Origin of the sequence: Streptomyces sp. (assembly GCF_035644915.1) — a bacterium.
Classification (GTDB): Bacteria; Actinomycetota; Actinomycetes; order Streptomycetales; family Streptomycetaceae; genus Streptomyces.
The window spans coordinates 1-54,627 of sequence record NZ_DASQNP010000175.1 but is presented as its reverse complement, the minus strand read 5'-3'; the positions used below and the strand labels follow the sequence as shown (position 1 = coordinate 54,627).

The following is a 54,627-nucleotide window of genomic DNA, read 5'->3' as shown; positions in this document are numbered from 1 at the left end:
CCGATTGACGGCTGCTGTCAATCGGCGGCGGGACGGCGCGCGGCGGCGGGCAGGATGGCCGCATGAGCGTCGTCATCGACATCACCGGCCTGCCGGACGAGCGCGTCGTCTTCGCCCCCTCCCCCCTGGCCGAGCTGAGCGCGGCCCTGCACGTCCTCTCCGAACCCGCGCACCACCCCGGGCTGCACGGCTGGTCGACCACGACGCTCGCCGGGCTCAAGCCGGACCTCGCCGAGCGGCTCGCCGAGGCGGACATCCTGTGGCGCTCCACCCGCTCCGACATCCTGCTGCCCGGCCGGTCCCGGCCCGGCGCGACGCTCGCCGAGGAACTGGACTCGGTGGACCGGCTGGACGACGAGCGGTACGTCCAGGCCGCGCTGGAGATCAACTGCTCCGGCGGCGGCTGCGCCGGCGAGGAGGCGTCGCCGCTGGTGGACGAGGACGCCCGGCGGCGGGCCCTGGAGCGGGCCGCCGCACGGGGGCCGCGGCAACTGGAGTTCGTCCGGCACCTGCTGGCCGACCCGCCCGCCGTACGGGCCTGGGTGCGGCGGCTGCTGGAGGACTGCGACCGGGCGTTCTTCGCGGACGTCTGGCAGCGGGTGCGCGGCCGGCTCGCCGCCGACGCCCGGCACAAGACGGAGCTGTTGCGGCGCAAGGGCCTGGCCGAGGCGCTGGCCGCCGTCTCCCCCGCGGTCGCGCTGGAGGAGGACGGGCGCGGGCGGCGCGTGGTCGTCGACAAGCTCGCGCAGGGCTGGACGACGGCGACGGACCCGGCGGTCGGGCCGGGCCTGACCCTGGTGCCCACCGCCTTCGGCTGGCCGCACCTGCTGGTCCTGCACGCGCCGGGCTGGCAGCCGGTGATCGAGTACCCGGTCGTCTCGCCCGAGCTGCGCGCGGGCCCGTCCTCGGTGGAGCTGATGCAGCGCCGTCTGGAGGCCCTGGCCCACCCGGTGCGCGTCCGGCTGTGCCGCAACCTGGCCCGCGCCCCGTACACCACCGGCGAGCTGGCGAGCGGCCTGGGGCTCACCGCGCCGGAGGTCTCCCGGCACCTGCGGGTGCTGCGGCAGGCGGGACTGCTGACGACGCAGCGGCACGGACGGTACGTGCAGCACCGGCTCGACGTCACCGTGGTGGCACGGCTGGGCAGCGACTTCCTGGAGGCGGTGCTGCGCTGAACGGTGGCGCGACGGCGGCACCGCTCCGGCCGGTGCCGCGGCGGGCGCGTAGAACATCCGGCGGAACCGCGGGCGGTCGGGAATCATCGGGCGCATGACGGCGGACAACGGCGCGGACACCGGCGCGAACGAGGAAGCACGGCGGGACGCGGACGAGGCGCGGGCCCGGAGGATCGCGGCGTGGAGCGCCGCGCGGCACAAGCTGGCCGACGGCTCCGTGGACGGGACGCTGGCCGGACACCTGGCCCGGCTGGCGGAGGAGGGTGCCGCGGTCCACGGCCTGGACGACCGCCCCGACATCTACGGAAACGGGATCGTCGCCGACCTGGAGGAGCGCACCGCCGGGCTGCTGGGCACCGAGGCCGCGGCGTTCTTCCCCACCGGCACCATGGCCCAGCAGGTCGCCCTGCGCTGCTGGGCGGGCCGCACCGGCAACCCGGTCGTCGCCCTGCACCCGATGGCGCACCCCGAGCGCCACGAGCGGGGCGCGCTGGCGCGGCTGGCCGGCCTGCGCACCGTCCACCCCACGGCCGAGCCGCGGCCGCCCTCGGCCCGGGAGGTGCGGGAGACGGCCGAGCCCTTCGGCACACTGATGCTCGAACTGCCGCTGCGCGACGCGGGTTTCGTGCTGCCGAGCTGGGAGGAGCTGGTGGAGACCGTCGGGGCGGCGCGGGAGCGGGACGCGGTGGTGCACTTCGACGGGGCCCGGCTGTGGGAGTGCACACCGCACTTCGGGCGCCCGCTGCCGGAGATCGCCGCCCTGGCCGACAGCGTGTACGTCTCCTACTACAAGTCCCTCGGCGGCCTCTCGGGCGCCGCCCTGGCCGGGCCGTCCGACCTGGTGGAGGAGGCCCGCGCCTGGCGGCACCGCTACGGCGGGCAGGTCTTCCAGCAGTGGCCCGCCGCGCTGGCCGCCCTGGTGGGGCTGGAGCGGGAGCTGCCCCGGCTGCCGGAGTACGTGGCCCACGCGAGGGTGGTCGCGGCGGCCCTGCGGGAGGGACTGGCGGCGGCCGGGGTGCGGTGGTTCCGGGTCCATCCCGGGGAGCCGCACACCCACCAGTTCCAGGTGTGGCTGCCGTACGGCGCCGAGGCGCTGACGGAGGCGGGCGTGCGGCAGGCGGAGGAGGACGGGGCGGTGCTCTTCCGCGTGTGGGACGCGCCGGGCCCGCCCGGCCTGGCCGTGACCGAGGTGACGGTCGCCGCCCCGGGGCTCGCCTGGCGTCCGGAGGACGTCCGCGCGGCGCTGTCCGGCTTCCTCGCCCGTCTTCCGGCGGCGGGGGGCTGAGGAGCGTCCGGCGGGAGCCCGGGCCGGACCGGGCCGGCGTCAGGAGAGCCCGCCGCCCCCGGCGCGCACCAGCCCGGTCTCGTACGCCAGCACCACGGCCTGTACGCGGTCGCGCAGCTCCAGCTTGGTGAGGATGCGTCCCACGTGCGTCTTGACGGTCGCCTCCGAGACCACCAGCCGCTGGGCGATCTCGCCGTTCGACAGGCCCTGGGCGACCAGCAGCAGCACCTCGCGCTCGCGGTCCGTCAGCCGCTCCAGTTCCTTGGCCGCCGGCTGCTCGGAGGTGCTGGGCAGCAGGGAGGAGAAGCGGTCGATGAGGCGGCGGGTGGTGGACGGGGCGACCACCGCGTCGCCGCTGTGGACCGCGCGGATCGCGCTCAGCAGCTCGTTCGGCGGCACGTCCTTGAGCATGAAGCCGCTGGCCCCGGCGCGGAGCGCGGAGAAGGCGTACTCGTCTAGGTCGAAGGTGGTCAGGATCAGCACCCTGGGGTCGCCGGGGCCGCCCTCGCCGCCCTCGCAGATGCGGCGGGTGGCCTCGACCCCGTCGAGGCGGGGCATCCGCACGTCCATCAGCACCACGTCCACGGCCGTGGCGCGCAGCTTCTCCAGGGCCTCGGCGCCGTCCCCGGCCTCGGCGACGACCTCCATGTCCGGCTGGGCGTCCAGCACCATGCGGAAGCCGGTGCGCAGCAGCGCCTGGTCGTCGACGAGCATCACGCGGACGGTCATGGGTTCCCCTCGTGCTGGTGCGGTGGTGGTCACGCGGTGCGGGCGGTCGGTGCGGTCCGTGTGGTCGGTGCGGTTCACGTGGAGCTCTTCAGCGGCAGCACCGCGCTGATCCGGAAGCCGCCGCCCGGGCGCGGCCCCGCGTCCAGGCTGCCGCCGACCATGCCGACGCGCTCCCGCATCCCGATCAGCCCCTGGCCGAGCCCGTCCAGTCCGCCGACCTCGTACAGCTCGCGCTGCGCGCCGCGGCCGTCGTCCTCGGCGAGCAGGGTCAGGTCGTCGGTGCCGTAGGTCAGCCGTACGGTGGCGCCGGCGTCCGGGCCGCCGTGCTTGCGGGTGTTGGTCAGCGCCTCCTGCACGATGCGGTACGCGGTCAGCTCGACGCTGCTGGGCAGCGGGCGCGGGGTGCCCTCGATCCGGAAGTCCACCGGCAGGCCCGTACCGCGCACCTGGTCGATGAGCTCGGCGAGCTGCTCGACGCCGGGCTGCGGCCCGTACTCCCCGCCCTCGGCCTGTTCGCCCGTCCGCAGCACGCCCAGCAGCCGCCGCATCTCCGACAGCGCCTGGCGGCCGGTGCCGGAGATGGTCTCCAGCGCCTGCCGGGCCTGGTCGGGGGCGGTGTCGAGGACGTAGGCGGCGCCATCGGCCTGGACGACCATCACCGAGACGTTGTGCGCGACGACGTCGTGCAGCTCGCGCGCGATCCGGGCGCGCTCGGCGGCCACCGCGACCTTGGCCTGCGCCTCGCGCTCCCGCTCCAGCCGGGCGGCGCGCTCCTCCAGTTCCGCGTAGTACGCGCGCCGGGTGCGCAGCGAGTCGCCCAGCACCCAGGCGAGGACGAAGGTGACGGTCAGGAAGAGGGTCCCCAGGACGTCCCCGGTGATGTCCCGGTTCTCGTCCGGCCAGCGCAGGGTGGAGATGGTGGGCGCGGCCAGGGCCCCGGCGAGGGCGAACTGGGAGGCCCAGCGGACGTTGCGGGAGGCGTTGGTGAAGACGATCACCAGCAGGGCGAAGTTGGCGATCACCGGGAAGGCGCCCGTCACCACCTCGGCCACTCCCGCCCCGGTCGCCAGCAGCAGCATCCTCTCCGGCGCGCGGCGGCGCAGGGCGACCACGGTGCACAGGACGAGGGTGATCGGGATGGAGGCGATCAACTGCGCCTCGCTCAGTTGCACCTCCATCTCCGGCTGCGAGGCGACCGCGGCGAGCCATGCCGCCGACACCACCAGCAGGACGACGGCCCAGAGGCTGTCGACCCAGGTGGGATGCCTGCGTATGAACTCGTATAGCCGATGCACATAACCCAGCGTAGGCAGACGGGGTACGTGTGGGAGTCAACCGGATGGGCGATCCCCGGTCGTCGCGCCTACTCCCCAGGGTGGAGGCAGGGGCGCCCGGCGGGGCTGGAGCAGCCAGGTGAAGGAGCCCAGGCCCTCCGGATCGGTCAGCTCGGCGGCCTCGCCCGCGCCGCCGAGCCGCCGCAGGTAGGCCACCGGGTCCCGCGAGGCGAGGGCGAGCGGGGGGCGGGCGCCGCTGACGCCCAGGGCGCGCAGCGCCTCGCGCTGGGAGAGCAGCAGGGGGCGCTCATCCCGGGGCGCCGCGGTCGCATCCGTGTGCCCTGCCGCGCGCCCCACCGTGCCTCCGGGCGCCCGTACGGCCGCCGCCGCGCACGCGTCCAGGGCGACGTGGGCGGTCAGGTCGCACCCGCCGTCGGGGACGGGCCGCACCCGGCGTCCGTCGCGGTAACCGGTGAGGGTCCCCAGCGGCGGCCGGGCGGCGCGGGTGTGGGCGTAGTCCGCGGCGACGGCCAGCCCGCGGTCCAGGCAGGCCACGGCGTCCGCCCAGGCGGTGTCGCGGGGGCGGCCCAGCTCCGCGCGCAGGCCCGGCTCGGGCGGCAGCGGCCACCAGCGGGCCAGCCAGTCGGCGTCCTCGCCGGTCACCGGCTCGCCCAGGTGCTCGGTGCCGTCGCCGTCCACCAGGACGTAGCGCGGTGTGCCGTCGGCGTCGGTCTCGGCGACGTCCACGGGCACGTTGTCCAGCCACTCGTTGGCGAACAGCAGCCCGGTCACGCCGCGTGGCGGGGTGTCGGACCAGCCGATCGCCGCGTCGAGCCCGTCCGGCCGGGGGGCGCGTTCGACGGCGTGGGCGCGGACCCGGGCGGCGACCCGGTCGGGCAGTGCGGCCAGGACGCCGGTCAGCAGCTCGCCGCGGCCCGCGCCGTAGTCGACCAGCGCCAGCTCGCCGGGGTGCCCCAGCACCTCGTCCACGCGCCGCAGCAGCTCGGCCACCGCGCCCGCGAACAGCGGCGAGGCGTGCACGGAGGTGCGGAAGTGCGCGGCGGGGGCCTGGCGCACGAAGAACCCCTCCGGACCGTAGAGCGCCTCCTCGGCGGCCTGCCGCCAGGGCCGCGCTCCCCGCCGCGGACCCGTCACCCGTCCGGTCATCCGTCCCGTCGCCCGTCCGGTCGTCCGCCGGTCACTTGTCGATGTCGCCGACGACGAAGAACATCGACCCGAGGATCGCCACCATGTCGGCGACGAGCGTGCCGGGCAGCAGCTCGGCCAGCGCCTGGACGTTGTTGTAGGAGGCCGAGCGGAGCTTGAGCCGGTAGGGGGTCTTGTCGCCCTTGGAGACCAGGTAGTAGCCGTTGAGGCCGAGGGGGTTCTCCGTCCAGGCGTACGTGGCGCCCTCCGGGGCCTTGAGCACCTTGGGCAGCCGCTGGTTGACCGGGCCGGGCGGCAGCTCGGCGAGGCGGTCCAGGCAGGCGTCGGCGAGGTCCAGGGCGTTGTGCGTCTGCTCCAGCAGCACCTCGAAGCGCGCCAGGCAGTCGCCCTCGGTGCGCGTGACGACCCGCAGGGTGTCCGCCAGCTCCCCGTACGCCAGGTAGGGCTCGTCGCGGCGCAGGTCGAAGTCCACGCCGGAGGCGCGGGCGATGGGGCCGCTGACGCCGTACGCGTGGACCGTGGCCGGGTCGAGGACGCCGACCCCGCGGGTGCGGCCGCGGAAGATCTCGTTGCCCAGGACGAGCCGGTCGTAGTCGTCCATCCGGGAGCGGACCTCGGCGACGGCCCGGCGCGTCCGTCCCAGCCAGCCGGCCGGGAGGTCCTCCTTGAGGCCGCCGACCCGGTTGAACATGTAGTGGATGCGCCCGCCGGAGACCTCCTCCAGCACGGCCTGGAGCGCCTCCCGCTCCCGGAAGGCGTAGAAGACGGGCGTGATCCCGCCCAGCTCCAGCGGGTAGGAGCCGAGGAACATCAGGTGGTTGAGGACCCGGTTCAGCTCCGCCAGCAGGGTGCGCGCCCACACGGCGCGCTCGGGGACCTCCATGCCGAGCATCCGCTCGACGGCCAGGACGACGCCGAGTTCGTTGGAGAAGGCCGACAGCCAGTCGTGGCGGTTGGCGAGGACGATGATCTGCCGGTAGTCGCGCACCTCGAACAGCTTCTCCGCGCCGCGGTGCATGTAGCCGATCACCGGCTCGGCGGAGACGATCCGCTCGCCGTCCAGCACGAGCCTCAGCCGCAGCACGCCGTGGGTGGAGGGGTGCTGGGGGCCGATGTTGAGCACCATGTCGGTGCTCTCCGCCGCACCGCCGACGCCGACGGTGGTCTCGGTGGTCGTGCCGGGCTCGGTCATGCTCCCTAGTCTGGCAGCAGTCCGGCGGCCTCCCGCGCCCTTCCCCCCGCCTCCGCCGTCTCCCCTGTCTCCCCCGCCCCGCCTACGCTTGCCGTATGACGCAGCCTTCAGGGGGAGCACCAGAAGGACCGACAGGGGGAGAGGTACGGGGGCCGGGCCCCGGGGTGTCCACCGCCGCCGCGGGGGAGGCGCCGGCGGACGAGCGGTGGCGCGGCGTCGAACGGGGGCTGCTGCGGATGCGCAGGACGCTGCTGGTCGCCGTGCTCGTCCCGCTCGCCGCGGCGCTGGGGCTGGTACTGGGCCTGACCGCCGGGCCGTGGTGGGCGGTCCCCGCCGTGGTGCCGCTGGCGGCGGCGGTCTGGGGCTGGCGGGCGCTCGCCCGCAACTGGGCGTCCTGGCGGTACGCCGAGCGCGCCGACGACCTGCTGATCAGCCGCGGGGTCGTCTGGCGCGAGCTGACCGTGGTGCCCTACGGCCGGATGCAGCTCGTCGAGGTCACCTCCGGGCCGCTGGAGCGGCACTTCGGGCTGGCCCGGGTGCAGCTCCACACCGCCGCGGCGACGACCGACGCGCACATCCCCGGGCTCGCCCCCGAGGAGGCCGAGCGGCTGCGGGACCGGCTCACCGAGCTGGGCGAAGCCCGGTCCGCGGGGCTGTGATGGCACTGCCGGCGCCCCCGGAGGGCAGGCGGCTGCACCCGGTCACCCCGTGGCGGCGGGCGTGGGCGCCGGTGGCCGGGCTGCTGGTCTTCGCCGTGCAGAATCCGGAGCGGGTCCGGAGCGGGGCGGAGACCCTCACGCCCGGCCGGCTGCTGGTGGGCCTGCTGGTGCTGCTGCCGGCGGTGGCCGCGTACGGCTTCCTGTCCTGGTGGATGACCAGCTACCTGGTGACCGACACCGAGCTGCGCATCCGCACCGGTCTGCTGTTCCGGCGCGTGGCGCACATCCGGCTGGACCGCGTCCAGGCGATCGACGTCACCCGGCCCCTGCTGGCCCGGATCATCGGGGTGGCCAAGCTCAAGCTGGACGTGGTCGGCACCAACAAGAAGGACGAGCTGGCGTTCCTCGGCGAGCGCGAGGCCGTCGCGCTCCGTGCCGAGCTGCTGGCCCGGGCGGCGGGGATGGCGCCCGAGGCGGCCCCGGATGCGGGCGAGGCGCCCGCCCGGGAGCTGGTCCGGGTCGGCACGCGGATGCTGGTCGTCTCGCTGCTGCTGCTCGTCACCGTCTGGGCCGCCCTGGCCGCGGCGGTCGCCGTCCCCCTGGTGATCTGGTGGGTCAGCGGCAGTCCCTGGGCCGCCCTGGCGACCGTGGTGCCGCTGCTCGGCGGTGTCTGGCAGAGCGGCGCGGGCCGCTTCCTGACCGAGTTCGGCTGGGTGGTGGCCGAGTCGCCGGACGGACTGCGGCTCGACCACGGCCTGCTGGACCGCGCGCACGCCACCGTCCCGCCGGGCCGCATCCAGGCGGTGCGGATCGTGGAGCCGTGGCTGTGGCGGCGGCGCGGCTGGGTGCGGGTGGAGCTGGACGTGGCGGCCGGGGGCAACGAGGGCGGCCTGCTGCTGCCGGTCGCCACCCGGGAGGTCGCCCACGAGGTGCTGGCACGGGTGCTGCCCGGCGTCGATCCGGCCGGGGCGGCGGCGTCCCTGACCCCGGTGCCGCGCCGGGCGCGCTGGGTCGTCCCGCTGTGGTGGCGGGGGTACGGCCACGGGGTGACGCCGACGGTGTTCGTGAGCGGCAGCGGGCTGCTGCGCCGCACGCTGTCGCTGGTCCCGCACGCGAAGGTGCAGAGCGTCCGCCTCTCCCAGGGGCCCTGGGAGAGGTTCCACGGTCTGGCGAACGTCCACGTCGACCACGGCGCGAACGGCACGGTGGTGGCCCGGCTGCGCGACGGGGACGAGGCCCGTGAGGTGGTCGCGGCCCAGGCGGAGCGCTCCCGCACCGGCCGCCGGCGGGCACGCCCGGAGCGCTGGCTGACGCGCCCCTGAGCGGGCGGGCGCCGGGGGCCCGGGCGGAGGCTCGCGTACGGGCGGGGGCTCAGGTACGGGCGCGGCGCCGCGGCTTCCCGGTGGGGCCGGGCTTCCTCCGGTCCTCCGGTCCGGCCGCGTCCGCCGGGTCGGGGACGCTCACATCGATGACCTTGCCCGCGACGGCGCGCGGGGCGGTGCGGATCACGGGCTCGGGTACGGGCCCGGGCGTGGGCTGGGACGGCGGCTCGGAAGGGGCGGCGGCGCGGCCCCTGTCGCCTTCCTGGTCGGCCGGGGGCTCGCCGGGGGTGCGCTGCGCGCCGGGCGCCCGGCGGCGCCGCTGGGTGCCGAAGAAGTCGAAGCCGCCGCGCCGGGGCGCGGTGCCCTCGGACCGCTGCCCGTACGGCTCCCGCGACGTGCCGCCCTGCGGCGGGGGCGGGGGCGGGCCCTGCCACGGCCCCCGCGGCGGTTCCTGCACCGGTCCGCGGGCCGGTGCGCGCTCCTCGGCGGCGGCGCGCTCGGCCTCCCGCCGCTCGCGCTCCTCCGCCTCCCGCCGCTCCCGTTCCTCGCGCTCCTCCCGCTCCCGCTGCCGCGCGGCGTTCGTCCGCAGCCGCCGGAGGGCCTCGTCCGCCTGGAGGTAGGTCAGCGGCGTGGGCGCGCCCGAGGCCCGGCGGTGGTCGGCCGCCCCGGTGGTGAGTTCCCTGGCGGGACCGGCGGCCTCCAGGGCGAGCTGCCGCCGCCCCTCCAGGGCGCTGGCCCGCTCGGTCTCGGCGGTGGCGTACCGGCGCAGCAGCGCGGCGTGCTCGGTGCGCAGCCTGGCCAGCTCGTCGCTCTTCTTCCGGAGCGCGGCCTCCACGCCCCTGCGGAGCTCGACCGACTCCTCCAGCTCGGTCTCCAGCTCCGCCTGCCGCTCCTCGGCCCGCCACTCGGCCGTGGCCTTGGCCGCCTTCACCTCGCCGACCCGCCGGCCCGCCTCCCGGTCCCAGTGGCGCAGCAGCACGGCCCCGGCGACGGCGGCCAGCGCCGCCCCGGCGGCGAGGAAGCGCAGCGCCAGCACCTCCGGATCGCCGGTCTCCCCGACCAGCCAGGCCCCGCCCGCGCAGGCGAGTGCCCCGGCCGCCACGGCGGACGGCGCGAGCAGCCGGTGCAGGGGAGGTGCTTGGCGGTGGCGTCCTCGTGGCATGGCCTGGAATTTACCGTGGGTACCGGCTCCTGGGGGACTGTCCGCCCTCATTTGTTATGCGGAAGGTCACCCCCCGGCAGGCGGGCCGTCGACGCTCCGTCGCGGAAGCGGCGGGTCCGGCGGCGGGAGTTCACTCCCGGCGCCGGATCACCAGGGACGACACCACGACGACCACGGTGAGCGCGACGATGACGCTGACCACGGCCAGCCGCGTCGCCGGGGCGAGGGTGTTGTTGGCCTCGTGGGCGAAGTCGTACCAGACCAGGACGGACTGTAAGAGGGTGATGGCCGTGAAGACGAAGAGCAGCCGGTTGCGGCGCTCGTCACGCCGGTACTGCGTCATGGTGCGGTGGAACTCCAGGATGTCGCGCAGCGACTGGAGCTGGACCTCCAGCACCCCGCGCTCGCGGTCCATCGCCCACCGCTCCATCGCCGCGTCCATCACCACCGCGCCGGCGTTGACGGTGTAGCGGCTCTCCTCCAGCCGCACCATCTCGCGCAGGGCCAGGTCCTTGCTGAGCTTGAGGGAGGCGGTGAACTGCCGGTCCACGTCCGTCACCCGGCCCCAGCGGGCGTCGTTGAGCCGGAGCATCCGGGCCGACACCAGCCGGTTGGCCTCGTCCACCGCGATCCATTCGCTGGTGGCCGCCATCACGCCCTCCAGCACCTCGCTGATCCGGTGCCGCGGCAGCCGGACGAGGGTGGTGAAGCCGTCCCCGAAGCGCAGGTAGGCGTCGTCGTGGATCTTGCGCTCCACGCCGTAGACCCGGGTCGCGCCCGGCTCCTGGCCCTGCGGCGGGTCCATCAGCACCCGGTGCCACCACAGCAGCCGTCCGGGGTCCATCGCCGCCTCGTCCGCCGGGTCGACCAGGCCGGTGGCGAGCATCCGCTCCGAGACGCCGTCCGTCCACCGCGCGATGTGCGGGTTGATCCGGTCCACCAGGGCGCGTTCGCGGCGGTGCATCGCCTCCTTGTCCGGCACCTCGATCGTCTGCATGACGTAGCAGTAGCCGCTGGGTTCGAAACGGCACCACAGCAGCCCGGCGTCCGCCACGTCGACCGTGCCGACGGTCTTCTTGCCGCTCAGCCGGGAGCCGCCGGTGGACATGTGGTAGTCGAACAGCAGCGGGGAGTCCAGCTCGCCGGCCTGGGGCGAGAACCCCGGCACGGCCTCGGCGACGGCCTCCCGCAGCGCCCGGCCGACCGCGCCCCCGAAGGTGTTCGCGCACAGCCGGAAGCGCATGAGGAACGGTGCGATGAGTACGACCTGCACGGAAACCAGCCCCCCTGCGACTCCCCCGATCACCGGCCGGACCGCGGGAGACCGCCGCCCGGGCCGCCGGACGCTCAGGCCCCCGGAGCGGTGAACAGCGTCCACTCACCGTGCCCGGCGTGACCGCCCTCGGCCGTCCACCCCTCGCCGAGCAGCCGGTGCATCCGCTCCGGCGGGACGTACAGCGGCGTCCCGGAGCGGAACGAGGTGCACCACAGGAGCTGCCCCCCGGGCCTGATCACCCGCACGATCTCGGCGGGGTGGAACACCCCGTTGAGCGACACTACCAAGGGAACCCGTCCCGTTCCCAGGGGTAGTGACCGCACGTCGGCCGCCAGCCAGCGCACCCCGGGCACGTCCACGCGGCGCCGCAGCATCTCCAGGCTCAGGTCGCAGGCGACCACCGCCGGCACGGCCGCCGCGACCGCGGCCGTCGCCTCGCCGGTGCCGCAGCAGATCTCCACGGCCCACTCGGCGGGCCGGGCGCGCCGCAGCCCCTCGCGCACGGCGAGGTCGTATCCGTACTGGTCCTCGGTCCACTCCCGCCAGTCCTCGGCCATCCGGTCGTAGGACTGGCGCAGGCCCTGCCAGGCCTCGCGGTCCCCGGGGTCCCGCAACAGGCGTTCCTGGTAGCGGCGGCTGGGGTGGACATCGGCCTTCAGGTCCGGCGGCTGCGGGATCTCCTCCATGGCGGCGACGATAGCGGCGGGCCCGTCCGGGCCGGCAGGCGGCACCCGACGGCGGGCCGCGCCGTACGTGCCGTGCGCGCCCCGCGCGCCCGCCGCGCGCCTCAGGCGGCGGCCGCCGCCGGCGGGTTGTTGTTGTCGTCGTCCTCCGGCAGCCTGCACACCTTCTGCAGGAAGACGGCCGCCGCGACCACCGCGGCGCCCGCCAGCACCGACAGGCCGGCGTAGACCGCCTGGTCGCGGCGGGCGGGCACGTCCATGGCCCCGAAGAGCAGGTAGCTCCCGGTGCCGCCGTACGCGCCGGCGGCCAGCGCGGCCACCAGTGCGCTGGCCTGGGCGAAGACGACGGCGCGGGCCGCCATGATCGGCTCCACGCCCTTCGCGCCGGGCCGCCGCTCGCGCTGGGCGCGCAGCCGGGAGCGGATCGACAGGGCGGTGGCGGTCAGCACGGCGGCGATCAGCGCGAGCACGATCGGGGCCGCGACGGGTACGGCGGGCAGCGTGCCCAGCGCGTCCCACATCCGGGCACCTGCCCAGGACAGCACCAGCGCGAGGGCGAAGAGGCCGGTCAGCGTCCTGATACGTAGTTCCCTCACGGGGCTCCCCACGTCACTTGGGCACCATCAGTTCGAGCAGTGTCCGGGCCGGGCGGTGTCCGGGCGGCTCCCCGGCTCGCCGGGCCGGCCGGACACCGCCGCGGTCACTCGGGCAGTCGCAGTTCCAGGTCTTCCCGGCGCACCACGCCCTCCCGGCCGACGGCGTCGAGCAGCTCCGCCACCGGGCCGTGCCCCGGAACCTCGGCGTCCGGGTCCACATCGTGCCACGGCGCCAGGACGAAGGCGCGCTCGTGGCAGCGCGGGTGGGGCAGCGTCAGCGCCGGGTCGTCGGAGACGACGTCCTGGTACGCCACGATGTCCACGTCGATCGTCCGCGGCCCCCAGCGCTCGTCGCGCCGCCGCGCGAAGGCCTCCTCGATGGCGTGGCCGCGCTCCAGCAGCGAGCCGGGCGGCAGGGTGGTCTTCACCAGGACCACGGCGTTGAGGTACGAGGGCTGGCTGTCCGGCTCCACTCCCCACGGCTCGGTCTCGTACACCGGCGAGACCGCCTTGACCCGCACTCCGGGGGTCTCCTCCAGCGCGTCGACCGCGTCCTGGAGCATCTCCCGGCGGTTGCCCAGGTTGCTGCCGATGGACAGGACGGCGAGCCGGGGGTTGTGCAGGGTCGTGTCGGCGGCGTCGACCTGGCGCACCACGGAGGCGGGTACCGGCTGTACGGTCGGGTCGCTGTTCGGCGTCATGCGCGGCTCCGCTTGATGGTGATGGTCACATCGTCGAACGGGACGGTGATCGGGGCTTCCGGCTTGTGGACGACGACCTCGACCTCCCGCACCACCTCGTGCGTCAGGCACTGGTCGGCGATCCGCTGGGCGAGGGTCTCGATCAGGTCGACCGGTTCGCCCGCGACGACCGCGGCGACCTCCTCCGCCACGATGCCGTAGTGGACGGTCTTGGCGAGGTCGTCGTCGGCCGCGGCGGGTCGGGTGTCCAGGCCCAGCACCAGATCCACCACGAAGGTCTGTCCCTGCTCCCGTTCCCGCTCGAACACCCCGTGATGCCCGCGGACCCTGAGCCCGCGCAGCGCGACACGGTCCACGCGCATTCCCTCCCGTCGGTCGGACAGCGGTCGTACGGACACGCGGCGCACCGGGCGCACGCTCCGCGCCGCTTACCCGACGGCGCGGGTGTTCACGCACCCGTTCCGGCTCCACCGCTCCGGTGGGTGACCCGGCCGGACGCCCGGTGCCGGCTCCCGGCGCCGGCCGGGAGCCGGGAGCCACTCTCTCAGACCGGCCCTCAGAGGATGGTCCCGCCCTCTCCGTCGATGCCGTCCGGGCCGTCGACGCCGCTGTCGAAGCCGTCCACGCCCTCGTCCTCGTCGTCCTCCTCGACGAGCACCGGGGAGCCGTGGTGCGCCCAGATCCTCCACCGGCCGTCCTCCGTCCTGCGGAAGACGTTCGTGGCGACGACCAGGCCGCCGATCAGCGGTCCCGCGGAGCCGTCCGCCTCGGCGGGGCCGCCGCTGAGGATGTTCTCGGTGCAGGTCACCACGGCGGTGTCGCCCATCACCGAGATCTCGACGTCGGTGAGGAAGAACTGGACGTACTCGGTGTTCGCCATGATCAGCGCGTACGAGCGCAGCACTTCCTCGCGTCCGGTGAGCACCGGCCAGCCGGGGTGGACGACGCTGACGTCGTCGTGCAGCCAGTGCTCGGCCAGGGCGTCGAGGTCACCGCGTTCCACCGCCTCGTACAGCGCGGTGTTCGCCGCCTCGACGGCCTCGACGTCCGTACGGGCCTCTCCGCTCACCGGGCCCCCTCCGCGCGGTCGGCGGAGCCGGCGGACCCGGTGTCCGGGGAACCCGCGCCCTCCAGGGCCCGCGCCACCCGCACCGCGTCCGCGCTCGCGCGCACCTCGTGCACCCGCACCGCCCAGGCGCCCTCGCGCGCCACGAGCGCCGAGACCGCGGCCGTGGCCGCGTCCCGCTCCCGGGCGGGCGGTACGGTGCCGCTCCTGTCGGCCAGTACGCGGCCGAGGAAGCGCTTCCGCGAGGCCGCCACCAGCACCGGGCGGCCCAGTTCCCGGCCCAGCCGGGCCGTGGCGCCCACCAGTGCCAGGTCGTGCTCGGCCATCTTGGCGAAGCCCAGTCCGGGGTCGACGACGATCCGCTCCGGCGCGATCCCGCCCGCCACCGCCCGCTCCAGGCTGACGCGCAGTTCGCCGATCACCTCGGTGACGGTGTCGGTGTAGACGGCCCGGTCGTTCATGTCGATGCTCTGGCCGCGCCAGTGCATCACCACGTAGGGCACCTGGGCGTCGGCCACCACCGGCACCATGCGCGCGTCCGCGCGCCCGCCGCTGACGTCGTTGACCATCCGGGCGCCGGCCGCCACCGCCCGTTCGGCCACGGAGGCCCGCATGGTGTCCACGCTGACCACCACGCCCTCCTGGGCCAGGCCCCGCACGACCGGGATCACCCGGCGCAGCTCCTCGGCCTCGTCGACGCGGGTGGCGCCGGGCCGGGTGGACTCGCCGCCCACGTCGATCAGGTCGGCGCCCTCGGCGACCAGGTCCAGACCGTGCTTGATCGCGGCCTCGGTGTCGAACCACAGACCGCCGTCGGAGAAGGAGTCCGGCGTGACGTTCACCACGCCCATGACCGCACACCGGTCCCACGGCGGCAGTCCGGCCACTTCTCCCCGGAGGGCGCGCAAGCTAGTCATGTGGTCCAGCGTAGGCGCTCCCCGCGCGGCAACTCCCGGCGGACCGGGCGAACGGCGGTCCCCGGCGAGCCGTGCCGGGCCCCGGCGCGCCTCAGCGGGCCATGATCAGGCTCATCGCCTCGGCGCGGGTGGTGGCGTCGCGGAGCTGACCGCGGACGGCGGAGGTGATGGTCTTGGCGCCGGGCTTGCGGACGCCGCGGAGCGTCATGCACATGTGCTCGCACTCGATCACGACGATCACGCCGCGCGCTTCGAGGATTCTCATCAGCGAGTCGGCGATCTGGGTCGTCAGCCGCTCCTGGACCTGGGGACGGCGGGCGTAGACCTCCACCAACCGGGCGAGCTTCGACAGGCCGGTGATCTTCCCCGACTCGGCCGGGATGTAGCCGACGTGCGCCACCCCGTGGAAGGGCAGCAGGTGGTGCTCGCAGGAGGACAGCAGCTCGATGTCCTTCACCAGCACCATCTCGTCGTGACCGAGGTCGAAGGTGGTGGTCAGGACGTCCTCCGGCCGCTGCCGCAGCCCCGCGAATATCTCCCTGTACGCCCGCGCCACCCGGGCCGGGGTCTCGCGCAGCCCCTCGCGGTCGGGGTCCTCGCCGACCGCGATGAGCAGTTCCCGTATGGCGTTCTCGGCTCGCTTCTCGTCGAACTCGCCGACGGGCCCCTCACCGTCCAGCGTCACCGGGTCGATCATGCATTCCTCGATTCTCGAACATGTGCAGCAACGAGCCGCGCCCCTCCGGTAGTAAACCGGAGGGGCGCGGCGGGCATTCCGGGGGCCGTCGCGGGCGGCGTCAGCCGTCCGTGCGGGGCTCGTCCGACAGGCGGGTCTCCTGGGAGGTCACCGTCTCGGTCGGGCCGATCTCCTTGCCCTTCTCGTGTCCGGACGAGGAGCCGTTGCCGTTGGCCAGGGCCAGCTCCTTGGGGGTGGAGACCGGCGGCCGGGTCGAGGGCGTCCGGCGCGAGGAGCCCGTCCAGGCCGGGCGCGGAGGACGCTTGACGACCGGGCGGAAGATCTCGGCGATCTCCTCCTTGCCGAGGGTCTCCTTCTCCAGCAGGGCCAGCACCAGGTTGTCCAGGACGTCCCGGTTCTCGACGAGGATCTCCCACGCCTCGTTGTGCGCGGCCTCGATCAGCTTCTTGACCTCCTCGTCCACCAGCCCGGCGACCTCCTCGGAGTAGTCGCGCTGGTGGCCCATCTCCTTGCCCAGGAAGGGCTCGGAGTGGTCGGAGCCGAACTTGATCGCGCCCAGCCGCTCGGTCATGCCGTACTGCGTGACCATGGCACGGGCCGTGGCGGTCGCCTTCTCGATGTCGTTGGCGGCACCCGTCGTCGGGTCGTGGAAGACCAGCTCCTCGGCCGCGCGCCCGCCCAGCATGTACGCGAGCTGGTCGAGCATCTCGTTGCGCGTCGTGGAGTACTTGTCCTCGTCCGGCAGCACCATCGTGTAGCCGAGCGCCCTGCCGCGCGACAGGATCGTGATCTTGTGGACGGGGTCGGAGTTCGGCAGGGCCGCCGCGACCAGGGCGTGACCGCCCTCGTGGTACGCGGTGATCTTCTTCTCCTTGTCGCTCATGATCCGGGTCCGCTTCTGCGGTCCGGCCACGACGCGGTCGATCGCCTCGTCCAGGAACTTGTTGTCGATCAGCTTCTTGTCGCTGCGCGCGGTGAGCAGCGCGGCCTCGTTGAGCACGTTGGACAGGTCCGCGCCGGTGAAGCCGGGGGTGCGGCGGGCCACCGCGCTCAGGTCCACGTCGGGCGCCATCGGCTTGCCCTTGGCGTGCACCTTGAGGATCTCCAGACGGCCCTGCATGTCGGGGCGGTCCACCGCGATCTGCCGGTCGAAGCGGCCCGGGCGCAGCAGCGCCGGGTCGAGGATGTCCGGCCGGTTGGTGGCGGCGATCAGGATGACCCCGCCCTTGACGTCGAAGCCGTCCATCTCGACCAGTAGCTGGTTCAGCGTCTGCTCGCGCTCGTCGTGGCCGCCGCCCATGCCGGCGCCGCGGTGGCGTCCGACGGCGTCGATCTCGTCGACGAAGACGATCGCCGGGGCGTTCGCCTTGGCCTGCTCGAACAGGTCGCGGACCCGGGAGGCGCCGACACCGACGAACATCTCGACGAAGTCGGAGCCGGAGATCGAGTAGAACGGCACCCCCGCCTCGCCCGCGACGGCGCGCGCGAGCAGCGTCTTGCCGGTGCCGGGCGGGCCGTACAGCAGCACGCCCTTGGGGATCTTCGCCCCGACGGCCTGGAACTTGGCGGGCTCCTGGAGGAACTCCTTGATCTCCTGGAGCTCCTCCACCGCCTCGTCCGCACCCGCCACGTCGGAGAAGGTCGTCTTCGGGGTGTCCTTGGTGATCAGCTTCGCCTTCGACTTCCCGAAGTTCATCACCCGGGAGCCGCCGCCCTGCATCTGGTTCATCAGGAACAGGAAGACGATCACGATCAGCACGAACGGCAGCAGGGAGAGCAGCATCCCGACGAACGGGTTCTGCTTCTGCGGCGAGACGGTGTAGCCGTCCTTGATCTGCCCGTCCTGGTACTTGGACTGCAGTTGCTTGGCCAGATCGACGCCCTGGTCGTCGATGTAGCTCGCCTTGATCTTGTCACTGCCCTCGATCTTGGCGCCGTCCTTGAGCTCGACCTTGACGGTCTGCTCGTCGCCGGTCGTCAGCTCGGCGGACTTGACCTTGTTGTCGTTGATCGCCTGTACGACCTGGCCGGTGTCCACCGTCTTGTAGCCGCCGGACGAGCCGACGACGTTCATCAACACGACCACGGCGAGGGCAGCCAGCACGATCCACATGACGGGACCACGGAAGTAGCGCTTCACGTCCATCCACACGGGGCGCGCGCGCCCCGTCCCTCCTGCCACAGTGAGGCACCGCAACCTCGGAAAGGCCGCTGTGCGTACGGTGTATTGCTCGGCTTGCTCGGCCTACGAACAGACTGCCTCAACAGACCGACCTTCGGACGGTACCCCAGCATTGTCGCCCGAAGCACTGTCGTACGGCGAAGCCGGGACGGTAAACATTCCCCGCCCCGTCCGTTCCAACGCCGGGGGCTCCTCCGGGGTTCCCGGGGGCCTCCCGGGCGGCCTTCCGGCCGTGAGGCTCCGCTCCCGGCCTCCTCAGCCGCCGTAGACGTGCGGCGCCAGCGTCCCCACGAACGGGAGGTTGCGGTACTTCTCCGCGTAGTCCAGGCCGTAGCCGACGACGAACTCGTTGGGGATGTCGAAGCCGACCCACTTCACGTCGATCGCGACCTTCGCCGCGTCCGGCTTGCGCAGCAGGGTGCAGACGTTCAGCGAGGCGGGCCCGCGGGAGCCCAGGTTGGACAGCAGCCACGACAGCGTCAGGCCGGAGTCGATGATGTCCTCGACGATCAGGACGTGCCGCCCCTGGATGTCGGTGTCCAGGTCCTTGAGGATGCGGACCACCCCGGAGGACTGGGTGCCCGCGCCGTACGACGACACCGCCATCCAGTCCATGGTGACCGGCGAGGACAGGGCCCGGGCGAGGTCCGCCATGACCATCACCGCGCCCTTGAGGACGCCGACCAGGAGCAGTTCCTTGCCGGCGTACTCCTTGTCGATGTCCGCGGCCAGCTCGGCCAGCTTCGCGTCGATCTCTTCCTTGGTGATGAGCACCGACTTGAGGTCGGCGCCCATGTCCTTGTCGTCCACCCTGCTGCTCTCGGTCGTGGTTCACACTTGCCGGATGACCAGTGTGCCACCCTGCCGCCGGGCGGCCACCCGGCCGGGCAGGTTGATGGGCCGCTGGCCGTGCCAGTCGGTGACCAGCCGGTCGATCTCCTCGATGTGGCGGGCGAACAGCGAGCCCGCCGGGGCGCCGGCCGCGACCGCCGCCCGGCGCAGCACCCGGCGGCGGACGGCGGGCGGCAGGACGCGCAGCCGGGCGACGTCGAGCGCGGCGGCGCCGTCGCTCTCCCCGGCCCCGCCCGGGCCGCCCGCTGTGACGTTCGCGACATGCGCGGCGTCCGTCGCCGGGAGGGCCGTACGGGCCGAACGCTCGGCGTCGCGCGCCCAGGCGTCGAGCGCGTCGGCGTCGTCGCGCGAGAGCTGGGCGGTGCGGGCCAGGGCCTCGACCACGCCCTTGCCGAGGGCCTTCTCCAGGGCGGGCAGGGCGTCGTGGCGGACCCGGGAGCGGGTGAAGGCGGGGTCGGCGTTGTGCGGGTCGTCCCAGACGGGCAGCGACTGGACCATGCACGCCTTGCGGGTGGTCTGCCGGTCCACGGTGAGGAACGGCCGCCGGTAGCGGTGCCGGGCGCCCGGGCGGCCGGTCGGCGAGCCGGAGACGGCGGCCATCCCGGACAGCGAGCGGGTGCCGGAGCCGCGGGCGAGGCCGAGCAGCACCGTCTCGGCCTGGTCGTCGCGGGTGTGGCCGAGGAGGACCGCGGCGGCGCCGTGGCGCTCGGCGACCTCGTCGAGGGCGGCGTAGCGGGCGGCGCGGGCGGCCGCCTCGGGGCCGCCGTCGCGGCCGACGGTCACGGTGACGGCCTCGGCCGGTTCGAGGGAGAGGGCGGCGAGGCGGGAGACGACCTCGCGGGCCCGGTCGCCGGAGCCGGGCTGCAGGCCGTGGTCGACGGTGACGCCGCCGGCCCGCAGGCCGAGGCGGGGGGCTTCGAAGGCGAGGGCGGAGGCGAGCGCCATCGAGTCGGCGCCGCCGGAGCAGGCGACGAGCACCAGCGGGGGCCGTCCGGGGCGGGAGGGGGCGTGCTCGCCGGAGGAGACGTCGTGGGCGTCGCGGAGAACGTCCTGGAGTGTGCGGCGGACCGCCAGGCGTATCGCCGCGACCGCGGGGTGGGGACCCATGTCCGTTCACTTCCTCAAGGGGGGTCGATGACTACGCTGAGTGCGCCAATGGTGACAGAGAAGAGCTGTATCCCTGAGCATCGCACGCGCACCCGTCGCTCACGGTCCCTCGGAAGAGTGATTGTGCGGGCGTTCGGTGGTCATCAGTCCGCTTTCCGGTGCACCCTCGCGATCCAGTCCGCCGGCTTGGCGATCTCCGCCTTGGTGGGCAGCGTGTTGGGAGAGGTCCACACGCGGTTGAAGCCGTCCATCCCGACCTCGTCCACGACCGCGCGGACGAACCGCTCGCCGTCGCGGTACTGGCGCAGCTTGGCGTCGAGCCCCAGCAGCTTGCGCAGGGCCTGGTCGAGGCGGCCGGCCCCGGCGGCACGGCGCTTCTGGAACTTCTCGCGGATCTCGGCGACGGTCGGCACCACCTCGGGGCCGACGCCGTCCATCACGTAGTCCGCGTGCCCCTCCAGCAGCGACATCACGGCCGTGAGCCGGCCGAGGACCTCGCGCTGGGCGGGGGTCTGCACCAGTTCGACGAAGCTGCGCCCGCCCTCGCCCGTCTCGTCGTCGCTCCAGGGCCGGCTGCCCCCGGCCAGCGACTGGACGGCCTCGCGCAGCCGCTCCAGCAGCGTGGAGGGGTCTATGTCCGTCTCCCCCAGGAAGGACTGGATCTCCCCCTCGATGTGGTCGCGCAGCCACGGCACGGCGGAGAACTGGGTGCGGTGCGTCTCCTCGTGCAGGCACACCCACAGCCGGAAGTCGTGCGGGTCGACGTCCAGCTCGCGCTCCACGTGCACGATGTTCGGCGCGACCAGCAGCAGCCGGCCGCCGCCCTCGCCCGGCGTGCCCGGCAGGTCGGGGGCGGGCGGGGCGAAGGTCTCGTACTGGCCCAGGACGCGTGAGGCCATGAACGACAGCAGCATCCCGACCTCGACGCCGGTCACCTTGCCGCCGACCACGCCGAGCACCGCACCGCCGGGGCCGCCGCCGCGCCGGGCCTGCATCTTGTTCAGCAGGGGCGACAGCAGTTCGCGGAACCCGGCCACGTTGGCCCGGATCCATCCGGGCCGGTCCACGACGAGGACGGGGGTGTCGGAGCCGTCGGCCGGTGCCATCCGCGTGAAGGCGCGGACGTGCTCCTCGGACGATCCGGCGTGCCGCCGCAGCTCCGCGACGGCCTCGCGCGCCTCCTCCCGGCTCACTTCGGGCCCCGGCCGCACGAGCCGGGTCGCGGTCGCCACCGCGAGGTTCCAGTCGACCATCTCCACACCACCGAGGCTCGTCATGACTTCACGGTACGTGCCGACGCCGTCGAACGGGAGCGGACCGCGGGACGGACCGGGCTCCCCGGCGGGCTCCCCGGCAAGAGTGCCCGCCGGCGCCGGTCCGTAAAGCCCCGCTGGCCCGGGGCGTGCGCGCGGTCGGTGCGCGGTCAGCGGCAGCCGCAGTTGGCGACGGCCGAGGCGAGGCGGTCCAGGGCCCGGTGGGCGGCCTGCCGGTCGGTGGTGCCGGAGGCGGTGAAGGCGAACGCCAGGAACCTGCCGTCGGCGTCCACGACCGTGCCCGCCAGGGTGTTGATCCCGGTCAGCGTGCCGGTCTTGGCGCGGACCAGGCCCGCGCCGGCGCGGGTGGCGGCGTCGTCGTAGCGGTTGTCGAGCGTGCCGTTGAAGCGGGCCACGGGCAGGCCGGTCAGGACGGGCCGCAGCTCGGGCCGGGCGGGGTCGGCGGAGAGCACGAGCAGCCGGGTCAGCAGTCCGGAGGAGACCTGGTTCCGCCGGCTGAGCCCGCTGCCGTCCGCGAAGCGCGCCCCCTTCAGCGGCAGCCTCCCGCCGTACTCGGCGAGCTGCGCCCGCACCGCGCGGGCGGCGCCGGAGAAGCTCGCGGGCTCGCCGCGCGCGATCGCGGTCTGCCGGGCGAGCGCCTCGGCGATGTCGTTGTCGCTGTGCGTGAGCATCCGCTCGACCAGCGCCGACAGCGGCGCCGAGCGGTGGACGGCCAGCTCCTCGGCGTCGCCGGGGGCCTTGCGGGCGTGCGCGGGCCGCCCGACGTCGATGCCGCGGTCGCGCAGCCGGTCGGCGAAGGCCGCGGCGGCCTCGCCGGCCGGGTCCGCCGAGCGCGGGGCGGGCCCGCGGGTGCTCCCGTCGAGGCGGCCGGCGTTCAGCATCAGCGCGCCGACCGGCGCGATGTTGTCGTTCACGCCGATGGGGTGGCGGGCGGGCCCGGTGTAGCGGGAGGCGTCGTAGTCCAGGGTGATCTTCTGCGCGCCGCGCTCCTCCAGGGCCCGGGCGGTGGCGTCGGCCAGCCGTCCCAGCTCGGCGCGGGTCAGCGTCGGGTCGCCGCCGCCGACCAGGACGGCCCGCTTCCGGTCCGCGTCCCACACCACCCGGGTGGCGATCCGGTGGTCCGGCCCGGCGGCCGACAGCGCGGCGACCGCCGTGGCGACCTTGATGGCGGAGGCGGGGACCACGTTCCGGCCGGCCCTGACCGCGTAGAGCTGCCGTCCGGTGGCCACGTCCACCACCGAGGCCGTGCGGAGCGTGCCCAGGGCGCCGTCCTCCAGCAGCGGTTCCAGGGCGTCGGCGAGCGCGGCGCGGGTGGGCACGGGCGCGCTGCCGGAACCGGACCCGGAGCCGGGCGCGGCGTCGTCGCCCGGCGCGGAGCCGTCCCCGCCGAGGCCGCCGTCCGGCGGGGCGCCGAGCGCGGTCAGCACCGCGGGGGCGCTGGGCGCGGGGGCGGGCCCGCCCGGGGCGCCGCCGGTGTGCTCCGCGCCACCCTGGCGGTGCCAGGCGGCGGCGCGGGCCCGCTCCGCCGTACGCTGGCCGGAGTCCCACGGTCCCGTGACGGCCACCGCCGTCACCGCGACCGCCAGTCCGACGGCGGCGGAGCCGACTGCCACCTGCCAGGTCTCCCGCACCTCGGACCAGCCCCTTTCGCGATCACATACCTGCGTGAGGGACACTTAACCACCACACAGCCGATCTCCGGGGGAGCGCCCCCGGGTCCCCGGCGAGGACTGGAACATACGGAGGAGTCTCCCTTGGAGTTCGACGTCGTCATCGAGATCCCGAAGGGGTCCCGGAACAAGTACGAGGTGGACCACGAGACCGGTCGCATCCGGCTCGACCGTCACCTGTTCACCTCGACCGTGTACCCGGCCGACTACGGCTTCGTCGACAACACCCTGGGTGAGGACGGAGACCCCCTGGACGCGCTGGTCCTGCTGGAGGAGCCGACCTTCCCGGGCTGCATCATCAAGTGCCGCGCGATCGGCATGTTCCGCATGACGGACGAGGCCGGCGGCGACGACAAGCTGCTGTGCGTGCCGGCGTCCGACCCGCGCATGGAGCACCTGCGCGACATCCACCACGTGAGCGAGTTCGACCGGCTGGAGATCCAGCACTTCTTCGAGGTCTACAAGGACCTGGAGCCCGGCAAGTCGGTCGAGGGCGCCAACTGGGTGGGCCGCGCCGAGGCCGAGGCGGAGGTCGAGGCCTCCATCAAGCGCCTGGAGGCGGCGGGCGGCGGCCACTGAGCCGCACCGCCGACGGGCCGGTGCCCCGGGCGGTCCGTGCGCGGCGCGCAGCCGCCGGTCACGGACCGCCCGGGGCACGTCCGTCTCCGGGCGGCGGTCCGCGCCGCGGGCCGTCAGAAGCCGCGGGTGCGCTTCGCCGCGCGGCGGCCCCGCTGCTGGCTCTCCCGGCCCGGGGACGTGATGAACAGCCGGGCCAGCTCGTTGCCGAGGTTGACGCCGATCGCGATGGCCAGGGCCAGGGCCGCGGCCCGAGACAGGCTCTCGATGCCCCGGTCCAGGTGGCCCTGCGCGATGCCGAGCAGTCCGAAGTACGTGGCGCTGCCGGGCAGCAGCGGCCCGATCGCCGCCGTGACGTACGGCAGCGCCGAGGCGAACTGGTAGCGCGACATGAGCTGCCCGAACAGGCCCACCAGGCCGGCCGCCGTCGCGGTCGCCACGACCGGTTCGATGTGGCCGACGTCGGCCATCGCGCCGTACACCAGCCAGGCGACGCCGCCGTTGAGCGTGGCGAGCAGCACGGTGGAGCGCTCCTGCTGGAGCAGGATGCAGAAGGTCAGCACCAGCAGCATCGCCGACAGGAGCTGGATGACCGGCCGGGTGCGCGGGTCCAGTCCGTCGGGGTTGAACTGGGCGCCCAGCTCGGCGCCGACGTAGAGCACGAGCAGCACGCCGCAGACGATGCCGACGACGAGGTAGACGACCTCCAGCAGGCGGGCGGAGGCGGTGATGTAGAAGCCGGTGAGCCCGTCGTGGACGGCCGCCACCAGGGCCCGTCCGGGGATCAGCGTGAACAGGCCGCCGGTGACGACCGCGGACGCCTTGACCTCCAGGCCGAGGGCCGGTGCGGACAGGGCGACCGCCACCCCTATCGCCGCGGGCGGCACCGCCGCCGCCACGAACTGGTAGAACTCCGGCAGTTCGCGCTTGGAGAGGAACCAGGCGAGCCGGTCGCCGAGCATCGCGCCGACCGCCGCCAGGACGAAGACCAGCCAGCCGCCGCCGACCAGGGTGGCCGCCGAGCCCGCCAGCAGGCCGCTGGCGACGGTGAGCGTGCCCTTGGAGTACGGGTGGCGGTTGCGGCGGATCTCGGCGAGCCGGCCGTACGCCTCCTCCAGGGACACCTCGCCGCCGGTGATGTCGTCCACCAGCCGGAAGACGGCCGCCAGCCGGGTGTAGTCGGTGCCGCGGCGGCGCACCGTCCGGCTCAGGGTGACGGGGTCGTCCACCAGGGACGGCTGGTAGGTGATCGACAGCAGTGTGAAGGTGACCGTGGGCTCGCAGCGGTCCAGTCCGTAGGCGTGCGCCACCCCGAACATCGCCGCCTCGACGTCCTCGGCGCCCTCGCCGCCCGCGAGCAGCAGTTCGCCGATGCGCAGGGTCAGGTCGAGCACGCGGGGCGCGGACGGCCCGGTGTCGTTGTCCCCCTCGGCTCGCCGGGGGCGTTCGGGCGCGGGCCGCTCGGCCAGCGGCAGCCGCACCATGGTGCGCATCCGGTCCTGCCAGGGCGCGCCCGGCCGCACCAGGCCGGTGATCACCGGGATGCCCTCGGGCGGGGTGAACGCGGCGCCGGTCTCGGGGGGCGCGGGCTTCTTCAGGCCCTCGGGTACGGCGAACTCCGAGGTGGGGTGCTCGTCCTCGGGCGGCGGGGGCGGCAGCGGTATGCCCGCGGGCGGGGTGAAGGCGCTGCGGGTCTGGGTCTCCTCCTGCGGGGACGTGCGGTCCTCAAGGCGCCCGGTGTCGGTCATGGTGCTGTTCCTTGGGGTCTCCCCGGCCACGCAGTCCGCTCCTCACGCCTCCAGCCGTCCCGCCTCGACAGCCGGGACACTTCCCGCGTCGTGGCGGGTGATGTCCGTTCCTCCAGCGAGGATACGGCCGCCGCCTCGCCCAAATGAGGGCGAGGCGGGGCACAACGGGTGTGATGTGTGCGTCAGCGTCCGGACGTCCGGCACCCGCCGCGCAGCCCCGGTGGCCCGGCGCCGGACCGCCGGGCGGCCGTGCCCGGTCAGTTCCCGGCGTGCCCGGCCGGTCGCTCCGCGTAGGGGTTCTCCGCGCCGTCCGGCAGCACCTCGACCGACCGCTCTCCCTCGCCCGCCATCACGTACGCGCCGTTCTCCAGGCGCTCGATCAGGCCGCGGGTCCACTCCGCTCCGCTGGTGGCGGTGTGCACCCACAGCTTCATGATCTCACCGATGTGGCCCCACTCCTCCGGGGCGGACTGCGGGGTCCAGTAGCGGGCGACCTCCTCGCTCCACTCCTCCAGGGCCTTCACGCGCTGTTTGAGCAGCGCGATCGCCTCCTGGCGCGGCAGGTCCACGATGAAGCCGATCCCGGCGGTGAGCACGTCCGGTTTCTCGTCGTGCGCCGTGAGGGCCCAGCGCAGCAGCCTCAGGAACTCCTCCTCGCCCGCGTCCGTCAGCTCGTACTCGGTGCGCGGCGGGCCGCCGGCCGTGCTGGGCGCGGTGTCGTGGGCGACCAGCAGTCCCTGCTTGGCCATCTGCTTGAGCGCGTGGTAGATCGAGCCCGGCTTGGCGTTGGACCACTCGTGCGCGCCCCAGAACTCCAGGTCGTTGCGGATCTGGTAGCCGTGCGCGCGTCCGTGCTGGCGGACCGCTCCCAACACCAGCAACCGGATCGCCGACATCGTCTTCCCTCCCGGCCTCCGCCGCCTCACGCGGACGGACTCCACGCGCCCGCCGCCGCCCAGCGTAGCCGGGCGGTGACGGGCGCGGTCACGTGCGGCGGCGGTCCGCCGGGGGAGGCGGCGGGGAGGGCGGCGGGGGAGGTGACGGGGAGGTCACCGGACCGCCGACCAGTCCGGCGCCGGCAGCGCGCCCGTCTCGAAGACCAGGTCGAAGGCGCCCTTGCCGTCGATCGACTCGCGGATGACGTCCGCGTGCCCGGCGTGCCGGGCCGCCTCCTCGATCAGGTGGAGCAGGCCCCACCGCCAGGAGCGCGGGCCGCCCTCGTCCCAGGGGACCTTGGGGGTGGTGAAGGTGTCGTCGAGCGAGGGCAGCGCCCGTACCGTCTCCTCGGTCTCGCGGGCCACCTGCTCGTAGAGGGCCAGCAGGGACTCGACCGTCTCGTCCTCGCCCGGGACGAAGCTGTCCTCCCACACCTTCATCCGCTCCCGGAAGTCGAAGGGCTCGCCGCGCATGGTCCGCAGCCAGTCGCGCTCTCCCACCGCGACGTGCTTGAGCACCCCGGCCAGGGAGAGTGCGCTCGCGCTCGGCCTGCTGCGCGCCTGCTCCTCGGTGAGGCCGTGCAGGGCGCGGCGGATGCCGCCGCGCTGGGCCTCCAGGTAGGCGAGCAGCGCTCCGCGCTCGTCGCCGCGGGCCTCGGGGGCAACCGGAACGGGCATGTCGTCTCCTCCGTCGTGCGGCGGGACCGCCACCCGGCCCCTCCACCGGAGAACGACGCTACGCAGCCTTGAGGACGGGTTCTGTCCTCAAGGCTCGCGGTGGGAGGTTTTTCCGCACGGCTGCCGCGGGACGCCGTTCGCCGGGGCGGACGACGCGACCGGGGCGTCAGAGCGGGAAGGGACCGTGCCCGTGCCGGACGGTGACCCAGGCGAGCGTGGTGAAGGCGTCCAGCACCGCCTCCTCGTTCGGCCGGCCCGGTCCCGGGTGCCGCTCGCCGCCGAGGGTGGTGACCGGCGCGCCCTCCACCGTCGCGCCGTTGACGTGCACCATGCCGGCGTCGATCCGGTGCGCCAGCCGGATGCCGCGCTCCACGTCGGCCGTGTGCACCGCGGCGCTGAGCGCGCACGGCACCTCGTTCGCCTTCCGCACGGCTTCTTCCTCGCCGTCGAACGGCAGCACCAGGGCGACCGGCCCGTGCACCTCCTGGGAGAGGATCGCGGCCCCCTCGGGGATGTCGGTGAGGACGGCCGGCGGGACGAGGCTGCCCCTGGTCTCCCCGCGCAGCAGCGCGGTGGCGCCCTCCCGCACCGCCTGCTCGACGGCCGCGGTGGCGGACTCGGCGAGGCCGGGGGTGATCATCGGGCCTATCCGGGTGGCGGGGTCGGCAGGGTCGCCGACCGTCAGTTCCGCCGCCCGGGCGGTGAACTTCCCGGTGAACTCCTCCAGCACGGCGCGGTCCACCAGGATGCGGCTCGGCGCCATGCACATCTGCCCCTGGTCGATGAAGCGGCTGAAGACCGCGGCGTCCACGGCGAGGTCCACGTCGGCGTCGTCCAGGACGACCAGCGCGCCGCCGTGGCCCGTCTCCAGGACGGTCCGCTTCAGCCGGGCGGCGGCGACGGCGGCGACGCGGCTGCCGGTCCGGGGCGAGCCGGTGAAGGAGACGACCCGGGGCACCGGGTGCTCGATCAGCGCGTCCCCCACCTCGGCTATGTCGGTGACGACGACGTTGAGCAGCCCGGGCGGCAGGCCCGCCTCCGCCAGCAGCGCGGCCACCAGCGTGCCGCCGCTGACGGGAGAGGAGTGGTGGGGCTTGAGCACGACGGCGTTGCCCAGCGCGAGGGCGGCGGCGGTCGGCCGGAGCGAGAGCAGCAGGGGGCAGGTGAAGGAGGAGATCACGCAGACGGTGCCGACGGGCTCCCGGTGGACCCGGGTCTCCCCGCCGCCCGCCGGTGCGGGGACGATCCGCCCCTCGGCGCGCGGCGCCAGCCGCCCGGCCTCGCGCAGGCACTCAACGGCCAGTTGCAGTTCGAGGGCGGCCCGGACGCGGGTGCCGCCCAGCTCGGCGACGAGCACCCCGGTCAGTTCCTCCGCGCGTGCCTCCAGCAGCTCCGCCGCCCGTTCGAGGACCGCTCCCCTGGTGGACGGACCGGCGGCGGCCCAGGCGGGCTGGGCCCGTTCGGCGGCGCGGTAGGCCCGGTCGATCTGCCCGGCCGTGGCCACGGTGATCGACGCCAGTTTCTCCCCGTCGTACGGATTGACGTCGATGACGTCCCAGGAGCCGTCACCGGAACACCATTGACCGTCGATGTACTGGAACGCCAGGTCCGCGAAGTACCTCATGCCATTCCTGTCACTTGGGGGGTAATGGCTGATGGACCGTCATGCTACTTGCGTTCTAGTAAGATTGTCGGATCTTATGCAAGAGATCCCGGGTTTTCGCCGGGGACAGGCTGTCCTCCAGCAGCCGGTCGAGCACGTTCTCGTACTGGGTGACCTCATCCGGCTTGTCCACGTAGAGGGCGCCGGTGAGGTGCTCCAGGTACACGATGTCCGACAGCTCCGACTCGGGGAAGCGCAGCAGCGTGAACGCGCCGCTCTCGGCCGGGTGCCCACCGGAGTCGAACGGCATCACCTGCAGCGTGACGTGGGGGAGTTCGGAGAGTTCCGCCAGGTGCCGGAGCTGGGCGTCCATCACCTCGCCGCCGCCGTACGGGCGGCGCAGCGCGGCCTCGTCCAGGACGCAGCGGAACTGCGGCGCCTGCTCGGACACCAGCAGCTTCTGCCGCTCCAGGCGCAGGGCGACCCGGCGGTCCACCTCCTCCTGGGACAGCCCGGTCCGGTGGCCGCTGGTGACGACGGCCCGGGCGTAGTCCTCGGTCTGGAGCAGCCCGGAGACGAACTGCACCTCGTACACGCCGATGTGGGAGGCGGCGCCCTCCAGGCCGACGTACGTCTGGAACCAGTTCGGCAGCACGTCGCTGTAACTGTGCCACCAGCCCGCGACGCTGGATTCGCGGGCGAGGTTCAGGAGTGGCTCGCGCTCGGCCTCGTTGGTGACGCCGTACAACGTGAGCAGGTCTTCTACGTCTCGCGCTTTGAAGCTCACCCGTCCCAACTCCATACGGCTGATCTTGGATTCGGAGGCCCGGATGGAATATCCGGCCGCCTCACGGGTGACTCCGCGGGCCTCGCGGAGCCGCCGCAGCTGGGAACCGAGCAGGATGCGGCGCACCATCGACCCACTCGATCCGCTCGCCCCGTTAACTCCGTTTTTCACCGGAAATGCTCCTGTTTTCGATCAGCTCTCCACCCCTGGCACAGAGGCAGTCTGCCACTAATGCGCTTCGTTGCGTGCCCGCGCGGTTACACACGATCGAAAGTCTCGCGTGCACGTGCATCTGCCCTTGCATCTGCTGTGGGCATTGGGAACCATGGGGAAAGCACAAGTGCACGCAGCGTCAGGGCACTTGGGCGCCCGCCCGATCCGACGAAGCAGCGCAACGAGCGGAACGCGAAACGGAGCACCACCGCTGACGGGGTCCGCCAGGGCCATGACCGCCGCAATGCCAGGAGTGCCTCGCCATGGGGACCAAAGGACCGACCGTGCTCGACCGGTTATGGCATGACTTTCCGCCGTTCGACCCCGACGCGCTCTCCGGTTCGGCCTCCTGCGCCCTGCCACCGCGGTACGAGGCGGTGAGGACCGCCCGCGAGTTCACCCGCACCGTCCTGCTGCGCTGGGGACTGGCCGGCCGTTTCGACACCGTGGCCCTGGTGGTCTCGGAGCTGGTGACCAACGCCCTGCGCCACGGCCTGTCCGGCGCCGTGCCCGGCGAGCTGGAGCCGCCGGTCCGCCTGCACCTGATGCACTGGTCCAACCGTCTGGTGTGCGCCGTGCGCGATCCCGGCAAGGATGCCCCCGTCGCCAGGACCCCCGACTTCACCGCCCTGGCCGACGCAGCCCTGGGCGATCCCGGGCCGGTGGACGCGGGCGGCGCGGACGGCAGGACCTGCGCGGACGGCGCGGAGGCCGACGGGGCGGACCTCTTCGACTGCGCGGCCGAGTCCGGCCGCGGGCTCTTCCTCGTGGAGTCCTTCAGCGACGCCTGGGGCTGGCAGCCGATGGACGACGGCCTGCCGGGAAAAGTCGTCTGGGCGCTGTTCCGGCTGAACCCCGGCCGCGGTACGGGCGTCAGTCCTGTATGAGGTGGTCGAACTCGCCGTCCTTGACGCCGAGCAGCATCGCCTCGACCTCGGCGGGGGTGTAGACCAGCGCGGGGCCGTCCGGATAGCGCGAGTTCCGTACGGCCACGTCACCTCCGGGGAGCTTGGCGAACTCCACGCACGCTCCCTGTGAGTTGCTGTGCCTGCTCTTCTGCCAGACGACCCCGTGGAGGTCCCTGGCTGCCATGCCGTTGTACACGTGGGGCATCGGACTCTCCCGGACGGTGCGGTCGGGTGCGGTCAGGGCTGGAGCGGTCAACTTTCCCGGATCATAACGCCGTTCACCTGCACTTGCACGTGAAGATGCACGTGCAAGACGGGCTGTCACGGCATCATGACAACGGGTCGGGAATCGTTTCTTCACCGGGGCGCCGCCCCGGACGGGCCGACCGGGAACGGCCGGCCGAACGCGCCGGAGACGGCGGGCGGGCGCCGCGCACGGATGGTGCGTCCGCGCCGCCCGCACCGTGTCACGCCCCGGTGTCGTCCCTCCCCCCGTCGAGGAGATCGCGCAGATCCCCCAGCGTCTCCCGCCAGAACCGCTCGTACGGGTTCAGCCAGTCCTGCACCTCGCTGAGCGGCCCGGCCTCCAGCCGGTAGTGCCGCTCCCGTCCCATGCGGCGCTCGCTGACCAGTCCGGCCTCGCGCAGCACCTTCAGGTGCTCCGAGAGGCTCGGACGCCGCATGTCGAAGTGGTCGGCCAGCCGCTGTACGGGCTGCGGTCCCTCCACGCGGAGCAGCCGCAGCACCTCGCGCCGGGTGCCGTTGGCGAGCGCGGCGAAGAGCCGGTCCTCACGGAGCCGGTCGCCGCGACGCCTCGTCTGACGGGGCCGGTCCTCGCGGAGCCGTTCCCCGGGTACGCCGATGGCAGTCATGTTCCCCCTAGAAAGCCCTCGGTGGGCGCGGAGAGGAGGGAATCCGGTGCCGTCGGTCAGGCGGCTCCGGCCGCTCGCAGTCCGCGTCGATATGGGTGGTCCCCCGAATGATCCCCCGACACCGCCCGTAGCGGAACCCTGTTCCGTGGGCCGGACGATCGCCCTCCGCACCGCCCGGCGGCATCCCCCGGCGCCCGGCGCGCCCTCGTCCGCCCTTGACCTCAAGTCGGCTTGAGCTCCTAGCGTCCGTACCACGACCCGGAACCGGAGGTGCTCGCCGATGAGCATGGAAGCCGCCGCGTGGAACGCGCTGTACCAGGCCCGTCACGCCCCGCAGGACGAGGACCAGCGCCCCTTCTCCCGCGCCACCCTGCGCCGCATCGCGGGCTTCGCCCGCCCGCACCGCGCGCCCCTGGCGCTCTTCCTGCTGCTCAGCACGGTCTCGGCGGTGCTGGCCGTGGCCACTCCGGTCCTCGCGGGCCAGGTGGTCGACGCGATCACCGGGGGCACGGCGGGCGGTGCGGCGGCCGGCACGGTCGGACGGCTGGCGGGGCTGATCGCGGCCATCGCCGTGGCCGAGGCCGCCGTCGGGCTGCTGGCCCGGTGGCTGTCGGCGCGGATCGGCGAGGGGCTGATCCTGGACCTGCGGACGGCCGTCTTCGACCACGTCCAGCGGATGCCCGTCGCCTTCTTCACCCGCACCCGCACCGGCGCGCTGGTCAGCCGGCTGAACAACGACGTCATCGGCGCCCAGCGGGCCTTCAGCAACACCCTCTCCGGAGTGGTCGCCAACACCGTCACGCTGCTGCTGACGCTGGCGGTCATGGTGCGGCTGTCCTGGCAGATCACCCTGCTCGCCCTGGTGCTGCTGCCGGTCTTCGTGCTGCCCGCGCGCCGCATGGGCGCCCGGCTGGCCCGGCTCTCGCGGGAGGCGGCGGCCCACAACGCGGCGATGAGCACCCAGATGACCGAGCGGTTCTCCGCCCCCGGCGCCACCCTGGTCAAGCTGTTCGGGCGTCCGGCGGAGGAGTCGGAGGAGTTCGCGGTGCGGGCCCGGCGCGTCCGCGACATCGGGGTGCGCACCGCCATGGTCCAGCACGTCTTCCTCACCTCCCTCACCGTGGTCTCCGCCCTGGCCCTGGCCCTGGTCTACGGGCTGGGCGGCTGGTTCGCGCTGCGCGGGAGCCTGGACGCCGGCTCGGTGGTGGCCCTCGCCCTGCTGCTCACCCGGCTCTACGCCCCGCTGACCGCCCTGGCCGGGGCGCGCGTGGAGGTGATGAGCGCCCTGGTCAGCTTCCAGCGCGTCTTCGAGGTGCTGGACCTCAGGCCCCTGATCGAGGAGCGGCCGGACGCCCGCGAGGTGCCCGACGGCCCGGTGGGGGTGGAGTTCGACCGCGTGGACTTCGCCTACCCGTCCGCCGAGAAGGTCTCCCTGGCCTCCCTGGAGGAGGTCGCCGTCCTCGACACCCGCGGCGGCGAACAGGTGCTGCACGAGGTGTCCTTCCGCGCCGAACCGGGGCGGATGGTGGCCCTGGTCGGCTCCTCCGGCGCGGGCAAGTCCACCATCGCCCAGCTCGTGCCGCGGCTGTACGACCCCGACGGCGGCACGGTGCGGATCGGCGGCGTCGACGTGCGGGAGCTGTCCTTCGCCTCCCTCCGCGCCACGCTGGGCATGGTCACCCAGGACGGCCACCTCTTCCACGACTCGATCCGCGCCAACCTGCTGTTCGCCCGCCCCGGGGCGAGCGAGGACGAGCTGTGGGACGTGCTGCGCCGCGCCCGGCTGGACGAGCTGGTCGCCGCGCTCCCCGACGGGCTGGACACCGTCGTCGGCGAGCGCGGCTACCGCCTCTCCGGCGGCGAGCGCCAGCGGCTGACCATCGCCCGGCTGCTGCTCGCCCGGCCCCGGGTGGTGATCCTCGACGAGGCCACCGCCCATCTGGACTCCACCTCCGAGGCGGCCGTGCAGGAGGCGCTGGCCGAGGCGCTGCACGGTCGTACGTCCGTGGTGATCGCCCACCGCCTGTCCACCGTCCGGGCCGCCGACCTGATCCTGGTGGTCGAGGACGGCCGGATCGTCGAACGCGGCACCCACGAGGAGCTGCTGGCGGCGGGCGGGCGTTACCGGGAGCTGTACCGCACCCAGTTCGACACGCAGTTCGACTCGCGGTTCGAGCAGGGCGGTGCGGAGGCCGCCGCGGCCGGGGCGCCCGCCGCCTGACCGCGCGTCACCTTCCCGGCGGTACGCGGTACTCGGCCCGGACGGCGCCCCGCGGCGGTCCTCGCCCGTCCGGATCAGTCCAGCGCGCGGGACCGCCGCGGGGCCCCCACGATGAGGACGGGGCCGCCGGGTGGGCGGCCCGCTCACGCCACCACGGGGAGATGCCGCTGTGACCGTCAGTCTTGAGCAACTGCGCCGCTGTTCCGTAGCCGTCGACCTCGGCGCGGCCAGGACCCGGGTCTACCTCAAACGGTTCGGCGTCATCGTGGACGCGCCGTCCGCCGTCGCCGTCAACACCCGCTCCGGAGCCCTGATCGCGGTCGGCGCCCCCGCCGAGCGGATGGTCGGCCGCACCCCCGAGCACATCCGGGTCGTCCGGCCGGTGTCCAACGGGACCGTGGTGGACATCGACATGGCCCGGCGGATGCTGCGCGCCCTGGTCGGGGACCGGCTGCGCCGGGCCTGGCGGCGCAAGCCGATGCTGCGTGCCGCCGTCTGCATCCCGCACGACGCCGAACCGCTGGTCCGGCGCGCCGCCGTGGAGACGCTCGCCGGGATGGGTGCGCGGCGGGTCGAGCTGGTGGACAGCCTGATCGCGGCGGCCGTCGGCTCCGGGCTGCCCGTGGAGGAGCCCGAGGCCACGATGATCGTGATGTGCGGCGCGGCCACCTCCCACGTCGCGGTGCTCTCCCTGGGATCGATCGTCGCCGCCGAGACGGTGCCGGTGGGCGGCGAGATCATCGACCGGGCCGTGGTCCAGCACCTGCGCAACCAGCACGAGCTGATGCTCCCCCACCAGGCCGTCCATCCCCTGCACCTGGCCATGTCCGTCGCCCCGCCCGAGCAGTCCGAGGCCGAGGTGTACGGCCGGGACGTGACCACCGGGATGTTCCGCACGGTGTGCGTCGACACCGACAGCGTGCGCGCCGCCATCCGTCCCCCGCTGACCGCGATGGTGGACGCCATCCGCAGCGTGCTGCGCCACTGCCAGCCCGACCTGGTCGCCGATCTGGCGGACCGCGGCATCATGCTGGTGGGCGGCAGCGCCCAGTTGCCGGGCCTGGACTCGATGCTGCGTCAGGCCACCGGAATGCCGGTGCACGTCGCCGAGCAGCCGGCCGTCTGCGCGGTGGAGGGCCTGGGCGCGATGCTGGAGGGGCGCGTACGGCTGCTCCACCGCGACCCGCTCACCCGCTGACGGGCCGGCGCGCACGGCGGCGCGCACACGCCGCCACCGCGTACACCACCAGCGCGTACGCCACCAGCGCCGGTGCCAGTCCGGCGCCCGCTCCGAACAGTGCGGTGGGCACGTAGCCCTCCAGGGGGATGGCCTCCGGCGTCGCCGCGGCCCGTCGCGCGCAGCGGTGCGCGGCACCCGCCACGGCCGCGCCGCCCAGCAGCGCCACCGCCCACAGCCGCCCGCGGACGGACAGCGCGGGCACCCCCTCCGGGGGCGGGGAGTCGGGCAGCCGCCGCCACGCCCGCCTCAGGAACAGGGCGATCACCACCAGGGCGAGGGCCGAACTCCCGTACTGGAGCTGGTGGTACAGCGGGCTGCCCAGCACCTCTTCGTCCAGCACCGGCACCCGCCTCACCACCCAGCCGTCCCAGTGGGTGAAGGAGTCCCAGACCACGTGGGTCGCCGCGCCCAGCACCGCCGAGAGCCAGCCCCGCAGCAGGAGCCCGGCGGTCGGACGGCCGCGCCGGGGGCGACCGCGGACGAGCGCGTACGCCCTCCCCCGCCACTCGCCGGGCAGCAGCGCCGACAGCGGCTCCCGCAGCAGCAGCCACGCCCCGACCAGCACCGCCGCGATCAACACGTCCACGGTGAGCACACCGGCCGCGGAGTGGGTGAAGTCGCCCCGCTCCATGGCGGCGGGAACCGCGCTGGCGGCGAAGTACGCCGTGTCCGGGGCGAACGTGCCGGCGACCAGCGCCGACGCCACCAGCGGCCCCCGTCCCGTCCCGTCCGCCCGCAGCACCGGCAGCACGGCGGCGGCGTGGCTGAGTGTGAACGGCAATCCATCCCCCCGGTGTCGGTCCCCCGCCGCACCCTAACCCGCCGTGCCCTCGGCCCCTCCCGCCCTCGGCCCCGCGCCCTCAGCCCCGCCGGAGACGGGGCGCCGAGGAGGTCAGCCGGGCGGGGCGGGGCAGCCGGAAGCGGCGCGCGGGCCACGGCCCCGGCACTCTCCAGCACGCCCCGGCGGGGCAGAAGCCCGGATGGGCGCTGATGTCGGGCCCGATGCCGGTGGTCCCCGCGACCGCCTCCACGGGGGCCCTGCCGGCCGATCCGCCGCCGGCCGCCTGCCGCGCCGCGACCGCGGCGGCCCCCGCCTCCGACTCCTCCGGCCGCCCGCAGCCGGTCAGCAGCTCGTACAGCAGTTGCGCGTCCACCGGCAGGTCCCGCCGCCAGCCGCACGCCACCACGGGCCACAGCAGCAGCATCGCCCCGGACAGGGCGCAGGTCACCATCACCTCCACCCGGCAGCCGGCCTCCCAGGGCCACAGCCGGAAGTCGAACCGCGGCACCTGCGTCCCCAGCGGCGTCCACATCCGCTGCCCGACGAACCCCACCCGCACCGGCGGCTCGTACACCGCCCGCGTCAGCCGGCACTCCCGCCGGCGCCCCGGAAACCGGTACCAGTACCCGTCCCCCTCCTCCGGCCCGTCCGGACGCACCGCCATCACCCCCGAGTGCCAGGAGGCCAGATTGCGGCCGTCCGCCAGGAAGTCGAACACCTCCCCGACCGGCAACGGTATGGACACGTACACCCGCACCTGCGGCATCCGGCACCTCCTGCCAGCGCAGCACCGGCCCCACGATCGACCTGGTACCGACGTCCCGTCCCTACACAGCCAGGCTGGAACCGCCCGCTGCCGCTGTCCTGCGCTCGTGAGCCGTTCGGGTTATCCCGCCCGGGAACGGCCCCGGACGGCCCGGCTGGGCGGCCGGTCCGCACGCGGCGGCGCCCCGCCCCCGAAAAGGGTGGGGGCGGGGCGCCGTACGGGTGGTCAGCCGTGCAGGACGGGGAGCCGGAAGCGGTGTACGGGCTGCGGCCGGGGCGGTGCGGCGGGCGCGGCACCGGCGGGGGCTCCCCCGGGGACGTCCACGGGCCCGCCGCCGGCCGCCCGCCGCGCCGCGACCGCGGCGGCCCCCTCCGGCCCCTCCGGCAGCTCACCGCCGGTCAGCAGCGCGTGGAGCAGTTCCACGTCCTCGGGCAGGTCCCGCCGCCAGCCGCACGCCACCACGGGCCACAGCAGCAGCATCGCCCCGGACAGGGCGCAGGTGACGCCCACCTCCACCCCGCAGGAGTCGCCCCGGGGCCACAGCCGGAAGTCGAACCGCGGCACCTGCGTCCCCAGCGGCGTCCACATCCGCTGCCCGACGAACCCCACCCGCACCGGCGGCTCGTACACCGCCCGCGTCAGCCGGCACTCCCGCCGGCGTCCGGGGAAGCGGTAGCGGTACGCGTGCCCGCCGGCGGGACCGTCACCGCCCGGCCCGTCCGGACGCACCGCCATCACCCCGGAGTGCCAGGAGGCCAGGTTGCGGCCGTCGGCCAGGAAGTCGAACACCTCCCCGGCCGGCAACGGTATGGACACATGCACCTGCACCTGCGGCATCCGGCACCTCCTGCGAACTGCGGGCACAGCACCGGCCGCACGGCCGGCCAGGCGTCCGCGTCCCGTCCGGGCGTGCCTCCTACACAGCCAGCGTGGTACCGCTCGCCTCCGCTGTCCTGTCCTCGTGAACCGTTCGGGTATCCCGGTTCCGGCCGTGTGAACGCGCGCCGGGACGGAAGGCGGCGGACGACCCGAACGGCCGAGGGGACGCGGCGGACCGCCGAAGGGCCCCGGCGCACCGGTCACCGGAAGCGCGCCGGACGAGCCCCACACCGCTGCTCCGCACGGGTGATTTCGGGAGGGGACCTCCCGGGTGCCGGGCCGGGTACGGCCGGCCGCCGGGAGACCGTCGTGCCACGTCAAACGGTCCTTTCCCGGGCGATACACAGGAATACGGATTTAGCAACCGTGACAAAACGACCGCATGCGGGCCAGAAAGGGCGTCCGTAGTGTCAAACGCGAAGCCGCTCGCCGAGCGGTGCACCGCACCGAGCATCAACCCTGAGGAGGAATTCCGATGCTCACTCACGCAACGACTGCCAGCATCCTCGCCCCGGCCGACCCCGCCGAGCGACTCGCGGTCACCGACCTGATGGCGGAGCGCGAGGCCCCGGTGAGCGACGCGCCGGTGTGGGCGCCGGAGGCGCTCGGCCTCCTGCTCGCCCTGGTCCTGCTCGCCCCGAAGGAGCCCCGGGAGAAGTGATCCCGTAGCCGCTTTCGGGACATGGGCAACGGAGAATCCAGCGGACGACACATAAGGCATGACATGACATACCTGATCAGAGAAGTAGGCCGCTGATGCCGCATCCGGACGGCTCGCCGCGCGCGGAGTACGCCGCGGCGGTGGAGAGTCTGGCCGGCCGTGTCCTCGGTGCCCTGCGGGGTGCCGGGGACACGGCGGTGGTGGCCACCCACGTGGAGAGCGCCCCGGACCCCAAGGCGGCCCTGGCCGCCGTACGGGTGCTGGGGCCCGACGTCTTCGCTCCCGCCCTCTTCGGCGGCACGCCCTTCGGCCCCGCCGACGCCCAGGCGGTGACCGAGTCCTTCCGGATCTTCCCGCCCGCACCGGACGCCACGGCCGAGACCGCGTGGCGCGACTGGACGACCGTCCGGCTCCTGGTCCGGCACGGCGGCGACGACGTCCCGGGCGTACCCGAACCGGCGACCGAGCCGGCGGCCGGGCCGAGGAGCACCGAGGCCGGTGCCGCGGACGCCTCCTGGCGGGAGTGGTCCCTGCGCATGGCGCAACTCTCCCCGCTCGCCCTGCCGGACGTCGACGGCCCCGTCCAGGCGGCGGCGCACCACCGGCCGCTCGCCCTCGCCCGGGGCACGGCCCGCGCGATGCTGCGCCGCGACTACCCCACCGCGGCCCGGCTGGCGCGCTGGGCCGCCTTCGCACGGCACCGCGGGGCGCGTACGGACCTCGACGTGGCGGCCGTGCTGCGGCACGTCGAACTGCACGGCGGCAGCGGCGCGCGCACCGCGCTGGACACCGCGATCGCCCGCCTCCTGCTGGAGGCGCCGCACCCGCCGCACCCGTCGGACCGGCCGGACCGGTCACCGAGGCCGGGAGGGCCGACCGCATGAGCACGTTCCCCGCGAACACCCCGGCACCGGCCCCCGCCCCCGTCCCCGTGTCGCGGTCGGCGCACCGGCTGGTCACCGGCGCCCTCGGCTGGCTGCGCCGCCACTGCGAACTGGGCACGCTGCCGCCCGGCACCACCGCGGACATGGCCGACCCGGACAGCGTCTACAAGCCCCTGGGCGAGACGGCCCTGGCCGCCTCCCTGGTGCTGCGCGAGGGCCTGGCCACCGAGCACGAGCGGAAGGCGGCCCGCGAGTTGCTCGACTTCGCCTGGTGGGAGCTGCGCGGCGGCGACATGCTCTACGAGCGGCAGTTGCGGCACCTGATGATGACCGACCCGCTGGAGCTGTACGCGCACTTCGTCCGCGCGGGCTACCGGCACCGGCGCATGGACGCGCTGATCGACCACCTGCGCTCGCTGGCCTCGGTGCGCGCCGCCGAGCAGATGCCCAACCGCCGGCTGGCGGTCGCCAACGCCGCGCGCCTGACGGGCCTCGGCGACGACGTCGACTGGTCGCGGCTCACCGACGCCACCTGGCTCGGCAGCACCCCCGAGCCGTGGGCCCTGGACTGGATGACGGCGTACTGCATGACGCACACCGTCTTCCACATCACCGACTGGGGCGCCCGGCCCGGGGACCTGCCGCCGCGCATCGAGGACTACCTGCGGCTGTGGCTGCCGGTGTGGCTGGAGGTGTGGCGGGAGATCCGGGAGTGGGACCTCGTCGCCGAACTGCTGATCGTCGACGCCTGCCTGAACGAGCCGCACTTCCCCGCGGACGTGTGGGAGGAACTGGCCTCCGTCCAGCACGAGGACGGCCTGGTGCCCCGGGACGGCGAGCCGGTCGAGGGGGACGCCGCCCAGCGGTTCCGCGACCACCACCACACCACCGTCGTCACGGCCGTGGCGGGCACGCTGGCCCTCTCCCGGGCGGGTGGCCGGTGACCGCCACCGCCGCCGGACCGGGCTCCGGACCGGGCACCCCGGCGGCCTCCGCGCTCGGCGGCCTGCTGGAGACGGTCGCCGCCGCCGCGCCCGGCCCGGCGGTGGCGGTCGTGGCGGTACGGGCGGGCGGGCCCGCGCTGCTGTGCCGGGGCGCCGACCTCGCCACCCGCTTCGAACTGGGCTCGGTGACCAAGACGTTCACCGCCCTGCTGCTGGCCGAGATGGCGGCCCGGGGCGAGGTCCGCCACGACGACCCGATCGGCGCCCACCTCCCCGCCTCCGCCGTGCCCCGGGGGCACGGCGACCGGATCACCCTGACGCACCTGGCCACCCACACCGCGGGCCTGCCCCGGCTGCCGCCGGGCCTCCTCCGCCTGGCACTCCCCCGCTGGTACACCAACCCGTACGGGGCCTTCACCGCCGGCCACCTGCTGCGCGCGCTCCCCCGCACCCGGGTGCGCCGCCCGCCGGGCACCCGGGTGCACTACTCCAACTTCGGCGTCGGGCTGCTGGGCCACCTGCTGGCCGAGGCCGCCGGCGCCGACTACGCGGACGTGCTCGCCGCCCGCGTGCTGGAGCCGCTGGGCCTGACCGACACCACCTGCGACCCCTCGCTCCCGCAGGCCACCGGCCGGCTGCGTGGCCGTCCCCGCCCGCCCTGGCGCATCCCTGGCCTGCCCGGCGCGGGCGCGCTGCGCTCCAGCGCCCGCGACCTCGGACGCTATCTGGAGGCCCTGCTCTCCCCTCCGGACGACCTCGGCGACCCGCTGCGCACCGCGCTGCACGACGTCGTCCGGCCGCGCGTCACCGAGCCCGGCGGCGACCGCATGTGCCTGGCGTGGAAGCTGCGCACGCTGCCCGCGCACGGCGGCGGCACCCACGACCTGCTGTTCCACTCCGGCGGTACGCGCGGCTTCACCTCCTTCGTCGGCTTCTCCCCCACCGCCCGCACCGCCCTGGCGGCCCTCACCAACAGCGGCCCCACCCTGCGCGGCACGTTCATCCGCACCGCGTACCGCGTCCTGCGGGAGGCGACGGTCGAGACGCCCTCGTGCCGGCCGGCCCCCCACCGCCCGCCCGGCGGCCGGTAGCCGGGCGGGCGCACCGGCCCCGGCCCGTGGGCGGGAACCGCCGGCGCGGTCCCGGGGGGCACGGGCCGGGACGCGGCTCCTGGGCACTACGGGCAGGGGCTCACCTGCCGCCGGGCCGCCCGCCGGGCCGCGCCGGCGGTGGCACCGGCGGTGGCGAACGCGAGGGCCACCAGCAGCGCGCTGACCCACAGCGGGGAGCGGTAGCCGAGCCCCGCGCCGATCGCGGCACCGCCGATCCAGGGACCGGCCGCGGCGCCCACGTTCAGCGCGGCCGTGGCGAACGCGCCTCCCAGGGTCGGCGCTCCGGTCGCCGCGTAGAGCGCCCGCGCGATCAGGGTGGACCCGACGGCGAACGACAGGGCCCCCTGGACGGGGACGAGCACCATCGCCGCCACCGGGCTCCCGGCCGTCACCGCGAACACGGCCCAGCCGGTGAGCAGGGCCGTCCCACCGGTCACCAGGAGCGGTACGGGCCGCGTGTCGGCCATCCGGCCGCCGACGGTGATGCCGGCGAACGCCCCCAGGCCGAAGAGCGCCAGCACGGCGGGCACCCACGCGGCCCCGATCCCGGAGACGGTGGTGACCAGCGGCGCGAGGTAGGTGAACGTGCAGAACGTCGCGCCGTTCACGAGGGCGCCCAGCAGCAGCGTCACCGCGAGCCGCGGTTCGCGCAGCGCGCGCAGTTCCCCGCGCACGCCCTTGTCGGTCCCGGCGGCGGGGCCGGGGGCGCCGGCCGGTGCGGCCGGTACCGATCGCACGATCGCGACGACGGCCGGCGCCGACACCAGGGCCACCGCCCAGAACGCCGAGCGCCATCCCCACAGTTGGCCGAGCAGCGCGCCGGCGGGGACGCCCACGACGCAGGCGAGGGTGGTGCCGGCGAGGAGGACGGAGGTGGCGCGCCCCTTGGCGTTCGGCGCGACCATTCCGGTCGCGGTCACCAGGGCCACCGCCAGGAACCCGGCGTTGGCCAGCGCCGCGACGACCCGGGTGGCCAGCAGCACCTCGTAGCTGGTGGTGACCGCGCCGAGGACGTGGACGAGGAGGAAGACGACCAGGAAGACCAGGAGCGAGCGGCGCTGCGACCAGCGCCGGCTCAGGACCGCCATCAGCGGCGCGCCGACGATCATCCCCACCGCGAAGGCCGAGGTCAGCGACCCCGCGGCCGGAATGGACACGTGCAGGTCGGGGGCGATGTCCGGCACGAGGCCGGAGAGCATGAACTCGGACGTCCCCTGGGCGAAGACCGCCAGTCCGAGCATGTAGAGGGCAAGAGGCACAGTGAGACTCCGTGAGGCTCCGCAACCGCGTCTGGGATCGGAAAGCAGCGGTGGACCACGGCAGCGCCCGCCCGCGACAGCGTCGGAGGACGACCGTCCGAGGAGGCGGGGAGCGCGGTCACCGCGCGGCGGACCTCGCCGGCGTCACGACGGTGACGCGCGGACGAGGCCGGAACAACCCGTACGACGGCGATCCGGTGGCGGTGGTGCGAGCGCGGCCGACAGCTCCCGCGGCCTCAGGCGGCCGGGGAGTTCGGGCGCGGCGATCTCAGGCGGCCACCGGACGACCGGTGGCTAGAGTCTGGAGGCCTCGGGGCTGGACACGGCGGCAGCCTAGTGACGCCGGGCGCCCCCTGTCCACGCGTTTACGGCGTGCTCCGGGCGCGGACCACCGCCTCATCGGTAATGACCGCAGCCCCTGTTCACTCCTATGCTCCGGCGGATGCAGTCCATAACGATCAGGCGTGCCGTCGCGCGGGACGCGGAGCGTCTCACCGCACTGGTCCAGGCGTCCGGCGCCTACCGGGGGCAGTACGCCTCGATCATCTCCGGCTACCGGGTCACCGCCGACTACCTCGCCCGGCACCGGGTCTTCACGGCCGTCGACGCGGCCGGGCGGCTGCTGGGCTTCTACGCGCTCGTGCTGGAGCCGCCGGAACTGGACCTGGCCTTCGTGGCGGACGACGCGCAGGGCACGGGCATCGGCCGGCTCCTGGTGGAGCACATGCTCGGCCAGGCCGGACGGGCCGGCCTGGCCTCCGTACGCGTGGTCTCCCATCCCCCGGCCGAGGAGTTCTACCGGCGCCTGGGCGCCGAGCGGGTGGGGACGGTCGCCCCGTCGCCGCCGAAGGTCACCTGGGAACGTCCCGAACTGCGGTTCACCGTCCCGCGGCGGGCGGGGTAGCACCCGGGCGCCGCGGGGCGCGGACCGTACCGCGCCCCGCGACGGGCGCGTCCGCGGGGTGCGGCACGGCCCTCCCTCACGGTTCCCGGCGGGTGCGGGAGCGGCCGGAGTCGCTCACGCCCCCTCCTTACCGGCCTCCTTCCCGACCCCGGCCTTCGGCGCTTCGAGCAGCTCGCGGACCTCTTCTGCGGTGCTCTCCCGGAGTTCGTCCCCGAGGAACAGCCAGCGGGTGATGCCGACCGATTCCAGGAAGGGCAGGTCGTGACTGGCGATCAGGAGCGCGCCCCGGTAGGAGGCGAGCGCGCTCGTCAACTGCCGCACGCTGGCCAGGTCGAGGTTGTTGGTCGGCTCGTCCAGCATCAGCAGTTGCGGCGCCGGCTCGGCGAGCATCACCGCCGCCAGCGCGGCCCGGAAGCGTTCGCCGCCCGAGAGGGTGCCCGCCGGCTGCTCGGCGCGCGCCCCCCGGAACAGGAACCGCGCGAGCTGGGCGCGGATGTGGTTGTCGGCGACCCCGGGGGCCGTGCGGGCCACGTTCTCCATGACGCTCAGCCCGTCGTCCAGCACGTCCAGGCGCTGCGGCAGGAACCGCAGCGGCACGGACACCCTGGCCTCGCCGGACAGCGGTTCGAGCTCTCCGGTGAGGGTGCGCAGCAGCGTGGTCTTGCCCGCCCCGTTCCGGCCGACCAGCGCGATGCGTTCGGGGCCGTGCACGTGGAGGTCGGCCTCGCGCAGCGCGCCGAACCGGGGCCGCAGCCCGGCGAGGCTCAGGACGGTACGGCCCGCGGGCACGGCGGTGTGGGGCAGGCTCACCCGGATCTCGGCGTCCTCGCGGACCGCCTCCGCGGCCTCCTCGCGCCGCTTGCGCGCCTCGTTGAGGCGCTCCTCGTGCAGGCCGCGGAGCTTGCCCGCCGACTCCTGCCCGGCCCGCTTGCGCTCGCCGGCGACGATGCGCGGGGCCCGCCGCTGGGCGTCCAGCTTCTTGCCGGCCCGCTCGCGGCGGGCCAGCTTGATCTGGGTCTCCTCCAGTTCGCGCTTCTGCCGGCGCACGTCCGCCTCGGCGGCCCGCAGCATCCGCTCGGCCGCCTCCTGCTGGACGGCCAGGGCCTCCTGGTACGCGGACCAGCCGCCCCCGTACCAGCTCACCGACCCGGACCGCAGTTCGGCGATGCGGTCCACGCGCTCCAGCAGGTCACGGTCGTGGCTGACCACGACCAGCACGCCCGAGCGCCAGGAGTCGACGGCCTCGTACAGGCGGCGGCGCGCGAACAGGTCGAGGTTGTTGGTCGGCTCGTCCAGCAGCAGGACGTCAGGGCGCTCCAGCAGCAGTGCGGCCAGGCGCAGCAGCACGGTCTCCCCGCCGGACAACTGGCCCACGGTGCGGTCCAGTTCGATGTCGCCGAGCCCGAGCGAGCCCAGCGTGGCCAGGGCCCGCTCCTCGACGTCCCAGTCGTCGCCGACGGTCTCGAAGTGCTCCACGCTCACGTCCCCGGCCTCGATGGCGCGCAGCGCGGCGCGCCGCTCGGCGATGCCCAGGGCCTGGTCGACGCGGAGCGTCGTGTCGAGGGTGATGTTCTGCGGGAGGTAGGCGAGGCTGCCGCCGACGGTCACCGACCCCCGGGAGGGGCTGAGCTGCCCGGCCAGCAGCCGCAGCAGGGTGGATTTGCCCGCGCCGTTGGTGCCGACGAGGCCGGTGCGGCCCCGGCCGATGGTGAGCGAGAGCTCGTCGAAGACGGTCGTGCCGTCCGGCCATTGGAAGGACAGGGCGGAGCAGGTCACGGAGGCGCTGGGCGCGTTGGGATGGGCCATGAGGATCCTCGCAGTCGCATGCGTGGCGGACGGGGGCTTCGTATGCGAGCGAGCACCGCGCGACGGCCGGGCCGGGAAGAGCCGGCGAGGATGGGTGCGGCAGTCCTGGAGGGTGGGGACGGCTCATGCACCGAGGTCGCGCTCGCGCAGGTCACGGGTGACGTGACGGACGTACGGCCGGTGCCGTACCGCGCGGTGGTCGCGGACCTCAGATGCGCAATGTCCACCTCTATCGGAGACAACAGGACCCCACGACCGTAACGCCTCGCGCGGCGGAGCACAAAGGGATAAGGCGCCGTTTCTCACGGCGGCCCTGCGTCGTCGTGCGGAGCGTGGCGAGTCCGGTCGAGCGCCGGGCGGCGATCATCCTCGGGGCGGCCTCGGGCGTGCACGCGGCGGAAGCCGCCGCCGGTCCCCGGCCCGGCCCGGTCCACGGCCCAACGGCGTTTCACTCGGTGGAGCCGGGCCCGGGTGTGGACCGAGCGCCGACGCCCGGCAAGCTCCACGGCGACCAGGCTGTCCGGCTGCCGCCGCCCGCACCGCCGCCACGCACGCACAGCCGAGCACTTCCCCGCCCTCACAACCCTCGCCCGCACTCCCATCTGCCACCGCCGACTCGCCAGAAAGGGACGGTGTCTTCCGGGGCCGGGCGATGGGAGAACTCTCGCCGCGTACGGCGAGGGCATGGATTCCGTTACCGAGCGCCCAGGGCCGGGGCTACCCGCCTTGAATCCAGCGCTGTCTCAGACACGGGATTTCCAGCTCCTCCTGAACAACGTTCGTGGAGAACAACGTCGCAGCGAAATCAGCCGGGTCCTCCGGAGGATGATTCGCGGCGTCGATGACCAGACCCCTGCGCCGGTACAGCTTCTCCACCCCGCGCACTTCGATGACCACCTCGGCCCAGACACCACTGCTGTCCTCGCGGATTCCGAAGTTCTTCAGCACTCCCAGTTCGCCGCCACGCAGCGTTGCCTGTACTTGCGCACGGGCGACATCCTGGAAGATGTCCAGGTATTCGGTGTACTGCTCAGTCAGTGGCATTCGGCAATCCTGCGGGCTCTCCTCGGCTGGTTCCCTGACGGCGATACAGCCGTCGGTTCCGCGGCGGTAGACAGTGAGCCCTTTCCAACCTGCCGTTTGGGCTGGTCAGAAGCCTGGGACCAAACCGCACCCGCAGTCTGGCCAGGCTCCTGAGCAGCGGCCCCTGCTCGCGAGACCGGGTGCCGGCCCCTCCAGGCGGCGCCCAGCAGCCCGCGCCAGTCAGGTTGGAAAGAGCTCATTGCGGGCCGGCCTTTAGCGCAGGAAATGCAGCCAGAAAGGAACATGTTGCGGCGGAAGCTGTATTTGAAAAAGTCTGACCACGATGCGGAAATTGCCCGAATAGCTGCCGATCCAAAGCCCAGAGGATCCCGTCCGGGTTCCATGGAGCGCGCCGTCGGCGCTGAGAACCCTCTGCGCCGTCAAGTTCAGAACGGGATCGAGACCCGTACTCAAAGGCGGGTTGACCTCGACATCATGCGAACTTTCGGACATGTAAGGACCGTGCTGATCGACCACGGTTGTCCGCTGTAGCTGGGCCGTCCGATACTGCAATACTCCCGTGGCAAAGCCGACGACGACCAACCAGAGCAGCCCGGTCCCGCCAAGGGCAAGCCAGCGCGGAACCCATGTCGGCAGCTGCTCCAAGACACGCTCAGGCACCCACCAGAGCGCAAACGCAGACCACTCGCCGAGAAATCGCACACAGGCCGTGAACACTACCCAGACGGCCCAGCCGAACGCTGTCTCGGTGACTCTGCTCCGAGTCACCGGGATGGCGGTCCCAACGCCATCTAGCCGTTGCCCAAGAGTCTGAAGCAGCCCGAACACACCCTGCACCGCGGCAAGCGCGGCCAGAGCCAAGTCGATACGGGCGTCGGAGAGCCGGTCTGTGGCGTAGTGAACGATCATGTACGAGACAAGCGCACCCTGTCCTGCCAGTCCCACGAGCTGCAGGACGAGGCCCCGTCGTCTTCGTGGCGCCCGCCTGCCGCTCCGGCCGTGCAGCCAGAACGTTCCGGGGCTCGACAAGAGCCACCACACCAGAAAGGCACCCGCAAGCACGTACCCGGCCGAAGAATCGTCCCGGTCGTGGAACTGGGCGTTCAGCACCGCTGCCGCCGAAACGACAGCAACCAGCACGGCGATCACCGCTAACCCTCGGGGCAACCCCCGAATCCCTGCCGCCATCCGAGTAGTCTAACGAGCTCGTGCATTTTTGGCAGTGAGCCCTTTCCAATCTGGCGGCCGAGCATGTCAGTTGGTCTGACAGACAAGTGAAGCCCCTGGTAGATGGGTTTTCGACCAAGAAATCCGTCTCCACCAGAGGCTTCGTGTGCATGTCTGCCCTTCCGGCGTCGACGTGTCCAGTTCTGCCCTGCGCTTCCTGTCCACCAAGCTCCGCCAGCAACGCCGGAGCCCGGCACCCGATGACGGGCGCCTGAGCCCCGGTCGGCAGGCCCTGCTCACTCTCGCCCACCTCCGCAACGGCCACCCTCCCCCAGCCTCCGGCCGGGGCACCCCCAACGCCCAGCTCGCAGCCGGGTTCGGCATCGGAACCACGACCGCCTACCGGTACATCACCGAGGCCGTCGAGTTCCTGGCCGCCCTCGCCCCCACCCTCGCGGACGCGGCCCGGGCGGCATCGACGAAGGCATTCGTGCTGCTGGACGGCACCCTGCTGCCCACCGACCGGGGGCTCCTCCCGGCCGAAGGCTGGGGGAGATCGCCGCGGACCGGCCCTACTACTCCGGCAAGCACAAGAAGCACGGGATGAACGTGCAGGTCCTGGCCGATCCCTCCGGTCGGCTGCTGTGGGCCTCACCGGCTCTGCCCGGCGCCGCCCACGACATCCGGGCCGCCCGCGAACACGGCACCATCCGCACGCTCACGGACGCCGGCATCACGTGCTGGGCCGACAAGGGATACCGAGGCTCCGGGGGCACGGTCCGTGTCCCGTACCGGGGACGCTAGGAGACGCCTTCGAAAGGTCAGGAGGCCGTCAACCGGTCTCAGGCAAAGATCCGGATCTTGGTCGAGCAGGCCGTCGCCGCCCTCACGTCCTGGCGGCCCCTCCGCAAGCTGCGGTGCTCGACCACCCGCATCACGAGCCTCGTCCAAGCCGTCCTGACCCTGCATGTGGCCGGCTCAGACCGATGATGGGAAAGGTTCAGTGATGACACCGCCCGCACGACCGTCAGGCGTGTGACCGCCGGCATGGGTGTAGACGACCTCCATCTTGCCGTACGTCGCGTTGACCTTGGTTCTGGAGATGAACTCCCGCTTCCGCCCCGACCCGTCCTTACAGGTGGCGTTGTCGGGAGTTTCCTGAATATCGATGCCGAAATTCTTCCAGGAGATGGTTCTGCGGTGGTTCCGGCCGTCGATGCAGTGGACACCGAATCCGACAGGTTTGCCATCGGTGTTGTCACGGCTGCCGTAGCGCAGCGGTATGTCATGTCCCTCGGTGGAGAAATGCGTCCGGAATACCTCCCAGTTCGTCGCCGCCTGCGCCGGGGCAGCCCCGGTGACGACGATTCCGAGAGCTACGGTGCCGGCGATCCCGACTCCGGTGAGGATTCGGCAGATGCGAGTACGGGAAAACAAAAGCACCCCTTCCCGACAAGCCCCGGCCACGTCCGCCAACGCCCCGTCCGGCAGTCATGAGGGACGGCGTCCACAAGGTGGTGCGGCACTACGCGCCGTCCGCCTCCGTACCACCGCCGGGCGACCGGAGCTCGAACCAGACCGTCTTGCCGATGCCGCAGCGGCGCGGATACGCGCCCCAGGCGTCGGCGAGGGCGGCGACCAGGGCCAGGCCGCGGCCCGACTCGTCGTCGGGCGTGGCCTCGCGCGGGCGCGGCAGGACGTCGTCCGCGTCGGAGACCTCCACGCGCAGCCCCCTGTCGCCCAGGACGCAGCGCAGACCGATCTCGCGGCCGGGCGGGACGCGGGCGTGGCGGCAGGCGTTGGTCACCAGCTCGCTGAGGAGCAGGACGGCCGTCTCCGCCACCACCTCCGGTACCTTCCACGCCCGCACCTCCTCCCGCAGCAGCGCCCGCGACCGCCCCACGCTGCGCGGATGGCGCGGCAGCCGCCACCGCGCCTCCTTGGGGAGGTTCCGTCCGGGGAGGGGCAGGGGCGGTCCGGGACAGGGGTGTGGGGTCATCGGGTCCTCGTAAGGGTCGTTTTCCACATCTGTGGGTCAAACGGTGCCGTGTGCCGCCTAGCCTCGGGAGTAACCACGCGGGTACGGAGCGTTCCGTACCCTCTCGCGCACCAGGGGGAGGCGGGGCACGATGACCGACGGCAACGCCCAGCAGGCACCGGCGACCTGGCGGTACTGCGGCAACCAGATCAAGCTCTGGCGCACGCGGGCGGGGGTGAGCCGCGAGGAGCTGGGCAGGGAGGCGGGCTACGAGTACGAGTCCGTCAAGTCCATGGAGCAGGGACGCCGGAAGCCGACGCTCAGGCTGCTGGAGGTCGCGGACGAGATGTGCGGCGCGCGGGGGTTGCTGGTGGCGGCTCAGGAATATCTGAGGCCGGAGAAGTTCCAGTCGTACGCGCAGGAGTTCATGGAAGTCGAGTCCAGGGCCATCACCCTGCACTGGTACGAAACCCTGCTCGTTCCCGGACTCCTCCAGACCGAGGGTTATGCCCGGGCACTACTCAACAGCCACTGCCCACCTCTCGACGACGAGACGATCGAAGAGCGGGTGTTGGCCCGGTTGGCGCGTCAGGAAACCCTGGTCAAAAAGCCGACCGTCATGTTTAGCTTCGTGATCTATGAGGCAGCCCTACGCACCTCGGCCGGCGGCTCAGAGGTGATGAGGGAGCAGATGCGCCATTTGTTGCAAGCGGGCGCGTTGCGCAATGTGTCGGTCCAGATCCTGCCCGCGGACCGAGGAGCGCATACAGGGCTCAACGGTCCCATGGTGCTGTTGGAGACCGACGAGCATGAGTACTACGCCTATGCGGAGGGGCAGGAGACAGGTGCACTGTACTCAGCCCCGGAGAAGGTCAGTGTCTTCACTCAGCGCCATGGCGTGATCCGCATGCAAGCCCTCAGCGCTGAGGAGTCGGCGCAGTTCATCAAGGAGATGGCGGAAGAGCTATGAGCAACGGTCTGACCTGGTTCAAGTCCAGCTACAGCGACACAGGGGGCGGCGCGTGCGTGGAGGTCGCCGTCGACTGGCGCAAGTCCAGCCACAGCGATTCGGAAGGCGGTGCGTGCGTGGAGGTCGCCGCCGCCTGGGGCAAGTCCAGCCACAGCGACTCGGGAGGCGGCGAGTGCGTCGAGGTCGCCGCCTGCCCCGGCACCGTGCACGTCCGTGACTCCAAGGTCGCCGACGGGCCGCAGCTCGCGGTGTCGCCCGGCGCGTGGGCGGAGTTCGTGGCGTACGCCGCCCGTTCGTGACGCCCGGCGCTCGGGGCTCGGCCTTCGGGGGCCGAGACCCGAGCGCCTTCTCCAAGGAATGGGTGGGTTCGCAGAACCCACCCTCCCATCCTGCGGTTTTCCACTCTTCGCGATCAGGTCGCCACGCAGCGCGTTCGCGGTGTAGCGTGCGGAGCGACGGACGAAAACGACCCCCGTCGGTGCGGCAACACCGGACGAGGGTCTGACCACCGAGATCGAACGGACCGATCCCATGGCTGCTGCCAACCCTAGCGCCGCCGCGCGCCCGTACGCCCCTCCCATGGCCGCTCCCGGCTACGGAAAGCGTTCCGCCCCCGGACAACTCCCGCGCCGACGGGGCGACTTCGACCACCTCCCGCCCCGTGAGGCGTCCATCGCGGCGTACCTCGACCGGCTGCCGGACGGCGCGGCCATCGACGTCAAGACGCTCGCCCGCGAGCTGCACGGCTACGGCCAGCAGGCCGTGCGGTCGGCGCTGAACGCGCTGTCGGAGGCCGGTCACCTGCGGCGGGTCAGGGAGACCGTGGGCGAGGGCCGTACGCAGTGGGTGTACCGGACGTACTTCTCGCGCACCCCTCGCAGCGACGCCTGGTGGGCGGCCTTCCTCGCGGACGGCGTCCCGCCCGCGGCGGAGACCGGGCCGGAACCCGCACCCGAGGAGCCCGCACCCGCCCGGCCCCGGCGTTCCGAGGCGTACGAGACGCTGGCCGCCCTCGGCCGCACCGATCCGCGCATGACGCTCTCGGCCGTCGAGTGCGCCGAGCTGGAGGGGCGGGCCGCCGTGTGGCTGGCGCGCGGCGCCACCCGGCAGCAGCTCGTCCACGCGCTGACGGCCGGGCTGCCGGAGACTGTCCACTGCCCGGGTGCGCTGGCCCGGCGACGGCTGACCGACAAGCTGCCGCCCGAGCCGTCCGGGCCGTCCGAGCCGCCGCGCGTTCCGGGGACGGGTGCCCGCCGCGTGCTGGAGTGCACCGGGTGCGGGCGGCCCGGCCGGCCCGAGGCGCTGCCCGGCGGTCTGTGCCGCGGCTGCCGCGCCGAGCCGTCACCCCGGGCCGGGGGCCTCTCCGCCGCCGACGTACGCGCCCGCGTCCAGCGGCTGCGGGCCGCCGCCCGCACCGGGCCACGCCTCGGGACCGGGGCGGCGGGCGTCAGCGCGTGAGGGCCTGGTCGCCGAGCACGGACAGCAGCCGCAGCTTCTCGTAGCTCTCGCTGCCCGGGACGGCGGTGTAGACGAGGAGGACCTGGCCCTGGTCGAGGTCGTGGAGCACCTGGCAGTGCAGCTCCAGCAGGCCGACCTCGGGGTGCAGGACGCGTTTCGGTCCCCGGGGCAGCAGGCCGATCTCGTGCAGGTCCCACAGTTTCCGGAACTCGCGGCTGGAGCCGAGCAGCGCGTCGACGACCTCCGCGGCCCGCGACCGGGGACCGTCCTTGGCGTAGGCCGCGCGGAGCTGCGAGACGAAGACACGGCCGAGCATCTCGTGGTCGTCCTCGGGGTAGACGCTCCGGGCGTCCGCCCGGGTGAACCAGCGGTAGGCGAAGCTCCGGTCAAGGCCGGTGTGGCCGGTCTCGTCGCCGAAGAGCGCCCTCGCCAGGCGCGTCTGCACCAGCGTCTCCGCGAGCCCGCCGGTCAGCACCTGCGCCGGCGTGTCGTCGAGCCGGTCGAGCACGCGCATGAGGCCGACGTCGACGTGGTCGCTGCGCAGCGACCGCTGCGGCGCGGTGTGGCCGGCCAGCCGGAACAGGTGATCGCGTTCGTCCAGGGACAGGTGCAGGCCGCGGGCGATCGCGGCCAGCATCTGCTCGGAGGGGCGGGTGCCGCGCCGCTGTTCGAGGCGGCTGTAGTAGTCGACCGACATCCCGCACAGCGCGGCGACCTCCTCGCGGCGCAGGCCGCCGGTGCGGCGCCGGGGACCCCGCGGGAGCCCCACGTCCTCCGGCTGGAGGCCCGCGCGCCGCTTCCTCAGGAAGTCGGCCAGTTGCTCACGGTCCACGGGGTTCACCTTCTGTCCTCATCGCGCCCGCGCCGCCGCGCGGCGGCGCCCTGCGGTGCCCGGAGGCGGATCAGAGCAGTATTCCGCCGGACACCTCGATGCGCTGCGCGGTGATCCAGCCCGTGCCCTCGCCGAGCAGCGCCGCGATCGCACCGCCGATGTCGTCGGGCTCGCCGACACGGCCGAGCGCGGTCTGGCGGCCCAGCGTGTCGCGCATCTGTTCATTGTCCCGCATCGCGCCGCCGTTGAAATCGGTGGCGACCGGTCCCGGGGCCACGGCGTTGACCGTGATGCCGCGCGGGCCGAGTTCCCTGGCCAGGCTCCGGGTGAGCGCCTCGACCGCGCTCTTCGTCGCCGCGTACACCGCTGTTCCCTCGCTGGTGAAGCGGGTCAGGCCGGAGGAGAGGTTGACGATCCGGCCGCCGTCGGCCAGCAGCGGCAGGAGCCGCTGGGTCAGGAAGAAGACCCCGCGGACGTTGACGTTCATCATCGCGTCGAAGTCCTCGGTGGTGACGTCCGCGGAGGGGCCGAAGACGCCGATGCCGGCGTTGTTGACCAGGAAGTCGAAGTCGTCCCGGTCCCAGTTCTCCTTCAGCGCGGTACGGATGTCGTCCGCGAACCGGCCGAACCGCTCGACGTCGCCGGTGTCGAGTTGCAGGGCGACGGCTTTGCGGCCCGCCGCGGCCGCGGCGTCGACCACCTCGGCGGCCTCGGCGGCGTTCGCCCGGTAGGTGATGATCAGGTCGACGCCGTCCCTCGCCAGGGTGAGCGCCGTGCTCCGCCCCAGGCCCCGGCTGGCGCCCGTGACGATCGCGATCTTGTGCTGTGCCGTCATGTCATGGCTCCCGGTGCGGCAGGGCGGCCGTCGCGCACCGGTCGTGCGCTCGGATCGGCTCGTCCGCCGCGTCTCCCACACTCGCGTCCCGCCGGTGGCGGAACAAGGCCGCTCCCATCCACGGACCGGCAGTCCCCCGTTGCGCCCGGCACGGTCGGCCGGCGGGCCCTGGCCGCCACTCCTCGAACAAAAGGCGCATACCCTCACCCAAGCGAGGAACCAGTCCTCCAACCCTCCGGTGGACCACACCGGGCCGCGCGCCCGGCCGACGGGGACGAGGAGGTCCCATGGGGCGGAGCGAGGGATCACGACGACACGAGGGGCGCCTTTCCGGCACGTGCCTCGGCTCCCGTCCGGACGCCGGGCCGGAGCGGAGCGACGAGCGGCTCCAGGCGGTGGTGCGCGCCCAGCACCGGCTGCAGGGCCTGCTGGAAGCCGTCATGTCCATCAGCCGGGAGCTGGAGCTGCCCGTGGTGCTGCGCCGCATCGTCACCGCCGCGATGGAGCTGGTGGACGCCCGCTACGGAGCGCTCGGCGTGCTGGACGAGGACGGCGAGAAGCTGGCGCGGTTCATCCCCGTGGGGCTCAGCCGGGAGGAGGAGGCCGCCCTGGAGGGCATCGAGCTGCCACGCGGGCACGGCCTGCTCGGGTACCTGATCCACCACCCCGAACCCCTCCGGGTCGAGCGGATCTCCGCCCATCCGAAATCCGTGGGTTTCCCGCCCGGCCACCCGCCGATGCGCACCCTGCTCGGCGTCGCGATCAGCGCGCGGGGCGAGGTCTACGGCGACCTGTACCTGTCCGACAAGCGCGACGGCCGGCCCTTCGACGCCCAGGACGAGGACATCGTCGTCGCACTGGCGAGCGCCGCGGGCGTGGCCATCGAGAACGCCCGGCTGTTCGAGCGGGTCCGCTCCAGCGCCGAGAACTTCCAGCGCCTGCTGCTGCCCAGGCTCCCCGACCTGCACCCCTTCACCGGCGCCGCCGTCTACCGGCCCGCGGCGTCCCCCGAACAGCTCGGCGGCGACTGGTACGACGCCATCCTGCTGCCCGACGGCTCCTGCGCGGCCGTCATCGGCGACATCGTCGGCCACGACCTGAGGGCCGCGGCCAACATGGCCCAGACCCGCAACATGCTCCGCGCGCTGCTCTACGACCGCCGCACCCCGCCCAGCCTGGTCCTCACCCAGCTCGACCGCACCCTCCAGGCGATCACCGACAGCCCCGTGGCCACCGCCTGCCTGGCCCGCATCGAGCCCGGCGACGGCGGCTGGAGGCTGCGCTGGAGCACCGCGGGCCACCTGCCGCCCCTGGTGATCGCTCCCGGGGGCCGGACGGAGTACCTGTACGCCGAGCCGGGCCTGCCGCTCGGCGTCGATCCCGGGCAGCCCCGCCCCGACCACGTCCGTCCCCTGCCCGACGGCGCCACGGTGGTCCTCTTCACCGACGGGCTGGTCGAACACCCCGACCACCCCATCGACGGGAGCATGGACGAACTCGCCCGGACCGCCGCCGCCCACGCCGGCCTGCCGCCGGACGAGCTGTGCCGCACCCTGGCCGACCACCACACCAGCGACGGC

Annotated in this window: 53 protein-coding genes and 1 pseudogene; 18 read left to right on the top strand and 36 right to left on the bottom strand. The window is 73.8% G+C overall.

All coding sequences use genetic code 11. The features are described 5' to 3' along the window. Positions 1–62: 62 nt before the first annotated feature. On the top strand, positions 63–1,175 hold the full coding sequence (locus VE546_RS19510) for a DUF5937 family protein (protein ID WP_324924075.1): 1,113 nt from the start codon (positions 63–65) through the stop codon (positions 1,173–1,175). A gap of 94 nt (positions 1,176–1,269) precedes the next feature. After that, the gene (locus VE546_RS19505) at positions 1,270–2,460 is read left to right on the top strand and encodes a threonine aldolase family protein (RefSeq protein ID WP_324924073.1); all 1,191 of its coding nucleotides are present in this window, start codon (positions 1,270–1,272) and stop codon (positions 2,458–2,460) included. Positions 2,461–2,499: 39 nt separating this feature from the next. Here VE546_RS19505 and VE546_RS19500 read toward each other — a convergent pair whose 3' ends face one another. From VE546_RS19500 to VE546_RS19485, 4 genes are all read right to left on the bottom strand, one after another. Beyond that, on the bottom strand, positions 2,500–3,189 hold the full coding sequence (locus VE546_RS19500; RefSeq protein ID WP_324924071.1) for a response regulator transcription factor: 690 nt from the start codon (positions 3,187–3,189) through the stop codon (positions 2,500–2,502). Between the two features lie 74 nt (positions 3,190–3,263). Next, positions 3,264–4,484 (bottom strand): sensor histidine kinase, encoded by a 1,221-nt coding sequence (locus tag VE546_RS19495; RefSeq protein ID WP_324924069.1) that lies wholly within the window; start codon positions 4,482–4,484, stop codon positions 3,264–3,266. A 36-nt stretch (positions 4,485–4,520) separates the two neighbouring features. After that, positions 4,521–5,630, bottom strand: coding sequence for an SAM-dependent methyltransferase (locus VE546_RS19490; RefSeq protein ID WP_324924067.1), 1,110 nt, complete (start codon positions 5,628–5,630; stop codon positions 4,521–4,523). Positions 5,631–5,661: 31 nt separating this feature from the next. After that, the gene (locus tag VE546_RS19485) at positions 5,662–6,822 is read right to left on the bottom strand and encodes an NADH-quinone oxidoreductase subunit D (protein ID WP_324924065.1); all 1,161 of its coding nucleotides are present in this window, start codon (positions 6,820–6,822) and stop codon (positions 5,662–5,664) included. 236 nt (positions 6,823–7,058) lie between these two features. On the opposite strand from VE546_RS19485, the gene VE546_RS19480 reads away from it, so the two are divergent. Both VE546_RS19480 and VE546_RS19475 read left to right on the top strand, forming a co-directional pair. After that, on the top strand, positions 7,059–7,481 hold the full coding sequence (locus VE546_RS19480; RefSeq protein WP_324924081.1) for a PH domain-containing protein: 423 nt from the start codon (positions 7,059–7,061) through the stop codon (positions 7,479–7,481). Next, positions 7,481–8,803: a PH domain-containing protein gene (locus VE546_RS19475; protein WP_324924063.1), complete on the top strand. Its 1,323-nt coding sequence runs from the start codon at positions 7,481–7,483 to the stop codon at positions 8,801–8,803. The genes VE546_RS19480 and VE546_RS19475 overlap by 1 nt, the downstream gene beginning before the upstream one ends. 49 nt (positions 8,804–8,852) lie before the next feature. Here the strand turns inward: VE546_RS19475 and VE546_RS19470 are convergent, their stop codons facing one another. The 14 genes from VE546_RS19470 to dacB all read right to left on the bottom strand — a co-directional run bounded on the left by VE546_RS19470 (position 8,853) and on the right by dacB (position 22,929). Beyond that, positions 8,853–9,965 (bottom strand): hypothetical protein, encoded by a 1,113-nt coding sequence (locus tag VE546_RS19470; protein WP_324924061.1) that lies wholly within the window; start codon positions 9,963–9,965, stop codon positions 8,853–8,855. Positions 9,966–10,095: 130 nt separating this feature from the next. Next, positions 10,096–11,238, bottom strand: coding sequence for a hypothetical protein (locus VE546_RS19465; RefSeq protein ID WP_324924057.1), 1,143 nt, complete (start codon positions 11,236–11,238; stop codon positions 10,096–10,098). 74 nt (positions 11,239–11,312) lie between these two features. Further along, the gene (locus VE546_RS19460; RefSeq protein ID WP_324924055.1) at positions 11,313–11,927 is read right to left on the bottom strand and encodes a class I SAM-dependent methyltransferase; all 615 of its coding nucleotides are present in this window, start codon (positions 11,925–11,927) and stop codon (positions 11,313–11,315) included. Positions 11,928–12,028: 101 nt separating this feature from the next. Continuing rightward, the gene (locus VE546_RS19455; RefSeq protein WP_324924053.1) at positions 12,029–12,520 is read right to left on the bottom strand and encodes a DUF3180 domain-containing protein; all 492 of its coding nucleotides are present in this window, start codon (positions 12,518–12,520) and stop codon (positions 12,029–12,031) included. Positions 12,521–12,624: 104 nt separating this feature from the next. Further along, positions 12,625–13,221, bottom strand: coding sequence for a 2-amino-4-hydroxy-6-hydroxymethyldihydropteridine diphosphokinase (gene folK, locus VE546_RS19450; protein WP_324924051.1), 597 nt, complete (start codon positions 13,219–13,221; stop codon positions 12,625–12,627). Beyond that, complete coding sequence (folB, locus tag VE546_RS19445; protein ID WP_324924049.1) at positions 13,218–13,577, bottom strand: dihydroneopterin aldolase; 360 nt, start codon at positions 13,575–13,577, stop codon at positions 13,218–13,220. The genes folK and folB overlap by 4 nt, the downstream gene beginning before the upstream one ends. Before the next feature lie 200 nt (positions 13,578–13,777). Next, entirely contained in the window at positions 13,778–14,290 is a 513-nt protein-coding gene (locus VE546_RS19440; RefSeq protein ID WP_324924048.1) for a nuclear transport factor 2 family protein, read from the bottom strand. Continuing rightward, positions 14,287–15,204, bottom strand: coding sequence for a dihydropteroate synthase (gene folP / locus VE546_RS19435; protein WP_324924046.1), 918 nt, complete (start codon positions 15,202–15,204; stop codon positions 14,287–14,289). Before folP ends, VE546_RS19440 begins: the two co-directional genes overlap by 4 nt. Positions 15,205–15,295: 91 nt before the next feature. Further along, positions 15,296–15,901, bottom strand: coding sequence for a GTP cyclohydrolase I FolE (gene folE, locus VE546_RS19430; protein ID WP_324924044.1), 606 nt, complete (start codon positions 15,899–15,901; stop codon positions 15,296–15,298). Between the two features lie 100 nt (positions 15,902–16,001). Continuing rightward, positions 16,002–18,047, bottom strand: a complete 2,046-nt coding sequence (gene ftsH, locus VE546_RS19425) for an ATP-dependent zinc metalloprotease FtsH (protein ID WP_324924042.1) — start codon at positions 18,045–18,047, stop codon at positions 16,002–16,004. 291 nt (positions 18,048–18,338) lie between these two features. Beyond that, positions 18,339–18,878, bottom strand: coding sequence for a hypoxanthine phosphoribosyltransferase (gene hpt / locus VE546_RS19420; RefSeq protein ID WP_324924079.1), 540 nt, complete (start codon positions 18,876–18,878; stop codon positions 18,339–18,341). Positions 18,879–18,914: 36 nt separating this feature from the next. Continuing rightward, entirely contained in the window at positions 18,915–20,042 is a 1,128-nt protein-coding gene (gene tilS / locus VE546_RS19415) for a tRNA lysidine(34) synthetase TilS (RefSeq protein WP_324924040.1), read from the bottom strand. Between the two features lie 143 nt (positions 20,043–20,185). Continuing rightward, entirely contained in the window at positions 20,186–21,319 is a 1,134-nt protein-coding gene (locus tag VE546_RS19410) for a zinc-dependent metalloprotease (protein ID WP_324924038.1), read from the bottom strand. Between the two features lie 146 nt (positions 21,320–21,465). Further along, complete coding sequence (gene dacB / locus VE546_RS19405; protein ID WP_324924036.1) at positions 21,466–22,929, bottom strand: D-alanyl-D-alanine carboxypeptidase/D-alanyl-D-alanine endopeptidase; 1,464 nt, start codon at positions 22,927–22,929, stop codon at positions 21,466–21,468. 141 nt (positions 22,930–23,070) lie between these two features. On the opposite strand from dacB, the gene VE546_RS19400 reads away from it, so the two are divergent. Beyond that, positions 23,071–23,565 carry an inorganic diphosphatase gene (locus VE546_RS19400; RefSeq protein ID WP_324924034.1) on the top strand — a complete coding sequence of 165 codons (495 nt, stop codon included), beginning with the start codon at positions 23,071–23,073 and terminating at the stop codon, positions 23,563–23,565. Positions 23,566–23,678: 113 nt separating this feature from the next. Here VE546_RS19400 and VE546_RS19395 read toward each other — a convergent pair whose 3' ends face one another. The 5 genes from VE546_RS19395 to VE546_RS19375 all read right to left on the bottom strand — a co-directional run bounded on the left by VE546_RS19395 (position 23,679) and on the right by VE546_RS19375 (position 29,442). Next, positions 23,679–25,310 carry a threonine/serine ThrE exporter family protein gene (locus VE546_RS19395; RefSeq protein WP_324924032.1) on the bottom strand — a complete coding sequence of 544 codons (1,632 nt, stop codon included), beginning with the start codon at positions 25,308–25,310 and terminating at the stop codon, positions 23,679–23,681. 257 nt (positions 25,311–25,567) lie between these two features. Further along, the gene (locus VE546_RS19390; protein WP_324924030.1) at positions 25,568–26,206 is read right to left on the bottom strand and encodes a PadR family transcriptional regulator; all 639 of its coding nucleotides are present in this window, start codon (positions 26,204–26,206) and stop codon (positions 25,568–25,570) included. 153 nt (positions 26,207–26,359) lie between these two features. Beyond that, the gene (locus VE546_RS19385) at positions 26,360–26,923 is read right to left on the bottom strand and encodes a DinB family protein (RefSeq protein ID WP_324924028.1); all 564 of its coding nucleotides are present in this window, start codon (positions 26,921–26,923) and stop codon (positions 26,360–26,362) included. Positions 26,924–27,089: 166 nt separating this feature from the next. After that, positions 27,090–28,547 carry an aldehyde dehydrogenase family protein gene (locus VE546_RS19380; RefSeq protein ID WP_324924027.1) on the bottom strand — a complete coding sequence of 486 codons (1,458 nt, stop codon included), beginning with the start codon at positions 28,545–28,547 and terminating at the stop codon, positions 27,090–27,092. Between the two features lie 55 nt (positions 28,548–28,602). Then, positions 28,603–29,442: a helix-turn-helix transcriptional regulator gene (locus VE546_RS19375; RefSeq protein ID WP_324924025.1), complete on the bottom strand. Its 840-nt coding sequence runs from the start codon at positions 29,440–29,442 to the stop codon at positions 28,603–28,605. Between the two features lie 347 nt (positions 29,443–29,789). On the opposite strand from VE546_RS19375, the gene VE546_RS19370 reads away from it, so the two are divergent. Further along, positions 29,790–30,413, top strand: a complete 624-nt coding sequence (locus VE546_RS19370; protein WP_324924023.1) for an ATP-binding protein — start codon at positions 29,790–29,792, stop codon at positions 30,411–30,413. On the opposite strand, the gene VE546_RS19365 is transcribed toward VE546_RS19370, so the two are convergent. After that, the gene (locus VE546_RS19365; RefSeq protein WP_324924077.1) at positions 30,400–30,639 is read right to left on the bottom strand and encodes a DUF397 domain-containing protein; all 240 of its coding nucleotides are present in this window, start codon (positions 30,637–30,639) and stop codon (positions 30,400–30,402) included. The two genes, VE546_RS19370 and VE546_RS19365, sit on opposite strands and share 14 nt — an antisense overlap. A gap of 262 nt (positions 30,640–30,901) precedes the next feature. After that, positions 30,902–31,306, bottom strand: coding sequence for a metalloregulator ArsR/SmtB family transcription factor (locus VE546_RS19360; RefSeq protein ID WP_324924022.1), 405 nt, complete (start codon positions 31,304–31,306; stop codon positions 30,902–30,904). 280 nt (positions 31,307–31,586) lie between these two features. On the opposite strand from VE546_RS19360, the gene VE546_RS19355 reads away from it, so the two are divergent. Both VE546_RS19355 and VE546_RS19350 read left to right on the top strand, forming a co-directional pair. Beyond that, positions 31,587–33,527, top strand: a complete 1,941-nt coding sequence (locus VE546_RS19355; protein WP_324924020.1) for an ABC transporter ATP-binding protein — start codon at positions 31,587–31,589, stop codon at positions 33,525–33,527. Positions 33,528–33,696: 169 nt separating this feature from the next. Then, positions 33,697–34,725, top strand: coding sequence for a rod shape-determining protein (locus VE546_RS19350; RefSeq protein ID WP_324924019.1), 1,029 nt, complete (start codon positions 33,697–33,699; stop codon positions 34,723–34,725). Here the strand turns inward: VE546_RS19350 and VE546_RS19345 are convergent. The 3 genes from VE546_RS19345 to VE546_RS19335 form a co-directional block, all read right to left on the bottom strand. Continuing rightward, positions 34,715–35,548, bottom strand: a complete 834-nt coding sequence (locus VE546_RS19345) for a DUF4184 family protein (RefSeq protein WP_324924017.1) — start codon at positions 35,546–35,548, stop codon at positions 34,715–34,717. The genes VE546_RS19350 and VE546_RS19345 overlap by 11 nt on opposite strands. A 79-nt stretch (positions 35,549–35,627) precedes the next feature. Next, positions 35,628–36,314 (bottom strand): SRPBCC family protein, encoded by a 687-nt coding sequence (locus tag VE546_RS19340; protein ID WP_324924016.1) that lies wholly within the window; start codon positions 36,312–36,314, stop codon positions 35,628–35,630. A 225-nt stretch (positions 36,315–36,539) separates the two neighbouring features. Then, positions 36,540–37,151, bottom strand: a complete 612-nt coding sequence (locus VE546_RS19335) for an SRPBCC family protein (protein WP_324924014.1) — start codon at positions 37,149–37,151, stop codon at positions 36,540–36,542. Positions 37,152–37,668: 517 nt separating this feature from the next. On the opposite strand from VE546_RS19335, the gene VE546_RS19330 reads away from it, so the two are divergent. The 4 genes from VE546_RS19330 to VE546_RS19315 all read left to right on the top strand — a co-directional run bounded on the left by VE546_RS19330 (position 37,669) and on the right by VE546_RS19315 (position 40,773). Beyond that, the gene (locus VE546_RS19330) at positions 37,669–37,854 is read left to right on the top strand and encodes a hypothetical protein (protein ID WP_324924012.1); all 186 of its coding nucleotides are present in this window, start codon (positions 37,669–37,671) and stop codon (positions 37,852–37,854) included. 95 nt (positions 37,855–37,949) lie between these two features. Further along, the gene (locus tag VE546_RS19325; RefSeq protein WP_324924011.1) at positions 37,950–38,738 is read left to right on the top strand and encodes a hypothetical protein; all 789 of its coding nucleotides are present in this window, start codon (positions 37,950–37,952) and stop codon (positions 38,736–38,738) included. Further along, the gene (locus VE546_RS19320) at positions 38,735–39,682 is read left to right on the top strand and encodes a DUF6895 family protein (RefSeq protein WP_324924009.1); all 948 of its coding nucleotides are present in this window, start codon (positions 38,735–38,737) and stop codon (positions 39,680–39,682) included. Before VE546_RS19325 ends, VE546_RS19320 begins: the two co-directional genes overlap by 4 nt. Continuing rightward, positions 39,679–40,773: a serine hydrolase domain-containing protein gene (locus tag VE546_RS19315; RefSeq protein ID WP_324924007.1), complete on the top strand. Its 1,095-nt coding sequence runs from the start codon at positions 39,679–39,681 to the stop codon at positions 40,771–40,773. The genes VE546_RS19320 and VE546_RS19315 overlap by 4 nt, the downstream gene beginning before the upstream one ends. Positions 40,774–40,859: 86 nt before the next feature. Here VE546_RS19315 and VE546_RS19310 read toward each other — a convergent pair whose 3' ends face one another. Beyond that, positions 40,860–42,053, bottom strand: coding sequence for a Cmx/CmrA family chloramphenicol efflux MFS transporter (locus VE546_RS19310; protein ID WP_324924006.1), 1,194 nt, complete (start codon positions 42,051–42,053; stop codon positions 40,860–40,862). Positions 42,054–42,495: 442 nt separating this feature from the next. On the opposite strand from VE546_RS19310, the gene VE546_RS19305 reads away from it, so the two are divergent. After that, positions 42,496–42,957 carry a GNAT family N-acetyltransferase gene (locus tag VE546_RS19305; RefSeq protein ID WP_324924004.1) on the top strand — a complete coding sequence of 154 codons (462 nt, stop codon included), beginning with the start codon at positions 42,496–42,498 and terminating at the stop codon, positions 42,955–42,957. A gap of 114 nt (positions 42,958–43,071) precedes the next feature. Here the strand turns inward: VE546_RS19305 and VE546_RS19300 are convergent, their stop codons facing one another. The 3 genes from VE546_RS19300 to VE546_RS19285 all read right to left on the bottom strand — a co-directional run bounded on the left by VE546_RS19300 (position 43,072) and on the right by VE546_RS19285 (position 46,956). Continuing rightward, positions 43,072–44,763: an ABC-F family ATP-binding cassette domain-containing protein gene (locus VE546_RS19300; RefSeq protein ID WP_324924003.1), complete on the bottom strand. Its 1,692-nt coding sequence runs from the start codon at positions 44,761–44,763 to the stop codon at positions 43,072–43,074. A 717-nt stretch (positions 44,764–45,480) separates the two neighbouring features. Continuing rightward, positions 45,481–45,807, bottom strand: a complete 327-nt coding sequence (locus VE546_RS19290; RefSeq protein ID WP_324924083.1) for a hypothetical protein — start codon at positions 45,805–45,807, stop codon at positions 45,481–45,483. A gap of 252 nt (positions 45,808–46,059) precedes the next feature. Continuing rightward, positions 46,060–46,956 carry a hypothetical protein gene (locus VE546_RS19285; protein WP_324924001.1) on the bottom strand — a complete coding sequence of 299 codons (897 nt, stop codon included), beginning with the start codon at positions 46,954–46,956 and terminating at the stop codon, positions 46,060–46,062. 184 nt (positions 46,957–47,140) lie between these two features. On the opposite strand from VE546_RS19285, the pseudogene VE546_RS19280 reads away from it, so the two are divergent. Next, a pseudogene (locus tag VE546_RS19280) lies at positions 47,141–47,964 on the top strand (transposase family protein). Here the strand turns inward: VE546_RS19280 and VE546_RS19275 are convergent. Continuing rightward, positions 47,953–48,450, bottom strand: a complete 498-nt coding sequence (locus tag VE546_RS19275) for a hypothetical protein (RefSeq protein ID WP_324924000.1) — start codon at positions 48,448–48,450, stop codon at positions 47,953–47,955. The pseudogene VE546_RS19280 and the gene VE546_RS19275 sit on opposite strands and share 12 nt — an antisense overlap. 49 nt (positions 48,451–48,499) lie before the next feature. After that, entirely contained in the window at positions 48,500–48,973 is a 474-nt protein-coding gene (locus tag VE546_RS19270; RefSeq protein ID WP_324923998.1) for an ATP-binding protein, read from the bottom strand. A gap of 130 nt (positions 48,974–49,103) precedes the next feature. Between VE546_RS19270 and VE546_RS19265 the strand changes: the two genes are divergently transcribed. The 3 genes from VE546_RS19265 (at position 49,104) to VE546_RS19255 (ending at position 51,380) form a co-directional block, all read left to right on the top strand. Beyond that, positions 49,104–49,922 carry a helix-turn-helix transcriptional regulator gene (locus VE546_RS19265; protein WP_324923996.1) on the top strand — a complete coding sequence of 273 codons (819 nt, stop codon included), beginning with the start codon at positions 49,104–49,106 and terminating at the stop codon, positions 49,920–49,922. Beyond that, positions 49,919–50,221, top strand: a complete 303-nt coding sequence (locus tag VE546_RS19260; protein WP_324923994.1) for a DUF397 domain-containing protein — start codon at positions 49,919–49,921, stop codon at positions 50,219–50,221. The genes VE546_RS19265 and VE546_RS19260 overlap by 4 nt, the downstream gene beginning before the upstream one ends. A 280-nt stretch (positions 50,222–50,501) precedes the next feature. Beyond that, positions 50,502–51,380 carry a hypothetical protein gene (locus VE546_RS19255; RefSeq protein WP_324923992.1) on the top strand — a complete coding sequence of 293 codons (879 nt, stop codon included), beginning with the start codon at positions 50,502–50,504 and terminating at the stop codon, positions 51,378–51,380. Here the strand turns inward: VE546_RS19255 and VE546_RS19250 are convergent. Further along, positions 51,370–52,212 carry a helix-turn-helix transcriptional regulator gene (locus VE546_RS19250; RefSeq protein ID WP_324923991.1) on the bottom strand — a complete coding sequence of 281 codons (843 nt, stop codon included), beginning with the start codon at positions 52,210–52,212 and terminating at the stop codon, positions 51,370–51,372. The two genes, VE546_RS19255 and VE546_RS19250, sit on opposite strands and share 11 nt — an antisense overlap. 70 nt (positions 52,213–52,282) lie before the next feature. Further along, positions 52,283–53,047: an SDR family NAD(P)-dependent oxidoreductase gene (locus VE546_RS19245; RefSeq protein ID WP_324923989.1), complete on the bottom strand. Its 765-nt coding sequence runs from the start codon at positions 53,045–53,047 to the stop codon at positions 52,283–52,285. Between the two features lie 287 nt (positions 53,048–53,334). Between VE546_RS19245 and VE546_RS19240 the strand changes: the two genes are divergently transcribed. Beyond that, the coding region (locus VE546_RS19240; protein WP_324923987.1) for a GAF domain-containing SpoIIE family protein phosphatase at positions 53,335–54,627 on the top strand (1,293 nt) is incomplete at its 3' end.

What these genes read in the sequence shown, in the direction of transcription:
- VE546_RS19510 (WP_324924075.1), top strand. Translation starts at nt 63, where the DNA reads ATGAGCGTCGTCATCGACATCACCGGCCTGCCGGACGAGCGCGTCGTC.
- VE546_RS19505 (WP_324924073.1), top strand. Translation starts at nt 1,270, where the DNA reads ATGACGGCGGACAACGGCGCGGACACCGGCGCGAACGAGGAAGCACGG.
- VE546_RS19500 (WP_324924071.1), bottom strand. Translation starts at nt 3,189, where the DNA reads ATGACCGTCCGCGTGATGCTCGTCGACGACCAGGCGCTGCTGCGCACC.
- VE546_RS19490 (WP_324924067.1), bottom strand. Translation starts at nt 5,630, where the DNA reads ATGACCGGACGGGTGACGGGTCCGCGGCGGGGAGCGCGGCCCTGGCGG.
- VE546_RS19485 (WP_324924065.1), bottom strand. Translation starts at nt 6,822, where the DNA reads ATGACCGAGCCCGGCACGACCACCGAGACCACCGTCGGCGTCGGCGGT.
- VE546_RS19480 (WP_324924081.1), top strand. Translation starts at nt 7,059, where the DNA reads ATGCGCAGGACGCTGCTGGTCGCCGTGCTCGTCCCGCTCGCCGCGGCG.
- VE546_RS19475 (WP_324924063.1), top strand. Translation starts at nt 7,481, where the DNA reads ATGGCACTGCCGGCGCCCCCGGAGGGCAGGCGGCTGCACCCGGTCACC.
- VE546_RS19470 (WP_324924061.1), bottom strand. Translation starts at nt 9,965, where the DNA reads ATGCCACGAGGACGCCACCGCCAAGCACCTCCCCTGCACCGGCTGCTC.
- VE546_RS19460 (WP_324924055.1), bottom strand. Translation starts at nt 11,927, where the DNA reads ATGGAGGAGATCCCGCAGCCGCCGGACCTGAAGGCCGATGTCCACCCC.
- folK (WP_324924051.1), bottom strand. Translation starts at nt 13,221, where the DNA reads ATGACGCCGAACAGCGACCCGACCGTACAGCCGGTACCCGCCTCCGTG.
- folP (WP_324924046.1), bottom strand. Translation starts at nt 15,204, where the DNA reads ATGACTAGCTTGCGCGCCCTCCGGGGAGAAGTGGCCGGACTGCCGCCG.
- folE (WP_324924044.1), bottom strand. Translation starts at nt 15,901, where the DNA reads ATGATCGACCCGGTGACGCTGGACGGTGAGGGGCCCGTCGGCGAGTTC.
- ftsH (WP_324924042.1), bottom strand. Translation starts at nt 18,047, where the DNA reads ATGGACGTGAAGCGCTACTTCCGTGGTCCCGTCATGTGGATCGTGCTG.
- hpt (WP_324924079.1), bottom strand. Translation starts at nt 18,878, where the DNA reads ATGGGCGCCGACCTCAAGTCGGTGCTCATCACCAAGGAAGAGATCGAC.
- tilS (WP_324924040.1), bottom strand. Translation starts at nt 20,042, where the DNA reads ATGGGTCCCCACCCCGCGGTCGCGGCGATACGCCTGGCGGTCCGCCGC.
- VE546_RS19410 (WP_324924038.1), bottom strand. Translation starts at nt 21,319, where the DNA reads ATGACGAGCCTCGGTGGTGTGGAGATGGTCGACTGGAACCTCGCGGTG.
- VE546_RS19395 (WP_324924032.1), bottom strand. Translation starts at nt 25,310, where the DNA reads ATGACCGACACCGGGCGCCTTGAGGACCGCACGTCCCCGCAGGAGGAG.
- VE546_RS19390 (WP_324924030.1), bottom strand. Translation starts at nt 26,206, where the DNA reads ATGTCGGCGATCCGGTTGCTGGTGTTGGGAGCGGTCCGCCAGCACGGA.
- VE546_RS19385 (WP_324924028.1), bottom strand. Translation starts at nt 26,923, where the DNA reads ATGCCCGTTCCGGTTGCCCCCGAGGCCCGCGGCGACGAGCGCGGAGCG.
- VE546_RS19380 (WP_324924027.1), bottom strand. Translation starts at nt 28,547, where the DNA reads ATGAGGTACTTCGCGGACCTGGCGTTCCAGTACATCGACGGTCAATGG.
- VE546_RS19375 (WP_324924025.1), bottom strand. Translation starts at nt 29,442, where the DNA reads ATGGTGCGCCGCATCCTGCTCGGTTCCCAGCTGCGGCGGCTCCGCGAG.
- VE546_RS19370 (WP_324924023.1), top strand. Translation starts at nt 29,790, where the DNA reads ATGGGGACCAAAGGACCGACCGTGCTCGACCGGTTATGGCATGACTTT.
- VE546_RS19365 (WP_324924077.1), bottom strand. Translation starts at nt 30,639, where the DNA reads ATGCCCCACGTGTACAACGGCATGGCAGCCAGGGACCTCCACGGGGTC.
- VE546_RS19360 (WP_324924022.1), bottom strand. Translation starts at nt 31,306, where the DNA reads ATGACTGCCATCGGCGTACCCGGGGAACGGCTCCGCGAGGACCGGCCC.
- VE546_RS19355 (WP_324924020.1), top strand. Translation starts at nt 31,587, where the DNA reads ATGAGCATGGAAGCCGCCGCGTGGAACGCGCTGTACCAGGCCCGTCAC.
- VE546_RS19340 (WP_324924016.1), bottom strand. Translation starts at nt 36,314, where the DNA reads ATGCCGCAGGTGCGGGTGTACGTGTCCATACCGTTGCCGGTCGGGGAG.
- VE546_RS19335 (WP_324924014.1), bottom strand. Translation starts at nt 37,151, where the DNA reads ATGCCGCAGGTGCAGGTGCATGTGTCCATACCGTTGCCGGCCGGGGAG.
- VE546_RS19330 (WP_324924012.1), top strand. Translation starts at nt 37,669, where the DNA reads ATGCTCACTCACGCAACGACTGCCAGCATCCTCGCCCCGGCCGACCCC.
- VE546_RS19325 (WP_324924011.1), top strand. Translation starts at nt 37,950, where the DNA reads ATGCCGCATCCGGACGGCTCGCCGCGCGCGGAGTACGCCGCGGCGGTG.
- VE546_RS19320 (WP_324924009.1), top strand. Translation starts at nt 38,735, where the DNA reads ATGAGCACGTTCCCCGCGAACACCCCGGCACCGGCCCCCGCCCCCGTC.
- VE546_RS19305 (WP_324924004.1), top strand. Translation starts at nt 42,496, where the DNA reads ATGCAGTCCATAACGATCAGGCGTGCCGTCGCGCGGGACGCGGAGCGT.
- VE546_RS19300 (WP_324924003.1), bottom strand. Translation starts at nt 44,763, where the DNA reads ATGGCCCATCCCAACGCGCCCAGCGCCTCCGTGACCTGCTCCGCCCTG.
- VE546_RS19290 (WP_324924083.1), bottom strand. Translation starts at nt 45,807, where the DNA reads ATGCCACTGACTGAGCAGTACACCGAATACCTGGACATCTTCCAGGAT.
- VE546_RS19270 (WP_324923998.1), bottom strand. Translation starts at nt 48,973, where the DNA reads ATGACCCCACACCCCTGTCCCGGACCGCCCCTGCCCCTCCCCGGACGG.
- VE546_RS19265 (WP_324923996.1), top strand. Translation starts at nt 49,104, where the DNA reads ATGACCGACGGCAACGCCCAGCAGGCACCGGCGACCTGGCGGTACTGC.
- VE546_RS19260 (WP_324923994.1), top strand. Translation starts at nt 49,919, where the DNA reads ATGAGCAACGGTCTGACCTGGTTCAAGTCCAGCTACAGCGACACAGGG.
- VE546_RS19255 (WP_324923992.1), top strand. Translation starts at nt 50,502, where the DNA reads ATGGCCGCTCCCGGCTACGGAAAGCGTTCCGCCCCCGGACAACTCCCG.
- VE546_RS19245 (WP_324923989.1), bottom strand. Translation starts at nt 53,047, where the DNA reads ATGACGGCACAGCACAAGATCGCGATCGTCACGGGCGCCAGCCGGGGC.